The sequence below is a fragment of the Nocardia thraciensis genome (assembly GCF_054782435.1).
The window spans coordinates 1-54,018 of the sequence record NZ_BAAGSM010000028.1 but is presented as its reverse complement, the minus strand read 5'-3'; the positions used below and the strand labels follow the sequence as shown (position 1 = coordinate 54,018).

Here is a 54,018-nt window from a genome sequence, read left to right as displayed (position 1 = left end):
ATGCCCTCGCGCAGGCCCTCGTCGGCCCAGCCGTAGGCGGTCACGTGCACGGACCTGGTGCGGGGCATCGTGACCCGGGTATCGATCGGCCGCGCTGTGGTGTTGCCCGCGGCGTCGACCGCGACGACCGACGCGCCCGCCGGCGCGCGCGGCAGCGTCACCTCGAACGCGCCGTCCGAATCCGTTGCCACCGAAGATGTTCCGACCGTGACGCGCTCGGCGCCCGAGGCCTTGCCGCGCACGGTGACCGGCTGGCGATAGGACGGCACCGTATCCGGCCGCACCACCTCGAGGTCCGGCGGCCGGGTGTCGACCGTGAACGTCTTCGACACCCCGGGGCCCGTTCGCATCCATCCCAGCAGTCCACCGGCGGGGATTTCGGCGGTGAAGGTGTGCTCGCCGTCGGACAGGCCGCCGGGGCGGTATCGCACGGTCTCCCCGGAGATCTCGCCGGGTACTTCCCGCCCGTCCAGCGTCAGCCGGACGGCGTCCGGATCGTGGCCGCGAGCGTCCACCGACAGCTCCAGCGAACCTGCCGCTGCCGCACCGACCGGCCCGTCGGGCAGGCCCGTCAGGGGCAGACCGGACGGCTCCGAAACCGCCGCACCGATCATCGCGCCGGACACCAGAACCACGGCGGCCGCCACGACCGACAACACGATCAACCGCGGGCGTCCCCGGGTCGGGACTCGCTTCAGCAACGTACACACCAGCTTTCGGTAGACGTCTCCCTAATATCCATATCGACAAGGTGTTTCGTGCCGGATTTCCCGGTTTGTACCGAGAATCGTTGGCGGTACGTAACATTGACGTGATGGTGAGGAGCCGTGGCGCCGTCCTGTCCGCACTCGCACTGCTGGTCGCGACCGGCTGCGGCACGCCCCAGCAACCCGCCGCGGTGACCGCGCCCGCACCGCCGCCCGCGGCCCCGGCCCCCGATCCGGCCGCCGTCGGGGCCAACGAACTGGGCCTCGTGCCGGTCCTGATGTACCACCAGCTGAGCCCCGCCCCCGCGGGCGAGTACGACCAGACGCCGGGCGAGTTCCGCGCCGAGCTGGATCGGCTGTACCGCGAGGGCTACCGCCCCGTCACCGCGGCGAAATACATTGCGGGCGATATCGACATCCCGGCCGGTACCCACCCGGTGGTGCTGACCTTCGACGACTCGACCGCCAGCCAGGCGTCCTTCGCTCCGGACGGGACGCCCGCCCCCGACAGCGCGGTCGGCATCCTCACCGATTTCGCCGCCCGGCACCCGGACTTCCCGGCGGTGGCCACCTTCTACGTCAACGACGACCTGTTCGGCGGCGACCCTCGTGCCCTGCCGTGGCTGGCCGCCCACGGCTACGACATCGGCGCGCACACCGCGAGCCACGCCGACCTCGGGAGCCTGGACGCCACCGGAGTCCAGCGTGAGCTCGCGCTCAATATCCGCACCATCGCGGCGGCGGCGCCCGGCACCGCCGTCCGCACCATGGCCCTCCCCCTGGGCATTTCCCCCGCCGACCCCGCCTTGGCCGTCGCGGGGAACTGGGAGGGGACGTCGTACTCGTTCGACGCCGTAATGCTGGTCGGATCCGAACCGGCCCCGTCCCCCTACGGATCCGTCGATCCCGCGGCCGTCCCCCGGATCCGATCGGGCGAGGGACAGGTGCCCTTCGATTCCGCCTATTGGCTCGACCACCTCGCCACCCACCCCGACCAGCGCTACACCTCGGACGGCGACCCGCACCGGATAGCCTTCCCCCGCACCCTCGCCGCCGACCTCACCGCCAAGTGGTCCGCCCGCGCGCATCCGTTCTGACGCACCACGATCGGCCGCCGCAGCCCGCTGCCCCACCGCCCGTCACCCCAGCCGAACACTTCCACCGCCCGACACCGCAACCTTCGTAGTACCGGCGCCCAACACCACAGCCTCGCAGCACGGCGCCCAACACCACAGCCACGTAGCACGGCGCCCAACACCACAGCCACGTAGCACCAGCACCCAACACCACAGCCACGTAGCACCAGCGCCTGACACGGCAGTCCAAGCACCGCGGCGGACCGATACCGCAGCCTCGTATTTCCGGCGTGCTCGTGGCGGAATCCAACCGTGACCGGGCAGTGGATTCCGGCCACAAGCGTGCCGGAATTACCAGAAACATGCTGCGATACTGGGGGATTCGGCAGCGGCGCGGGCCGTTGTCGCCTCGGCTACGCGTTCGCGCGTTCGACGGAGCGCCGCACGATCTTTCGCGCCGCCGGCAGCTGCATGGCGCGCAGCAGGAGGTTGTTCATCCACAGGTGAGCCCGGGTGGGTGGCGCGAATTGGCTCGCGCCTCTGCGGGCCAGGGCCTGGCGCTTGCGAATCTCGGGGCGCAGCCCCGACTCCCATGCGGCCAACGCGGCGAAGATATCGTCGCCGTGCTCGTCCAGCGCATCGCCCAGCCGTCCCGCCCCGGCCAGCGCGAGGGCCGCGCCGTATCCGGCGAACGGCGTCACGCACCAGGCCGCGTCGCCGAGCAGCACGACCCGCCCGCTGCTCCACCGATCCATCGCGATCTGACTCACGGAGTCGAAATAGGCTGCGCCGGGATCGTTTCGGAGCTGCTCGAGGGCATCGGGCACACTGCCGCCGAGATCCCCGAAGGTCGCCGACAGCGCCGCCGCCGCACCCTGCGCCAGTTCGGCCGCCGGATCACCGGTGCGGTAGGTGAAGAAGGCCGAGGAGCGTTCCGGGCCCACGTTGATCACCGCCGCGGTCCGGCCGAGTCCGATGAACGTCGCCGACGACCCGGCGGGCACCCCCTCCGGCACCCGGGACAGCGGAAAGGCTCCCACCATGTGTCGCAGGTCGACCAGATGGTCCGCCTTCGGACCGAAGCCGATCTCCCGGACCCCCGAGTGCAGGCCGTCCGCGCCGACCAGCAGATCGGCGCGCTCGCGGGCGCCGTCGCTCAGGGTGATCACGACGCCGCCGGGGTCCTGCTCGATCGCCCGCACAGTGGTGCCGAAGCGGATCTCGACGCCCGCGTGCACCGCCTCGAACAGCACGGTTTCGATATCGCCCCGGAACAGCGACAGCGCCCGCTTCGCCAGCGCCGCCCGCGCCACCTCGGCCGGAACCGTGATTCTGCCGCGCCCGTCGGCCGTGACAATGACCGAGGTGAAGAACCCGATGTCCCGGGCAGTGAGCGCGGTGAGCAACCCCATGCGTTCGGCGGCGTCGTATCCGTAGCCGACGAGGTTCACCAGATAGCCGCCGCTGCGCCGGGCCGAGGCGCGCTCGACCACGAGCACCTCCCACCCCGATCGATGCAGGCGCAGCGCGGCGGCCAGCCCCGCGATCCCGGCGCCCGAGACCACCGCCCGCCTGCCCCGCGAATCACCCTGTCGCCGTATCTCTTGTGGACCAGTCACCAATACTCCCGAATTCGCCGAACCAAGTATGAGCAGTCGCTCAAATATAGTATGAGCAGTCGCTCATACCCGGGGTCGAGGCGGGGTGCCCGAACGCCTAAACTGTCCGTTGTGCCCAGAGGTGTTGCGATTCCCGAGATCAGGCAGCACCTGTTCGCCGCCCTCGAACGGGTGATCGTTCGCGACGGGCCGGGCAAGCTGAGCGGCCGTGCCGTCACGGGCGAAGCCGGGGTCGCGACGGGACTGCTCTACGCCCACTTCACTGATCTGGACGGCTTCCTGGCCGCCTACGCCGTCGACCGCGCCTTCGCCATCGCGGCCGAATGCGCGCCGCTGCCGGGGCGCGCGGGCGCCGGCGAGGTGGCCGTAAACCTGTGCGCCGCGGTGCTCGCCGTCCCCCTGAACACCGTCATGGCCTCGACGCGGCTGCTCGTCGCGCGCCCGGAACTCGTCGGCCGCGTCCAGGAGGTGCTCGGCGACCGCTCCACCGGGCTCGACGCGCTCGAAAGTTCCTTCGCCGCATACCTTTCCGCCGAGCAACGCCTCGACCGAGTACCCGCGACCGTCCGGCCCGAGGCGCTGGCCGCCGCGCTCGTCGGCATCGTGCAGTATCGCGCCCTCGCCGACCAGGGGGAATCCGATACGGCAGAGCGCATCCGGCACTCCATCACCGCACTGATCGACGGCTACCCCGCACAGACTTCGCCCCGGCGCCGTTGACGCGCGCCGGGGCGGAGTAGGGCTATCGCGGTCTCATCGGCCCGGCAGGAACCGGATCGCGCGGGCAATGCTCATCAGGAAGGGCTGCCACTTGTCCTGCGGAACACCCCACGGCGCATCGAGATTCAGGAAACGGGTCACCACGACCGTCTGCGGCTCGGTGAACTTCAGCAGCCCGTCCGAGCCGTGGCGGCGGCCGACGCCCGAGATGCCCATGCCGCCCATCGGCGCGCCGGTGCTCCCCCACGCGGGCGCGTATCCCTCGTCGACGCAGACGGTTCCGGCGTGCAGGCGTTCGGCGATGCGCTCACCATCGGCCTTCGTCGCCGCCCACACGCTCGCGTTCAGGCCGTACTCGGTGTCGTTGGCCCGCGCGATCGCCTCCTCGACGTCGGCGACCGGGTAGATCGACACCAGCGGGCCGAAGGTCTCGTTGCGCCCGCACTCCATCGCGTCGGTGACGTCGGCGAGCACGGTCGGCTCGAAGTACAGCGGGCCGATATCGGGGCGGGCCACGCCCCCGGCGAGCACCTTCGCGCCCTTGGAGGTGGCGTCGGCGACGTGTTTGGTCACGGTCTCGAGTTGCGCCTCGGAGATCAGCGAGCCGATATCGGCCGAGAAGTCGTAGGCCGCACCGAGTTTCGCGGCCTTGATCGCCGCCACGAACTCGTCGGTGAACTCCTCGGCCACGGACCGTTCCACATACAGCCGCTCGATCGAGATGCACAGCTGACCGGCATTGGAGAAGCAGGCCCGCACGGCGGCCTTGGCGGCCTTGTCCAGGTCGGCGCCGCGGGTGACGATCATCGGGTTCTTGCCGCCCAATTCGGCGGAGAATCCGACGAGGCGCTTACCGCACTGCTGGGCCAGGGTGCTGCCGGTGGCCGAGGAGCCGGTGAACATCAGGTAGTCGCACGAGTCGACGATGGCGGTGCCCACGACGGTGCCCGGGCCGGTCACCACCTGCAGCAGGTCGCGCGGCAGGCCCGCCCGCAGCAGCAGATCCACGTTCGCCAGCGAGGAGTACGGCGTCTGGCTGTCCGGCTTCACGACCACCGCGTTGCCCGCGAGCAGCGCGGGGATCGAATCGCCGATCGACAGCAGCATCGGATAGTTCCACGGCGCGATCACGCCGACCACACCCTTGGGCTGGGTGCGCACGGACGCGCGGTTGAGCACCGGGAACGCGCCCGGCACGGACCGCGGGGCGAGCGTGCCCGGGGCGATGCGCGCGAAGTACCGGGCCGCGAACATCAGGCCCATGATCTCTTCCTGCGCCGCCCAGCGCGCCTTGCCGGTCTCGGCCTGGATGATGTCCATCAGGTAGGCGCGGTTCTCCACCACCAGCTCGCGATAGCGCTCGAGCACCGCCGCGCGCTCCTTCGCCGACCGCGCGGCCCACCGCCGCTGCGCGGTGCGGGCCCGGCCGAACGCCGCCTCGACATCCTCGGCGGTGCCCACCGGCACCTCGCCGAGCGCGCGCCCGGTGAACACCTCCGTGATCGTGCGCGTCGCACGCTCGGCGGCGCTGTCCACGGCGGCGAAACCCCGCAGACGGTCGAATACGGCGGCTTCCGGCACGGGCATCATCGTCTCCTACTTGTCAGTAACCACGCGGTACACACAATCTACCGCGCCGCCCGGGCCCTGGCTCAGTTGCTCTGCACCGCTACGCGCACGCCCAGGGCGACGAGGATCGTTCCCGTGGCGGCGTCGATCACGCGACGCACGCGGGCGCGCGTGAACACGTGGCGGAGCGTGGCCACACCCACGGCGAGCACCACGAACCACACGAGCACGACCAGCGTGGCCGTCACACCGAGCGTCAGCGTGTCGAGCACGCTCGGCGAGGCGGGCAGGAACTGTGGCAGCAACGCGATGAAGAAGACGGCGGCCTTCGGGTTGAGGAGGTTGGTCAGCAGGCCTTGACGGAATCCGCGACGCGCTCCCACCGGATGCCCGCCGCCGACCTCCAGCTCGTAGCCGCCCCGGCGGGCCGCGAGCAGCGCCCGCACGCCGAGCCACAGCAGATAGACCGCGCCCACGAGCTTCACCGCGGTGTAGGCGACCGCCGACGCGGCCAACAGGCCGGAGATCCCGAGACCGGTCAGCGCCGCCCACACGAACACCCCCGCGGCCACCCCCGCCGCCGATGCCACGCCCGCCCGTCGCCCGGACACCATCGCGTTGCGGGTCACGATCACGAAGTCCGGGCCGGGCGCCATCGCGCCGAGCAGCACCGCACCCCCGACACCGAGTAATTGCGCCGTCGACATCATCCGACCAGTCTACGGAATCCGCCACACACAGTATTTTGAATCTGGAATGATCTCTGCCCCACGCACATTCGGATCTCGATTGTCAAATTGGGTCTCGCTCAGCGGATCGGGGTGCGGGCGCGATCGGCACCGGCTACGTTGTGCGGATGTTGAGAGCGAGGCTCGGTGTCCGGACCCGCATTCTCGCGATCGCACTCGTCCCCAGCCTGGCGCTGCTCGTGACCGGGGTGGGCGCGGCGGGTTACCTGTTGCGGGAGGGCGAGCAGGACAGGGAGTTCGCCTCCATCTTGGAGTCCGGCAACAAGCACACGCGGGAAATGATCGCGGCGGTCGAGCAGGAACGGCTGCTGTCGCTGTGGCAGCTGGCCGGGGAGCAGCCCGATATCGCCGGGCTCGGCGCGGCTCGTCAGCGGCTGGACGCCGCACTGCGCGAACTCGCCACCACCGAATCGCAACTGACCGATGTAGGTTCGGACCGGCTGGAGTACGACCTCGGCGGATTCAACACGCTCAAACAACAGCTGCCCGCCCTCCGCGGCCAGATCGACGCCGGGACCATGCCGGTGCCCGACACCTACTCCCTCTACTCGCGCATGCTCGACGGCGTCGCCCTGGGCACCGCCATCATCGGCCGCGACGCCCCCGACGCGGCCGTCGCCTTCCAGCTGGCGGGCGCCCTGCGCATTCTCCGCGCGATGGAGGCGATGTCGCGCACCAGCGCCCTGACCCCCGCCGCCACCGCGAACGGCCTGCCGCAGCCGCTGGCCGCCGAATACCAGCATCTGGTCGGGTACTACCGCAGCGAGATGCCGCAGCTCGCCACCGATCTCGGCAAGCCGGAGAGCGCGCTGGTCAAGGGCGTCATGAGCACACCCGCCTGGCAGCAGTTGGCGACCGTGGAAGACGCCATCATCCATCCGGGGCAGACCAAGCCGGGCGTCGCGCCGGACCTGCCCATGCCGATCAGCGAGTGGCGCGAGGCGGCGAACCAGGTCAACAGGCAACTGCTCGACCTGTGGCAGGTGCAGAACGACCGGGCCAACCGCGCCGCCGTCGAATCCGCCGAGACCGACGCCCGCAATTCGCTGCTCGGCGGCGCGGGCGCGCTGCTCGTCGCCGTGGCGGCCTTCCTGATCTCGCTGTGGCTGGCCAACCGCCTGATCGACCGGCTCCGGCGGCTGCGCACCGAAACCCTCGCCCTGGCCGAGGTGCGGCTGCCCGAGACCATGCAGAAACTCGCCGCGGGCGAGCAGGTCGACCCGGAGACCGAGGCGGCGCGCCTGGACTTCGGTCAGGACGAGATCGGTTCGGTCGCCCAGGCTTTCAACCGCGCGCACACCGCCGCCGTGGCCGCCGCGGTCACCGAGGCGCGCACCCGAGAGGGCGTGCAGGCGGTGTTCCTGAACATCGCCCACCGCAGCCAGGTGGTGGTGCACCGGCAGCTCGAGATTCTCGACGAGGCCGAGCAACAGCAGGAGGATCCGGCGCTGCTGGACATCTTCTTCCGCCTCGACCACCTCGCCACCCGCGAGCGCCGCAACGCCGAGAATCTGATCATCCTCGGCGGCGGCCAGCCAGGGCGGCAGTGGCGGCGCCCGGTGCCGCTGGTGGAACTGGTGCGCAGCGCGGTCGGCGAGACCCTCGACTACGCGCGGGTCCGCACCTCGCGGCTGCCGCAGGTGTTCATCGTCGGCGCCGTCGTGGCGGACTTCATCCACCTGCTGGCCGAACTGGTCGACAACGCCACCTCGTTCTCGCCGCCGCAGTCCCGCGTCGAGGTCACCGGCAATCTGGTGGGCAGGGGCGTGGTCGTCGAGATCGGCGATCAGGGCATGGGCATGCCGGCCGACGAACTGGAGCGAGCCAACGAGATGCTGCGGCAGCCACCGGATTTCGGCGTCGCGACGCTGTCCGCGGACTCCCGCATGGGCCTGTTCGTGGTGGCGCAACTGGGGCTGCGCCACGGTATCTCGGTGCGGCTGGCCGAATCCGACTACGGCGGCGTCCGCGCCATCGTGCTGGTTCCCACCGCGCTGATCACCACCGACGCGCCGCTGGCCGACCACCTGCCCGAGCGGGCGGCGGCCCGGCGCCCGGAATCCCCGATGACGGGCGAACTCCCGGTCGTCGCGTCCACTCCGGCCGCCGCGGCGCTGGCGACCCTCCCGCCGCCGGAACCGGTGCGCACCGAGGAGCCCCGGATCGCGCCCTCGCGGTACACCGGCAGCGATGCCCGCCCGCCGCTCCCGCGGCGGCGTCGGCAGGCCAGCCTGGCGCCGGAATTGGCCGAATCCGAATCGCCCGACGACGCGGACAGCGAAAACACGCCGCCCCGAACGCGTTCGGCGGAGCAGGCCCGTGATCTGATGTCGGCCATAGAGAATGGGACCCGACAGGGGCGGCAGGCCGGCGCGAACCCCGCCGCCACCCGGGACGAACAGGAAGGCGAAGGTGACCTCTTCCAACGTAGGTGATCTGAACTGGCTGCTCGACGACCTCGTCGACCGCCTCGCCGGCGTGCGCTACGCGGTGGTGCACTCCACCGACGGGCTGCTGCTGGGCCGATCCACCACCATGAACCGCGAGGATGCCGAGCACTTCGGCGCCATGTCGGCGACGCTGTACGGACTGGCGCGCAGCGCGGGCAGTCGCTTCGACGGCGGCGGAGTGCGCCAGGCGGTCATCGAACTCGACCGAGCGGTTCTGTTCGTCACCGCGGCGGGCGACAACGCCTGTATCGCCCTGCAGGCCAACGAGAATGCCAACCTCGGTATGGTCGCCTACGAGATGAACCTGACCGTGCAGCGCGTCGGCGGCTACCTGTCCACCGATCCGCGCGGCGGCCTGCACCAGGCGGAGCACCGATTGTCATGACGCGTTTCGGGCAGCCGTGGTTCGACGACGACGCGGGCCCACTGGTCCGTCCGTACGCCGTGACCCGGGGCCGCACCATGGGGGCGGGACACGATCTGGACATGCTCACCCTGGTGGTGACGGCGGATGCGGCGCCGCCGCTGCGGCGGGCGGAGCCGGAGTACGCGGAAATTGTTCGGCTGTGCCGCATTCCACAGTCGGTCGCCGAGGTGTCGGCTACCTTGAGGCTGCCCCTTGTTGTTACGAAGATCCTCGTCGGTGATTTGATCGGCGAGGGACACCTGCACTTCCGGGCGCCCGCTCGCAACGACGCGGGCACCGGCGACCTGAATACCCTGCGAGCAGTACTCGACGGAATCCGAAAGCTGTAGAAACACACCGTGCCTGAAACGATGCCCGCGGCGCCGCTCGCCGCGTCGGTCAAGATCCTCGTCGCCGGCGGCTTCGGCGTCGGCAAGACCACGATGGTGTCCTCCATCAGTGAGATCGAACCGCTGCGCACCGAGGAACTCATCACCGAACTGTCCACCGGGATCGACGATCTGTCCGGCGTGGAGAGCAAGCAAACCACCACCGTGGCGCTGGACTTCGGCCGCCTGACGATCGACCGGAACCTGGTGCTGTACCTGTTCGGCACGCCCGGACAGGACCGGTTCTGGTTCCTGTGGGACGAATTGGCCCGCGGCGCACTGGGCGCGATCGTCGTCGCCGACACCCGCCGCCTGGAGAACTCGTTCGCCGCCATCGACTACTTCGAGCGCCGCGGCCTCCTGTTCACGGTGGCGGTGAACTGTTTCGACGCCGCGCCGGTCTATACCCCCCAGGAGGTCCGCGAGGCGCTGGACCTGGAGCCGCACATCCCGGTGATCACCTGCGACGCCCGCGACCGCGCCTCCTGCAAGGTAGTACTGATGACACTGGTCGAACACCTGATCAAGCGGGCAACGGCAACGCCGGTGTGAATCGACGTGGCACGCAGCGCAATCCGGCAGTCGATGCAGAATTGCGCTACGCGCCTGCGCGGGCAACGGAGACGTCGAACGCGAGGCGGACCACCGCATGGCCCGCGAGGTCGTCTACACGGAGTGACGCAGACGTGGTCCTCGGGCTAATCGTCGGATCAACCCTTCGAGAACCGAGGATGATCGAGCAGCGCCCGCCACGCTTCGGCCCAGGGGAACCGTTCGGCGTAGGCGCCGCCGGACCTCGACTCGTGCGGGGAATCCTCGGTCAGCATCGTGACTCCCCACTCCGACAGTTTGCGCACGGCGTCCCGCACCGGAGGGAACGCGCTCAACGCACGGTTGGTGAACGGCACGGCCACCACGGGAAGTCCCAGGCCGACCGCCTCCACCAGCAGACCCAGCGGCAGGGTGTCCGAGATCCCGGCTGCCCACTTCGCCAGCGAATTGGACGTGATGGGCGCGACGATCAGTCCATCGGCGGGTGGCAGCACATCGGGTGCGTCCGGATCCTTGTACTCGCTGCGGATCGGATGGCCCGTCCGGGCGGCGAGTTCGTCGGCGTCGATGAAGCGACGTCCCTCCGGCGAGGCGACTACGCACACGTCCCATCCGTCGGCCTGCGCCAGGTCCACGAGCTTGCCCACATCGTGAGCCACTCGCGAGCCGGTCACGATCGCATAGAGGACAGGGCTTCCCTGATCGTTCATTCGTCCATCGTGTCAGTTCCGGACGCCACACCACGCGGCGAAGTTCGCAAGGCTGCTGGTTGATCGGACGGCGGCGGTGAGCGCCCCACGGCGGACGACCGCCATGTCAGAATACGGGTATGGGTGCGGCCTACACGGGTTTGGTGGTTTGGGACGTTGACGGCACTTTGATACCGGCCGACTTACGTTGGCTCCGAAGGGCTGTCGCTTCCACGTACGGACTCGAGGAAGGGGCCGTTGTCTTCCCGAAGGCGCGCGTACATGGCTACACCGATGAGTCGATCGTCGTGGACACCGCTATTGCTTCCGGGGTTCAGCCGGAAGTTGCCGAAGGCGGCGTCGAGCGGTTTCACGAGGCGATGGCCCGCGTCATGTCCGACGGGGTTCCGCGCGCTGATGGACGATGAGCAAGCGACCAACCTGCTGACCGGTCACCGTCACTTCCGCCCGCACATCACCCCTCGATTTCTTGGGCGATCAGCCTCGCAAGCGGTTCGTGTGAATCATGGCTCAGGTGGACTCCGTCATAACCCGGGCGCGCAACGGCCGCTGCGTCTACAAACATCGTATTGCGTTTGTCGGCGACGCGGCTTATCGGTGCGCCGAGTTTGCGCGATTTTCTGACCGAGTTGGCGTCATATTCTGAACTACTCTCACAAAATCCAGGCTGGGTTGCATCGATATAGATGGGACTGACCAAGAGGACTATAGGAACTCCACCAGTGCGTGTCCATGCTGTGCTCTCAATATTGTCGATGTAGCCGTCCAACGCCGTGGCGATTTCCTCTGGCCCTCTATTAAATCTGGATTTGAGGTCATTTGTCCCCAGCATGACGACGACCATATCCAGCGGTGAATGGCTGCGCAGGCAGGGCTGGAAATAGGTTCGACCATTGCGGTCACCACGCTCCGGGTAGTCCAAGTCGGTCGTACGACCGCCGAGACCTTCCTCGATAACGGAATACCCGTTGCCCAAGAGTTGTTGTAGCCGTCCAGTCCAGCGCACATCAGCGGGCCAACGGCCACTCCCTTCCGAACGTTGACCGAAGGTATTGGAATCACCAAAGCACAGGATGGTAAACGCGGATGGGTTAACAATCATGCCGGTTTCCAATCAGGTCAGACCGAAATGCCGAGGTGTTCGGCGACGCCGACAAGTCCATCCAGTCGTTGCGTGCCTTGACGGGCCAATAGTTCATGAGTCAACGTCCGAGCCAAGGGTATGTGACCAACTAATTCGGGTGCCATCGAGCACGCCCGGCGTAATGTTATCACCGCTTCCGCATTGTGTCGATTATACACCTGAGCGTGTGCGACATTAATCAATCTGCGGCTCCGCAGAACAGGTGGGATCCCTATACTGCGATCGCTCGCTACGGCGAGTTTGAGAGCTTCGCGCGGCTGGTCTGCTGCCATCTCATTGACAACACCGAAGCTTGCGGCCGAGGTGCGATCGAACATGTTGGATGATTCGGGTCTGCTGACGTAATTGTCTTCCAACTGCGTCTCGGCCGATTCACATAAACGCAAGTATTTTCTCGCCTGCCGGTATTCGCCTGTCCGCGAAGCTGCAAACGCGGCGTAGCACAGAAGCTCTCCCCAGATGGAAACTTGCCGTGGTGTGGCAGTAGATAGGCGTGGTTCAATTTCGGTAGCGGCACATTCAGCATATGCGGCTGCATCGTCATACATGCCGTTTTTCGCCAGCAGCCATGACTGCGATCCTTTGATTGCAGCTCGCGTCAGCTCGTCTCCACTTTCTGCTGCTAGTACATCCGCCCGCAGGAGAGCCAAGGCAGCCAAGTCCTTTTGCTCTACATAGCCCAGAAGGTTTGAAGAGGCGTGGAGTAGCTGAGCGAGCGAATTATAAATCCGATTTCGCGGCTCGCCCGCCGCAGCTTCAGCGGCATTGTATGCGCTTGCCAGGACTCGAGGAAGTTCTATCCCCATTTCACTGAATCGAGCCGAAAAGAACAAATCCCATGTGCGCACTACCGCGGCCGAGAGCTCTGACTGTGTCCCTGGCGGTGCATCTGGAATGCATCCCATAAGCACCCGACGCAAATTGAACATGCTGTTATCGTCCGACCCGGTATCCGAGCTATCCGAAATGACGTTGTCGCCATTTCGGATCATCACTGTGGGTGGCTGTGGCGGCGGGTAGGTTGCCGCAACTCCGGCAGATCGCAGGGAGGATACTGCGGTGGATATCTCGCGCCGACCTGTATTGCCACCCGGTTCCCGGCTGCTGTCTGCGGTAACTAATGAAGCAGCATCAGCGGAGCCCTCCGCGAGAAGATTGGTCAGTTGCTCGGGTGTCACCTTCAAAACGGTGGCGAGCTTGGGCCACAGCCACGCTGAAGGCTGGCTCTTACCGGCTTCCCACCGAAACACGGTAGACCGCTCCACGTCCAGACGTACCGCCAACATCTCCTGTGTGAACCCAAGAGCCTTGCGGCGCTGCACGAATCCACGGCGTGTTCTCGGTCCAGCGGTCGCCATAACGGTTCACCTTCCGTCCCTGCACGACTGGGGCAACGCCTCATTTGCGCCTCAATAGTGCCCAGCGTGCGCTCTGGTCCGTGGCCGCTGCCAACGGTTGGCTACAAGGGTACGGCCGAAACCCAGTGCGTAGCAACGGAGGCAACGAGCTATGACCAGCGACGATGCAGGGTCACGCATCAGGGTCTGTCCCCGGATAGTGAGGTTCAGCCTGGGGCGTGCTGATCATGGTCGCAGGGGCGCGACGGACGGGGCACGTACCGAACGAAAGGCGCATCATGGTCACTTCTAGCCTGAACACCCCGACGGTCAACCTATCGGCCAACCCGTACATTGCGGAACCTGGAGCACATATCGACACGCTCAGAATCGATGGGAAACGTCACGGGAAGCTTCGCGCGGCCGTGATCGGCCTCGGTCAGCAGGCGCTCGAAGATCACATCCCCGGGCTCAAAGCGTCCGAAGGTGCCGAATTGGTGGCTGTATGCGACGACAATGCAGAATTGACGCGGGAACACCAGTATCGGCTCGGGGTGTGCGGCTATACCGATTTCCGCGACATGTTCCGTCAAGAACAACTCGATATGGTGATTATTACCGTTCCGCACCACATCGGGTGTGCGGCTATCAGTACCGCCGCCGAGCACTGCGTTCACGTGCTGAAAGAAAAGCCCTTCGCGACCACTCTCGCCGAAGCGCATGACCTTGCACAGCAGTGCCGCACCGCTGGTATTCAGCTCATGGTCACGCTACAGCGCCGTTTCAATCCGATTTACACGAGCTTTATGCAACTGGCCGACCAGATCGGGACACCGTTCATGGTGGAGGGCCAATATACGCTGTTTGTCGATGATCCCTCTGAGGGATGGCGAGGTAAAACGGCCACAGCTGGTGGGGGTTGCGTCATCGATATGGGCTATCATCTCATCGACATGATCCTGTGGTACTTCGGTCTGCCTGATCGCGTGTTGGCGGACATGTCGGTACAAGCTCGGCCAGATCGTATCTATGACGCCGAAGACACCGCGCTGATTTATTTCGGCTACGACTCCGGTCTATACGGCTCGCTGTTACTCTCACGATTCACCGGACCGAAAAGTGAGCAAATCCGACTCGTCGGCAGCAAAGGAATTGTGCACTTGGAGCGCGGGCGGCTCAGCCGCCTCACCAATGGCGGTGACGTTATCGAGTCGCTGTCTCGTGAACAGTCATGGCCCTCAGCAGCGACCTGCCAGATCGATTATTTCTGTCGAGTCATTGAAGGGCTTCGGCCTAATCCCAGTGGTCCTAAAGAAAATCTCGCGCACATGAGTTTCATCGCCGCGTGTTACGAATCCGCGAATACACACACTTACGTAGATCCGAAGGGGATCCAATGACCAGCACTCTCGCCATACTCGGCGGAACACCCGCTGTTCGAAAGAATGGTCCACATTTCACCTGGCCACCAGTAGGAGACAACGCAAGGCATGCTGTGCTGTCGCAGCTCGGTCGGGCAGTGTCGATCTACGATCGTTCCGGACATGTGGGGAATGCCTGCCGACATGCCGAGATTGCAGGCGGTCGCGGATAAACACGGCCTGATTCTGTTGGAGGATAGTTCCCACGCCCAGGCGCAAGAATCGACGGCAGATGCTCCGGAACATTCGGCCGCGCTTCGGCTTTCAGCATGAATGGACCCAAGCCACTCTCGGCCGGGGAAGGTGGTTTCGTCCTCACCAACGATGACGAGGTGTATTACCGGGTGCTCCTGCACGGCCAGTACAACAAGAGGTGCCGCAACGAGATACCACGAGAGCACCCGCTCTACCGCTACGCCGTCACTGGCACCGGACTCAAGCACCGCATTCACCCCTTGGCCGCGAGCCTCGCCCGTAACCAGCTCCCGAATCTCGAGGACTACCTCTCCGGGCGAGCCACCGTCGCGCGCTACCTGTGTGACCAGCTCAGCGACCTACCAGGCATCACCACGCCCGAAGTGCCGAACGAGGTACGTCCGTCCTGGTACGGGTTGATACTGCGATACCGGTCGGATGAACTGGGCGGACTGCCCATACAGCGCTTCTACGATGCGTTGCACGCCGAAGGATGCCGCGAAGTAGATCGGCCCGGCTCCACATGCCCGCTGAACCTGCTGCCCCTGTTCCAGGACCCCGAACCGCTGCTACCCGCCTACACCGGCACTCTGACCTACACCCCTGGCGAGTTCCCGGAAGCCGAGAACATGCACGCCACCACCCTGAAACTGCCCGTCTGGCACCGTGAGGAGGACATGCCGCTGATAGACAGCTACATCGAAGCATTCCGCAAAGTTTCCGACCAATACCGTGACCAGTTGAAGGGGAATGAGAACAATGACTGAAACAGCATTGATTGCCCGCCTCACCGCCCAAGCCGATACAGACGGAATACAACAACTCGTTGTGGGTGCCGTTGTAGAGCACGAAGGTGTGGTCCTATTGCTCCAACGGCGCGAGAACGATTTCATGGGCGGAATCTTCGAGTTGCCCAGCGGGAAGGTCGAAACAGGTGAAACTCTGGATACTGCTCTCATCCGCGAGGTTTCGGAGGAAACCGGTCTGCACGTAACCGAAATCGGCGGGTACCTGGGAAGCTTTGACTACCAGGGCGGCAGCGGGAAGAGGAGTCGCCAATTCAACTTCGTTGTGACAGTAGGCGCGCCGGAGCCTGTGAAACTTACCGAACACGACGCTTACGCATGGACCGCTATCACGGATGAATTGCCCGTGACCGATGCGGTGAAAGAAGTTCTGAACACTTACCGAACAATCTAGGGAGCGATTTGGCGCAACTGTCGAATAGAAGGCCCCGCCGCACATCTGCGTTGACCCCGGGCTGTCCGCTTCGTCGCCGAACAACTGGGCGACGACGCTGTGCCCCGGCCCCGCCTCTGCGACCGCGTGACCGACCCCCTTTCCAAGACCCTGCAACCATCGACCGGGAGCCGGAACGATGACACATGCCTCTCCACATCCAACCTGCCCGAGGACGACCGGCCGACAGCGGTCGGATTCCTCCGCCCCGAACTGGCCGGACTCGACGCACCCCGGCAGGCGACGGCAATCCGCCGTCACGCCGAGACGCTGGGGTACCGGTACCTGTATACGGTGAGGCCGCCGGAGCGTGCGGACGATCCAGTCGGGTACCTGCTGAATTTCGTTGCCGGGATACAGGTTTCGACGGTGATCGTATTCGAACTGGATACGGTTGATCATTCGCCCGCCCCGATCTGCGAGGCGTGCGACCTGGAAACGGTGGTGCTGCCGGAGAAGTGGGCGCGCTCCCGCAACAGCGACCCCCGACTCCCACGATTTCCCGAGGGTGGGTTGTCGGTGGGTGAGGCGGTGCGGATCAAGTCGAGACCTCGGCGGCGAGCGCCTTCCGAACCGATACGACAGGGGATGGACAGATGACAGGGATACATGCGCCCGCCGCGATCGGATATCTGCGCAAGGATGTTTCCGGGTTTCGGCAGGGGTGGGATGAGGCTCGGATTCGGAGCTTGGCGAAGCGGTTGGGGTACAACCTGTGTAAGACGATCACGTTCGGGGAGAACACCGAGAAGCCCGACTGCCGATTGCGGATCATCGTCGCCCGCCTTGGTGTCGATGCTGTGATCGTTCCGAGTCCCGGGCATTTCGAGGCGCGCGAGGTTCCGGCCGATCTCGTGTCGGTGGTGGATGTGATCACCGTGGACCCGGAGCACACCTATGCGCGGTGGGCGAACGGTGAGCTGCCTCGGCTGGGCGGTTACGGCGTCCCACAGCACCGGGATCTGCAGTGACGAATTCACCGATGTGCAATAGACATAGGATGTCGTGCCCGGGGCCGCGGCGGCGCTCGATTGCTTGATGCTCTCGGAAGTGGGCGATCAGGCCCGGATCGTTGCCGGGTGATCGGTGGCGGGCCGAGCCTCCTCACCGTGAGGCGGAGCGTGACCTTGGATCGCCGAGGCAGTACTCGTACCCGGTGGCGCCGTCGGAGTATGTCCGCACGGTGCCGGCGGCGCCGTTGCGGCAGCCCATATGCTTCTCATCGAAAGGGAAACGGTCGAGCACCACATATTCCGCAGCGGCGTCGGAGCAGGACACCTTCGTGAAGTTGCCGCTACCACGCCGAGTCAGGCAATCCCCCTTCTCGAAAGGGTCCTCGAACAGGACCCCACACGCCGTGGAGAACAGCACCAGCGTCAACAGTGAGAAGATATGCCAAGCGCGCATGTGCTGCCTTCCGGGCGGCCTTGTGGCCATTCAGATCCTGCCGAGATCTCGACGCAGTACATGATAGCCGGGAGGCGACAACTGCCACGCGAGGTCGCCGACGCCGCGCTCAGAATGGGCCGGATCGGGTGTGGTCCAGGGCGGTGAGGTAGTCGTCGAGGCGTGCCAGGCCGCGCAGGGCGTTGCGGCTTCGGAGCGAGAGGCGGGCGCCCCAGTCGGTGAGCAGGGTGTGCATGCGGTCGGTGCTTCCGGCCTGGCGGAGTTCGCGGACGAAGGCGGCGATCTCGCGCAGGGAGATGCCGCCCTTGCGGAGGTACCAGGCCAGATAGGCGTCGCGAATGTCGGTGTCGCCGTAGGTGCGGTAGCCGGTGGCGCGGTCGCGCCGGGGTTCGATGATGCCCGCCTTCTCCCACTCCCGCAGTGTCGCGGGGTGCACGTCCAGCCGGTGCGCCAGCTGTCCGACCGTGAGCGGTTCCGGAGAACGCGCGGGCGGCGGGGTTTCGGCGAGTGCCCCGAGAGTGGCACTGACCTCGGTGTGGGTGCGGCGTTCGTGCAGGAACTCCGCGTGCAGCTCGTCGAGCCGGGTGTGGAGGGCGACGTGATCGGCGCGGTTGGCACTGCGCATCAGGTCGACGGCCGCCTGGTGGCCGTATCCGGCACGCAGCGCCAGGAAGGCGTCCAGGGCGCGCGCGTGCAGGTCGGTGTAGCGGCGGTAGCCGCTGTCGGTCCGTTCGGCGGGCGGGAGCGCACCGAGATCCTCGTAGTTGCGGACCGCCTGGGTCGAGAGCCCGTGTTCGCGCGCCAGATCGACAGGGCGCAGGGTTCGCGCGGTCACCGGGCGCACTCGGTACGGCCTTGCCGCCGACCGGATGTGGTGACCACCCTACGGTTCGCCCGGCTCGACATCGGCGAACGAGCCGACCCAATGGTGCGGGGCGCGAGGCGAATTCGGCTCACCGGGTCTGGTCACGCCTACTACCCGCCATCCGGCTGCCGCGGCCGCGTCGAGTTCGTCCGGGTGATCCGAGAGGAACAGAATCCGCCCCGGCGGCACCCCGATCGCCCCGGCGATCTTCTCGTAGGAGCCAGGCTCCCGCTTGGCCCCGGCATTGGCCAGATCGAACCAGCCGCTGATCAGCGAGGCGAGTTCGCCGCCGCGGGCGAAGGCGAACCAGTCCTGCTGGTTGCGCACCGAACCCGAGGAATACACGTACAGCGCGAGTCCGGCGGCGTACCAGGCCCGCAGTGCCGGGGGCGCGTCGGGAAAGAACTCGCCGTGTAGGGCGCCGTTGCGGAAGCCCTCCGCGCAGATCAGTCCCTGCGCGGTCTTCAGCGGCGCGGCTTTCACGTCGGAATCCAGCCAGCCACGTAGGATTTCGGCCACCTCGGCCTCGTCGGCATCCGAGTGTTCGGACAGCTCACGCGCACCCTGGATGACCGGATCGGCCGCGCCACCGCGGTTTTCGACCAGCCACCGCGGAAGTCGTTGCCGCGTATAGCCGTACAGATCCTCCCGCACCGAGGCGGTCGGGCTGGTCGTACCCTCGATATCGACCACGACCGCCGCGACCGTATCCCGGGAGAGCCCGTCGCTCACGCCGTGACCAGCTCGTCGAGGGTCGGGAACCGGGAACCGATCGGGTCGCCGGTGAAGTCGCCGACCCAGCCGTCCTCCTCCTCGAAGAACCGCACGGCCACGAAGTCGGGGCGGGTGCCCATATCGAACCAGTGCCGGGTCCCGGCGGGCACCGACACCAGGTCGCCGCCCTCGCACACCACCGCCACGACCTCAGGCTCCAGGTGCAGGTAGAAGCAGCCGCGCCCGGCGGCGAAGAAGCGCACCTCGTCCTCAGCGTGGCGATGCTCGGACAGGAACTTCCCGCGCGCCGCCTCGGCCTTGCCCTGCCATTCCGGATCGCTGTCGTCGGGTTGCAGCCGGGCCAGATCGATGTGCTTGTAGCGGCCGTCGGCGTTGAGTTCGCCGATGCGGTCGTCGTAGTGGGCGAGAATGTCGTCGGTGGGGGTGGCCGCGGTCAGTTCGGGCATGGTGGGCCAGCGGTCGAAGACGATGCCGCGCTTGGCCAGTTCGTCTCCGATGACCGCGGCGTCGACGGTGCGCAGCCGGACCTCCGCGGGCGCGCTGTCGGCCATGATCTGCAGCAGAGTCATTGCGGTTACTCCTCGGAACTCGAGATGGATGAAGCGATCTCGCGGCGGCCGGTCAGCGTCACCAATTCGCACATCGCCTCCAGGCATTCCGCGCGGTCGCGGGCCTGCGCGAGGGTGGCGCCCCACGCGGTGATGCCGTGCCCGGCGATGAACAGCACCGGCGGCGCATCCGGATGCTCTGTCAGATGACGCTCGATATCGGCACCGATGCGCGGAACGTCAGCGTGATTCGAAAAGACGGGGATGTCAATGGTTTCCGCGGCGCCGAGCCCCTTGATCAGCTCGTAGCCGCTGAACCGCAGGGAGTCCGTCCTCCCGATCGACTGTGCGGTCGCATGCGGTGGATGGACGTGCACCACCGCGTCGGCACCGGTGGCGCGGTAGACCGCGGTGTGAATGGCGGTCTCGGCCGAGGGCCGCCTGACGCCCGAAACCCGTTGGGAGTCAGAGATATTCACCGCCACCATGTCGTCGCCGGTCAGCTCGCCCTTGGACAGCCCACTGCCCGTGACGATCGCGGTCTCCCCCGTCCGCACCGAGATATTCCCCGCGGTTCCGGGCATCCACCCACGCGAGTACAAACCCCGGGCGATCTCGGCGATCCTCGCACCTGCCGCGGCGGGTCGGCCGTCGGCGGAACCGCCTGCGGAGCCGGAGTTGTCTGTCGGCGCCGCCTGCTCCGAGCCGCCGGTCGTGTCCTCGGCCACCGCCGACACTTCGGTGTCCGTACCGCCGAGATCGGCGATCCGCGCGGTGCCGACGTGTGGCCCCGTCCCCGCGCCTCCGCTGCGATAACGCTGGGCCGCAGGAACTCTCACATCACCCACGACACCTTTCTCCGTCACCACCGCCGTCACGAGATCGGGTGGGGTGACGTCGAACGCGGGGTTGAACACCTTGGTGCCCTCCGGTGCGGTCGCGAGGCCGCCCACGTGAGTGATCTCCCGCGCGGCCCGCTCCTCCACGACGATCTCCGCGCCGGTGGCCGTCCCGAGATCGTGCGTGGACTCCGGCGCAACGACGACGAACGGGATGGCGTGCCGCCGCGCCGCCACCGCCAGCGCGTAGGTGCCGATCTTGTTGGCCACCGAGCCGTCGGCGGTGATCCGGTCCGCGCCCACGATCACGCAGTCCACCCGGCCGGTCGCCATCGCCCAGGCGGCCGCAGAGTCGATCGTCAGCTGGTGCGGGATGTCCGCCTCGGCCAGCTCCCATGCCGTCAGCCGGGCGCCCTGCAGCAGCGGGCGCGTTTCGTCGACCAGGACGTTCTCGATCGCGCCGCGCTCCGCCAGGATCCGCAGCGCCCCGATCGCGGTCCCGAACGCCGTGGTCGCCAGGCGCCCGGTATTGCAGTGTGTGAGGATGCGCAGCGGCCGGTCGGGGCACAGTCGCCGGACCAGGTTCGCGGCGTGGGTGGCCGCCGAGCGGTTGACCCGGCCGTCCTCGTCCAGCATCGCCAGCGCCTCGTCGAGCACGGCCTGCGGTCCGTCCGGCAGTCGCGCCACGGTGCGCCGGACACCCCATGCCAGATTCACCGCGGTGGGGCGTGCCGCCGCGATGCGCGCCGCCTCCAACTGGACCTTCGCGAGGTCCCCGGGGTACGCCCGCACCGCGAGCACCACCCCGAACGCCCCCGAGACGCCGATCGCCGGTGCCCCGCGAATCGCGAGCGTCTCGATCGCGTCGATGACCTCGCCGACCGTCGTGAGACGCAACTCCCGCAACTCGTGCGGCAGCGCCCGCTGATCGATGGTGACCAGTGCCCCATCGACCCACGCGATCGAACTCTCACCCATCGACGCAACCTTTACCTGTCGACCCGACAACCTCCTACAAAACCGTATCGAACCACCAGCTCACCGGCCCAGCCAGGTTTACACCCCCTCGATCCGGATCACCCGGCTCACGACCCGACGGCCGGGCGGAACGAATCCGGTCCGCCACAGTCCAATCCGCGCGCCAGCTCTCCGGCGGATCGGCCAGGAGCCATCTCGGGCCAAGTCCTCGTCGCACACACCGGTACCGACAGAACTGTGGGAACGGTGCTAGTCAGAGCGCCTGCGGGAGCATGATGACCGAGACGGCGAGGGCGAGGGTGGACAGGACCACCGCCACGACGGCCAAAGGCTTGCCGCTGCGCTGCCCGGTGCAGCCGATGATCCCGAGCACGAGCCCGGCCGCTCCGAACGGGAGGCCGATCAAGGGCCGGACGCCGCTCAGGTCCATCGGCAGGAACGGCAGTACGCATCCGACGAGGCCGAGGATCACCGCGCCGACCGCGAGGCCGATCCCCGGCCCACGCCCGGTCGGTGGCGGACCGCCATGCCATCCCGGGCCACTGGGCTGCGCCCAAGGCTGTTGCTGCGGACCGTAGGACATGCGTACCCCTTCAACCATTGCGGCCATCCCTCCCCGGGCGCGGCTCTCCCTCTTCGCAGGACACGATAGCCGCATCTCGCGGCTCCGGGGGCATTGCGGAACAATAGGCCTTGCGAGCGGGCTTCGAACCGCGGAATCGTCGGATATGACTAATCCCCGACATTCCTTCCGACACAGCAGATTTCGACTTCTTCGACGCGATCTACCGGGGTGGCAGCCCGTTCGGCGCGCGGGCTCCGTGGGACATCGGCGGACCGCAACCGGCCGACGTCGATCTCGAGCGCTCCGTCCTGCCGTTCCGGGCGGAGCCGATCGATCTTCCCGTCTGGCTCGGGCGCATCCGGGCGGTCCGCGGCCGCTGAGCCCTCCGGTCGCGCATCGCGAGATCGAATCTCGCGCGGCCGATTCGCTTGACCTGAAGAAACGTTGAGCTTCTAGCGTCGTCGACGACGAAAGGAGTTCGACGATGACGACACTGGTTACCGGCGCTACCGGAAATACCGGCCACCATGTGGTGGCGGAGCTGGTCCGGCGCGGTGAGCGCGTCCGCGCGCTGACCCGCGATCCCATCGCGGCCGCGAAGGTGCTGGCGCCCGAGGCGGAGGTGGTGGCGGGCACCCATACCGAGCCGCGGTCTCTGAACGGCGTGCTGGACGGCGTCGACCGCCTGCACATCACGGTGACCGCCGGGCTGGCCGAGGTCGGCCCGGAGCTGGTCCGGCAGGCGGTCCACGCGGGCGTACGGCGCATCACCGTGGTGTGGGGCGGCGCCGTCGGCCCGGTCGAGCCGGCCGTGGCGGAGTCGGGGGTGGAATGGACGCGCCTGGAACCCCAGGAGTTCATGTCCAACACGCTGACCTGGGCCGATTCGATCCAGTCCGAAGGCGTCGTGCGCGAGCCCTACGACTTCCCGAGCGCCCTGGTGCACGAGGCCGACATCGCCGCCGTGGCCGCCACCGCCCTGCTCGACGACGGCCACGCCGGACGCGTCTACAACCTCACCGGCCCGCAATCGCTGACGCCGAGCGAACGGATCGCGATGCTGTCCAAGGCGCTCGAGCGGGATATCGCCTTGGTGCCGATCACCCACGAGCAGGCCATCGAAAGACTGGTCGCCACCGGCGTTTCCCGCGCCGACGCCGAGTACGTCATCGGCTGGTACTCCGCCCCCGGCCCGGACTCCACAACGGTCGTCGACACCGTCGAACGGGTAACCGGCCGCCCGGCACGCACCTTCGCCGACTGGGTTGCGCAGCACACGCAGCACTTTCGCCAGCCCACGCCACCGCGCGTGAGCTGAACCCGGCACGCACCTACCGGTCGGCAGAGCCCACGTTCCCGCACCCCCTGCGAGTTCGCGCACCCCCTGCACGGGTTGCAGGGGGTGCGGGAACAAACACGGAGTGCGGGAACGGGTGCGGGTTACGACGCGGGTGGGAGGGATTGCGTGATGAGGAGGCGAGCGGCCTTGGAGACGCGGGTGTTGTCTCCGGTGACGAGCCGGTCCTGCAGCAGGCCGCGGATTCCGGAGATCAGCAGCGTGGCAGTCGATTCCGGGTCCGGGAAGTCGGGGTCGAGCCGGCGCAGCACCTCGGTCACGGCGTCCACGAGCACGCGGACGGCGTCGTTGGCGTAGTCGCGGAAGGGGCTGTCGGGTACCGACGCGACGCCGAGCACCTGCAGCAGTACGCGGGTACTGCCCACCCAGTCGGTGGTGGTGTTCACACAGAACGATTCGATCAGCCGCCGCCGCAGCGCATCGATATCGGGGACGTCGGCGAACATGGCGGCGATATCGGGGCGCTGGGTTTCCAGTGCGGACACCAGCATCTGCTCCTTGGTTCCGAAGTAGTGGATCAGCATGCGCGAGCTGGTGCCGAGGTAGTCCGCCAGCGGGCGCAGCGACAGCTCGGTCAGCCCGTATTCGCCGATGTAGGCGATCACTCCGGACAGCAGTTCGGCGCGGCGCGCCTGGTCGAGAGGTCTGGGCACGAATTGACTGTAACGGTCGCTACAGGTATCCATGACATCATGGGTGTACCAACTGCTACACAAACCGCGCGGAACGTGGTCGTCACCGGCATGACGGCCACCACCTGCCTGGCCCCCGACCTCGACGGCACCTGGGCCGGACTGCTCGCCGGCGCCAGCGGTATCGGCCGGCTCGAGGACGAGTTCGTGACCGAGTACGACCTGCCGGTCCGCATCGGCGGCAAGCTGAAGCAGCGGCCGGGCGAGCACCTCACCCGCATCGAACAGCGCCGCCACTCCTACGTGCAGCAACTGGCACTCGTGCTCGGGCGGCAGGTCTGGGAGGAGGCGGGGAAGCCGGATGTGGACGGTGAGCGCCTGGCTGTGGCCATCGGCACCGGGCTCGGCGGCGGCGACGCGTTCATCACCGCGGTCGACGCCATGCGCGCCGGGGGTTACCGCAAGGTGCCGCCACTGACCGTGCCGATGGCCATGCCGAACGGATCGGCCGCCCGAGTGGGTCTCGAATTCGGCGCCAAGGCAGGCGTATACGCGCCCACATCGGCATGTTCGTCGGGCGCGGAGGCGATCGCGCACGCCTGGCGGCTCATCGCCACCGGCGAGGCGGACGTCGTGATCGCGGGCGGCGTGGAGAACTACATCGAGGCCGTCCCGATCGCCAGCTTCGCCATGATGCGGACGATGAGCACCCGCAACGACGAACCGTCCCGCGCCTCACGGCCTTTCGACCGCGACCGCGACGGCTTCGTCTTCGGCGAGGCCGGGGCCCTGCTGGTGCTCGAATCCGAGGAGTTCGCCCGGGCCCGCCGCGCGCGGATTCACGGCCGGATCCTGGGCGCGGGGATCACCTCCGACGGCTACCACATCACCGGCACCGAACCGGAGGGCGCGGGCGCGGCGCGGGCCATGCGCAAGGCCATCGCCTCGGCAGGGCTCACCGCGACCGATATCGAGCACGTCAACGCGCATGCCACCTCGACCCCGGTCGGCGACGCCTCGGAGGCCAATGCCATTGCCGCCGTTGCCGGTGCCGCATCGGTGTACGCCCCCAAATCCGCGCTCGGGCACTCCATCGGCGCCGTGGGCGCCCTGGAGGCCATCCTCACCCTGTGCACAGTAAGCGACCAGATCGTGCCGCCCACACTCAATTTCGAGCACGCGGACGACGGAATCGAGTTGGATATCGTGCACGGGCAGCCGCGGCGGCAGCGAATCTCGCACGCGCTCAGCAATTCCTTCGGCTTCGGAGGACACAACGTCACGCTCGCATTCGGCGCCGCCTGAGCCGTTCGTCCCCAGGTTTGTCCCAAGCATGTGGAACGGGCGTTGTTCACGCTTATCCACCGACAGTTGTGGATGGAAGCAGTAGCTGGGGATAAACCCGTGCGCCCCATGTGGATACAGGACCTTTTCTACCGGTCACGTTGTGTGCGCTGGAGGTTCACCAACCGGCCCGTGATGCCGTCCACACCCAGGTCCTCGAGGCAGCCGAAGAATCTGCGCTCGGTATGCGCACCGAGTGCGGGTTCGAGCACCACGTCCAGCCGCCGTCGCACTCGGTCGGGCCGTCCACGAGGCGAACGTGATTCACGATGCTGCGGCAGTGCTTCCACACCGTGAGGGCCGGATCCTCGGCGCGCGGGCCGAATCGGGCCCGCACTTCGAATGTCACGCTCGTCCGGCTGTCCGATTCGCCGCTGCCGGTGTGGAATTGCATCGCCTGCGCCAATGCAACGACTGCCACGACGGCCGCGATGGCGAGCACCGCCACCACGGCGACGATCCGCGGTCTCGTGTCCTACCGCACCAACGGGCCGCGCAGCAGCCGCGTGGGGTCCTCGACCGGGCCGAGAAATCCCTCCGGCGGCAGCGCCAGCCGATCCAGGCGGGCCGTGATGCTCCGCGTCGCAGCCGGTTTCGCGGTCGCCCGCGCGACGCGGCCACCACCCAGGCGACTCCGGTGAGCCGGACCCCACCGGGCGCGGCGGAGTAGAACCGGTTTCAGTATTGTCGTGCCATGGCCTTCGTGATAGACGACAGCGTGGACATCGACGCACCCGCCGAGGTGGTGTGGAAGGTGCTCACCGACTTCCCGGCGTACGGCGAGTGGAATCCGTTCGTCCCGGGATGCCGCACCACCTTGGAACCGGGTGCCCCGATCGATATGCGGGTGCGTTTGGTGGGTCCGCGCCCGAAGGCGCAGCGGGAGTGGATCCGATCCCACACGCCCGGAGCCGAATTCAGCTATGCGATGCGGCCGGTGCCCCTGGGCGCGCTGCACAGCCTGCGCTCACACACCCTGACGCCGCTCGACGCCGGGCGCTGCCGCTACACCTCACACTTCGAGATCGCGGGCTGGCTGCAGCCGGTGGTCACCGGACTGCTGGGATCCGCGCTGCGGCGCGGATTCGGCGATATGACCGCCGCAGTGCAGCAGCGCGCCCAGCAACTCGCCTGAGCACGGTGGTGGTGTCATACCGGAAATATGGTCGTGTTACGCCTCGAACGGGATGACATTTCCCGCGGTGTCGCGCTCCCCGATCCCCGCGGTTATCGCGGCCGCCAGGTCGGCGGCCGCGACCCAAGTGCGGGGCGGGTCGGCCTCGAGATTGCCGATGGTGTACCAGGTGTCGGTGCCGCGGTAGCGCACCAGTCCCCTGCCCGAATCGTCCAGGCAGACATCGAGTTCTCCAGACACCGTCCCTTCCTCCTCGGTCATGACGGCGGCCTTCTCGGCGATCTCGATGACGTCGCTTATTTGAACTCTCCTCGCTTCACGCAGTCGTCCACCGCGGTACGCAGGGCCGTCTGCTCGTCGGTGTCCACAGCCAGCCCGTATTTTACTTTGACCTTGATGTAATGCGCGATATAGGCACACCGGTAAACACCCGGCGGGAGGTAGTCGGAGGGATCCTGGTCACCCTTGGAGCGGTTGGCCGACGGGTCCGCGGCCACCAGGTTCTGCGCGTCGTTGGCGATGTTGCGCCGGACGCTCTCGTCCTTGCCCGCGGCGCCCGACCGCCAGGCCTCGGCCAGGGCGACGATATGGTCGGCGTCCACGCGGGACGGGTCGGCGGTGAACTTGTAGTCCGCGAGCTTGCCCGACTTGCGGTCCAGGATGCCGTACTGGTCGCGCCATCCGGCGCCCTTGCTCACCGTGAGTTCGCAGGTCCGCGCGTCCAGCGTGACCGTGCCGGTGGCGTCGCGCAGCAGCATGACGTCGCGGGTCTCGCACTTCGCGTACTGCGCGTACTCGGCGCCGAAACCGTGCTCGGGCTTGTTGGTGTCCCAGTGCGGGAACTTCTCGCGACTGTAGCCGGTCATCGAGGCCTCCGGCGCCACAACGAGATTCGCCAGCAGAGCGGGAACGTCCTTGCCGTCCACCTGAACCGCGCGCGCCGGGGCCGGGTTCGCGGCGTCGTTCTTGTGGCCGAGTTCGTCGATCACGATGTACCCGGCCGCGAGCGCCACGGCGAGCAGCACGGGCGCGACCAGTGTGACGATTCGCCGGGTGGGCCCGGCCCGGCGGGAGGATCGCTTCACCACGACGCCCCCAGCTTTTTCCCGACGACCTCGTCGCTGCCGCTCATCACACACCGTCCCGAATACCGCTGCACCGCTAGGGAAATCATGCGCTATTTCCCTGATCCCCGCAGCAGCGGCCGCGGCCACGATCACACCGCGACCGTGCAGCAACGCCGCGCACCCCGTGCGCCGTCGCCAGCGGCCGATACACAACAGCCAAGGGCAGGATCACTTTTCGGCCGCGCCGGGACGGCCCACGATATGCACTTCTCATCTCGGGAAGACACAGTGTCAACGGTCCGGGCAAACAGCAAGCCCGGCAGTGGATTCAGTAACGGGAGTCACACCCCCGCCGATTCGGGGGCTGTCGAGCCCGCCCAGCGGAGCCCGATACTGTCTCAGCGGAAGGTGTTTCGTGTGCTGTCAGCAGGAGGTCGAAATGTTCCGAACCACCGTCGCCGCGGCGACCGGCGCCGTCGTCCTCGGCGCCCTCGTCGCGTGCGGGTCGTCCTCCGGCCCGAGCGCCGCGACCAGCGGGCCGACTGCCACGGTGACCGCCGGTCCGGCTTCCGCCGCGCCGCAGCGACCCTCGACCTCCCCGGCGGCCGACCCGGCGACGTGCGGTATCGATCTGTCCTCCCCCGTCGTCCGGGCGGCCGTCGCTCAGCTCCCCGCCGAGCCGACGACGCAGGCTCCCTGGAGTACGAATCCCGCCACCTTCGCGGGCAACTTCGATCCGTGCGTCACCTTGTCCACGGCCATCGTCACGATCGAGGGCGCGACGGGCAGCTCCCCGCAGCACGCCCTGCTGTTCCGCCGGGGCCAGTACATCGGCACCGCCACGGCCGAGGCGCACGGGTTCACCACCCTCGACGCCGCCGCGAGCACCGACGACACCGTCGTCCTCGACTACAAGACGCCCGGCAGCTGCAACGCGTGCGACGACGCCACCCACAGCCGGGTCGGATTCCATTGGGACGGCCAGCGTGTCGTCATGAACGGCGCCCCACCGAACTGAACGGTCGCCCGCCGGCCCGGCACACCTGTTGCCGGACCGGCGATCTCGGCGATCAGGCGTTGTTGAGCTTGTTCAGCCGCTCACAGGACTCCAGGTACTCCTCGATCATGCGCTGCATCAGGTCGGCGGTGCGGTCGACCTTGGTCATCATGCCGACGACCTGGCCGACGGGGTTGAAGTTGACGTCCTTGGCGGCCTCCGGGTACCGGTGGCCGCGCTTGACGCCGTCCAGGGCGACCATCATCTGCAGCGGCATGGGCAGCGGGTCCGGGTTCTCGGTGGATTCCCACGCGTCGGTCCAGTCGTTGCGCAGCATGCGGCAGGGCTTGCCGGTCCACGAGCGCGAGCGCACGGTGTCGTGGCTCGAGGCATCGATATAGGTCTGCATCTGCGCGGGCGGCACATTCGCCTCCTCGACGGTCAGCCAGATCGACCCCGTCCAGGCGCCCGCGGCGCCCATCGCGAGCGCCGCGGCGATCTGGCGGCCGTTGCCGATGCCACCCGCCGCGAGCACGGGCAGGTCGCCGACCGCATCGATCACCTGCGGCCACAGCACCAGCGAGGAGATCTCGCCGCAGTGACCGCCACCCTCGGTGCCTTGGCAGACAACGAAATCCAGGCCCGCCCGCTTGTGGTTGAGCGCGTGCTTGACCGAACCGCACAGCGCGCCGATCAACCGGCCGGAATCCTGCACCTGCTTGATGACGTCGTCGGGCGGGGTGCCCAGCGCGTTGGCGACCAGCTTCGCCTTCGGGTGCCGCAGAATGACCTCCACCTGTGGGGCAGCGGTGGTGGCGGTCCAGCCGAGCAACTGGTTGTGGTGCTCGCCCTCGGGCAGGTGCGGAACCCCGTGGTCGGCAAGGATCTTCTCGGCGAACTCGCGGTGTCCCTGCGGAACCATTTCGCCCAGTTTGGCTTCCAGCTCCTCGGGACTGAGGCCGTCGATGCCCTGGCCCTCGTACTTGGACGGGATCACCAGGTCGACGCCGTAGACGCCGTGCACGTGCTCGTCCAGCCAGGCTAGCTCGACCTCCAGCTCCTCGGCGGTGAAACCGACCGCGCCCAGCACGCCGATGCCGCCGGCATTGCTCACCGTGGCGGCGACGTCGCGGCAGTGGGTGAAGGCGAAGATGGGGACGTCGATACCCAGTCGTTCGCAGATCTCGGTACGCATGGCCTGGTGGACTCCTCTTGTCTTCCGGCGCTGGAACAACCTTCGCCGACACACTAGAACACGTTTCAGAATTAGACTAGCGCGTGGGTGCCTTCAAATCGAGAGGTGCGCGGAGAAGAGGGGCGAGACTGCGGATGTTGCCCGGCGAGAACGTCCGGGGAGGCCGACGGCCGTGACCTCCCCGAGCCGAGAAACTCGTTCTAGTTCCTCATCCGGCGGTGAGCTTCGCGAAGTCGGGGGCGTAGACGGTCATCCACTGCGGGCGCAGGCGGTAGAAGACCACCTCGTTGTCCCAGTCGAAGCCGTCCGCGCCGTAGAAGTCCTGGAAATACGCGAGCAGCTCGGGCCACTGCGCGTCCGGCTCGCCGCCCTCGGGGTTGAGGATGTCGACGTGGCCGTGCGTGAATACGCCCAGGGCCTCGCCGCGCATGTGTGCGGCGCTCGCGGCGGGTCGGGCGGCGAGGTGCCGGGCCTTGGCCGCGGTGCGCGCGGTGCCGAAATGCCAGCTGCCGTGCAGGAAATGCCCGTCGGCGCCGCTGATGCGCGGCTCGCCCGCGGCGGTCACGGTGGACAGGGCGAGGGTGCACATGTCGGTGAGGACCGTGGTGAGTTGCACCGCGGTCAGGGTGCGCTCGGTATCGATGATCGAGCGGAGGTGCGTGGAGGAACGCGACAGGGACGCGTCCAGCAGGGCCTGCAGGTGATCGAGTTCTTCCGGAGTTTCGCGCATCGACCCACCGTAAGCGCGCCCCATTCCGCGACGTTTGACCGAAATTGCTCAGTTCGGTCCGGTTGCTATCCGAGTGTCGCCTTCTTCTTCTGCCCGGCGACGACGGTGTCGGTGGCGTCGACCAAGGCGGCGTTCACCAGCACCTCCTGCCCCCTCTGCAAGGGGGCGCCCGTCAGCACGACCACGGTGGTCTGCTGGTTTCCGTCGCAGGTGACGGGGCTCTGCGCGCCCTCGGCGGAGGGGGCGTCCGCCTGCGGGCCGCCCACCATGGCCTTGATGCCGACCACCCCGGCCGCGGCCTCGCAGTTGTAGACGATCTCCAAGTTCTCCGGCCCGATGCGATTCACGTCGATGGTGTTGGCGGCGAAGGCGGGAGCGGCGGTCGACACCGCGGCCAGTCCGATCGCACCGACCGCGGCGGCGAGGATGGCGGGACGCCGGAAATTCCGAAAAGTTGCCATTGATCCTGGTCCTCCTGCGTAGCGGAAGTAGATCACGGAACACTCGGGAACAGCGCGGTGCGCGTCGCACCACACGTCCATGCTCCCCCACCGCGGAGCCATGGGAAAGCACCGGCCGATAAAGAATCGAACCGGCCGTACCGCGGGTGGTTTCCCGGGTCCCTGCGTACGCTGATCCACGAGTCGACCGGCCACCGGATCCTTCGAGGAGCGCTTCTGTGACCACCGGGCAGTTCCCGTCCCCGCTTCGCGATATCGAGCGGGAGGTGCTCGACAGGGTGGTCGAGCTGGCCGTCGGATTCGCCGCGGCGGCAGCGGAATTCGATGAGCGGGCCGAGATCGCCGTGGATCATCTGCGGGACCTGCACGCCGCGGACGTGGACCGCGCCGTGCTGCCCGGGCGGGTCGGCGGCCACGGGGCGAGCTATGTGACCTTCGGGCAGATCGTGCGCACGCTGGCCAAGGCCGACCCCTCCACCGCGACCATCTGGGTGATGCATGCCGGGGCCGGAGTGGCGCTGGCCGAGATCACCGCCGATTCGCTGGGATCCTTCTTCGCCGACGAGTTCCTGGCGGGGAAGCGCTTCGCGAACGCGCTGTCCGAGCCCGCCAGCGGCAACCGCTTCCTCAACCCCCAGCAGGAGGCGGTCGCGGCGCCGGGCGGATGGTCGCTCACGGGCACGAAGAGGTTCGTCTCGGGCGCCGAGATCGCCGACTATCTTCTGGTGAACGCCCTGGTCGACGAGGAACCGACGTTCTTCGGGGTGGTGCCCGACGACACGGTCACGGTCGTTCCGATCTGGGACACGCTGGGCCTGCGCGCCACCCGCAGCCAGTTGCTCGCCTTCGACGACACCGTGCTGCGCGCCGAATACCGTGGCCGCAGGCCGAGTTTCGCGGATTTCGCGATCATTCCCGCGGGCCTGCCCGCGCTGTCGCTGGGCATCGCCGACGCCGCCCTGGACGCGCTGGTCTCCCACGCCCGGTCCCGGGAGATCCTCGGCAAGCCGCTCTCGCATCAGCAGTGGGTCCAGCACGAGGTCGCCGACGTGCAGACCCGGCTGGCGGCGGCGCACGCACTCTACGACCGCGCGCTGTGGGAGGCCGACAACGGGATTCCCGCGTCCTTCGGGAACCTGTCGCGCTCGAAGTATCTCGCGAACAAACTCGCCGTCGAGGTGGCGCAGCTCGGGGTGCGGATCGGCGGAGCTTCCGGCTACCTCAAGCAGTCCCCTATCCAACGACATCTGCGCGATGCCGGGGCGGGCCAGCTGATGGCGTACTCGACCGAGGTCGTCGCGGGTGTCATCGGCCGCGAGGTACTGGCGTGCCGGAAGAGTAGCCGGGCGGGCTTGTCGGTCCCGGATGTCAGACTCGCCGCATGCGATGGGCGGTGGCGGAGACGGGTGACGGCGGTGCGCAGCTGTGCCCGCTCGATCAGGACGGCCGCCCCGCGGGGCCGGTCCTGCGCGAACCCTCGCTCGCCGAGGCCGTGCGCGCCCGCCCCGAGGTGGAGCGGTGGGTCTGGCGGTCGACGGCCGAGATCTACCGCCCGCTGCTGGCGGCCGGTGTGCGGGTCGAGCGATGCTACGACGTGGAGGCCGCCGAATCCCTGCTGACCGGCCACGAGGAGGGTCAGTCGGGGCAGGCCCGCTCGCTCGCGGCCGGGTGGGCGCGGCTGCACGGCCTGCCCGTCCCGCCGGACGCTCCGGCGCGGGCCGCCGACACCCAGCCGTCGCTGTTCGAATCGGGCCCGGTGCCGCTGCCCCCGGGCATCGACGAGTTCGCCGCGCTGCTCGAGGTCTACGCGGGGCAGCTCGCGCGCACGGCGAGGGCCGAACGTCCGGACCGGATGCGGCTGCTGCTCGCCGCCGAATCGGCGGGCATGCTGGTGGCCGCGGAGATGACCCGATTCGGGATTCCGTGGCGCGCCGACGTTCACCGCCAACTGCTGGACACGATGCTGGGCGAGCGTTTTCCGGGCGGGTCCGAACCGCGGCGAATGGCGGAGCTGGCAGACGAGGTGTCGCGGGCCTTCGGCGGCGGGGTGCGGGTCCGGCCCGACCTGCCCAACGACATCATCAGGGCCTTCGCCCGCGCCGGAATCTCGCTCACCTCCACCCGGAAATGGGAGCTCCAGCGGATCGACCACCCCGCGGTGGAACCCCTGCTCGCCTACAAGGCGCTCTATCGCCTGTACACCGCCCACGGCTGGTCGTGGCTCGAGCAATGGGTGCACGACGGCCGCTTCCGCCCCGAATATCTGCCCGGCGGAACGGTTTCCGGCCGCTGGACCACCAACGGCGGTGGCGCCCTGCAGATCCCGAAGGTGATCCGGCAGGCGATACGCGCCGATCCGGGCTGGCGCCTGGTGGTCGCCGACGCCGACCAGATGGAACCGCGCGTGCTCGCCGCGATCTCGCGCGACCCCGGCCTGATGGAAGTGGCGGGCCGCCGCGACGACCTGTACGCCGACCTGGCCGCCCGCGCGTTCGACGGCGACCGCGCGCAGGCGAAGATCGCGCTGCTGGGCGCGATCTACGGCCAGACCTCCGGCGATGCCCTCACCCACATGGCGGAGCTGCGACGCCGCTATCCGGCCGCGGTCGGATACGTCGACGAGGCCGCCCGCGCCGGAGCGGAGGGCCGCCTGGTGCGCACCTGGCTGGGCCGCACCTGCCCGCCAGCGGCGCCGCCCGACCAGGGGGAGCCACCCCGGGAGGACGACGGGTACGGCGGCACCGCCGCGGCCCGCGCCCGCGGCCGCTTCACCCGCAATTTCGTCGTCCAGGGCAGCGCCGCGGACTGGGCCCTGCTGGTCCTGGCGGGACTGCGGCATGCGCTGTCCCGCGCCGGACTCCGCGCGGAACTGGCGTTCTTCCAGCACGACGAGGTGATCGTGCACTGCCCGGCGGAGGAGGCCACGATCGTCTCGCAGGCGATCGCCGCGGCCGCCGACGAGGCGGGCCGGATCGTCTTCGGGCCCACGCCGGTGCGCTTCCCGTTCACCACGGCGGTCGTGGAGTGCTACGGAGACGCCAAGTGAGCCAGCCTCATTCGTGCCCCGGCGCGCGGCCGAAGGCGTCTTCGGCACAGGTCGGCACAACGGCGTATCGCGCAGCCCGGGGCAGCGCCGCCGCGACGTGTCGATCGGATGCGGGGCCGGCAGGCCGCACCGGCAGCCCGCACCGGCCAGGCGGTCGGCAATCACGAGGAGGCCGCCGAGTTCCTCGGGGAGCTCTTCGACGCACGCCCGATGGCTCGGTCGCCGCGTTCACCGAACACCAGCCCTGCGTTCCGGGCGTAGGCCGTTCAGTCGAGGCAGAACTCGTTGCCCTCGATGTCCTGCATCACGAGGCACGACTCGTTGTCCTCGTCGGCGGGCAGCAGTCGCACGCGGGTCGCGCCGAGCGGCAGCAGTCGCGCGCATTCGGCCTCGAGCGCGGCCAGTCGCTCGGCGCCCACCAGTCCCGTGCCGACCCGCACGTCGAGATGCACCCGATTCTTGACGACCTTGCCCTCGGGCACCCGCTGGAAGAACAGTCGCGGGCCCACTCCCGTGGGATCGACGCAGGCGAAGTCCGTGCCCCGCTTCTCGGGTGGCAACGAACGGTCGAATGCGTCCCAGCTCGCAAATCCCTCCGGCGGCGGCGGTACGACATACCCCAGCACCTCGCACCAGAACCGAGCGACGCGTTCGGGTTCCGCGCAGTCGAACGTGACCTGAACCTGTCTGACCGATGCCATCGGTCCACGATAAGGCCCACACCGACTCTGGGGCGCCGGTCGGCGGTGCTGTCGGTCGCGGGCGCGGTGGCGGGGGTCGTTCGTGCCGCTGGTGGCGGTGGCGGTCGGACTGGGTGCGGTGTTGACGGCCTCGGCGATGCTGTTCCAGGCACGCGCGCCAGTGAATCGGCCCCCGACGGCCGCCCACACCTTTTGGCCGACAGCGCTTTCCAATCACGGGATGATGACGGTCCGTTCACCGGGCGCGTCCTGGTGTGTCCATGCCTTTTCCACCTCGGCCAGCGGGGCCGGGCGGGGGCGTACCAGCAGTCCACCGTCGGCGATCGCTTCGGCGACTTCGCGGAGTGCCTGGTTCAGGGCCTCCTGGGTGACCGAGGAGAATCCGCTGCCCAGGATGCGGAAGGCGTTGGAGCGCAGGGCATGGCCCGACAGGGTGATCTCCGGGCCGCCCATGCCGCCGATCTCCACGAGCGCGGCGTCGACCATCGCTGTCATGAGTTTCCTCCGTTTCCTGTTCGGTTAGGGCTCGGTGGTGGCGGCGGCGAGGATGTGGCGGGTGCGGGAGGTTTGTAGTGCGGCGTTGCCGACGGCGAACAGTAGCGCGGCGACGACGATGACCCAGGTCCAGACTTGGGGCCAGTGGGCGATCTCGACCAGTTCGTAGGTTTCCTTGATGGCGATGAGGGTCGCACCGGCCGCGACGAACAGCCAGCCGAGGGCGGTGTTGGAGAAGGCGAGCATGCGTTGGATCTGCTCGGTGGACATGGTTCGTAGCGCGAGCTGCTTCGTCCGTTCGCGTTCGCGGTGTTGTTTCCAGTACGCGACGGGAGGCAGTAGCCACCACCATGGCGAGATGTGCTGCGGACCGAGCAGTTCGGCGGGGAAGCTGGTTCGGTCGGTGAGCCCTTGCTCACGCAGTTCGATGGTGGCCTGATGCAGCGGTCCGGCGACCAGCAGCCACGCACCCACGGCGCCGAGGGCGGCGATGAGCGTGTTGTGCATTGCGGTATCCCTTCGGTCGAGCCTGTTACCGGGTCGGGGCGGGAAGGCGGATCGCGTGTGCCTCGGTCATCGGCTACTCCCGCTGGCGTGGTGCGGCGACGTGGGCGAGAGCGTCGGTCAGGGCCGGAGCCGGGTCGTCGGGGGCTGTGGCGGCACGCCAGGCGATGTAGCCGTCGGGGCGAACGAGGCTCGCGCCGGTGCTGTCGAGGCCGTAGGCGGTATGGAAGCTGTGGCCGTCGACCGGGACGGCGTCGAGCATTCCTTGTCGCCCACCGTGATCCCGGCGCGAGCCGACGATGCGAACCGGTGTGGTTTCGATGTTTCGGTGTTCATGGTGCGCTCCTTCGCGCGTCGCGTGTCACTCCGGATCGGGGCGCGGAGTGGCGCGAATCCCGTTGATCAGCACCGAGAGACCCCACCCGCCGCGCACTTCCCCGGGGCCGGACAGCAGGTCCGCACCCAGCGCACGGATGCGCGGGTAGCGTTCGGCGTCCGCGCTCTCGACAGCGGCGGCGAGCGCGATCCGCTCGGCGTCGTCGTCCGGGTTCGCGTCGTGGACCGCCTGCTCGGCTCCGGTCGCGGTGGCGAACCGCAGCAGGACATCGACCGCCCAGGCCGCCCGCCGATCGTCGAGGCCGCCCGCGCGCAGCAGTGCCAGCACGGCCTCCACCAAATCCAGGTAGCGGGCGCCCGACGGCCTGGTCAGCAGCGCCGAATCGGCCAGCGGCGGATACCGCGCAAGAACCCGAACGTACGACCAGAGCACCTGCCGCAGCCGATCCCCCCAAGCGCCTTCGGCCGTGACCGGACTCAGATCCACCGCCGCGAGCAACTCGTCCAGCACCGCCGCGTGCAGCTCCGCCGCGTTGCGGAAGTACACGTACAGCGACGCCGCACCGGTATCCAACTCGGCGGCCAACCGCCGCATCGTCACCTTCTCCAAACCCTCGGCGTCCAGCACCGCGACCGCCGCCGCCACGATGCCCGCACGGGTCAACGCGGGCTTGGCCGGACGCTCCCGGCGACTGCGGGCAATTCTCGGTTCATCACGCACATCACCACCGTAACGAACATGTTCGGTGTGACGTAGCGGACACCGCGGCGGTGCGCCTGCCACGAGAGACGGATCCATGCGAACATATGTTCGTGTCCGATGATCGTTCCGCACCCAGCCGTGAGCCGGTGGGTGGGGTTCGCAGGCGGATGGCGGCGCGGGCGGAGGCGTCGATCCTGCATGCGGATCTGGATTCGTTCTATGCGTCGGTGGAGCAGCGGGATGCGCCGTGGCTGCGGGGGAAGCCGGTCATCGTGGGTGGCGGGGTGGTGCTGGCGGCCAGTTACGAGGCGAAGGCGCTCGGGGTGCGCACTCCCATGAATGCCGGTCAGGCGCTGCGGATCTGCCCGCACGCGATCGTCGTGCCGCCGCGGATGTCGGCGTATTCGCATGCCAGCAAGGCGGTGTTCGAGCTCTTCCGCGATACGACGCCCGAGGTCGAGGGCATCTCGATCGATGAGGCGTTCCTGGACGTCGGCGGGTTGCGGCGGATCGCGGGCGCGCCGGTAGACATCGCCCGCAGGCTGCGCGCCGTTGTGCGCGAGCAGGTGGGCCTTCCCATCTCGGTCGGCGTGGCGCGCACCAAGTTCCTGGCCAAGGTGGCCAGCGCGGTCTCGAAACCGGACGGCCTGCTGGAGGTGCCGCCGGACGGCGAACTGGACTTCCTGCACCCCCTCCCCGTCGAAAGGCTCTGGGGCGTAGGCGAAGTCACCGCCGCCAAACTGCGCGACCACGGCATCACGCGGATCGGGCAGTTGGCCGAACTCGGCGAGCGCCCGCTGTCGTCCATCCTCGGGCCCGCGGCGGGCAGGCACCTGTACGCGCTGTCCTGGGCCCGGGACCCGCGCCGCGTCGAGACCGGTCGCCGCCGCCGGTCCATCGGCGCCCAGCGCGCGCTGGGTCGCAGGTCTCGCACACCCGACGAGGTCGAGGCCTATCTGCACGGCTTGGCCGACCGGCTCGGGCATCGCCTTCGCGCCGCCGACCGAGTCTGCCGAACCGTGGTGCTGCGCTTGCGTTTCGACGATTTCACCCGGGCGACCCGCTCACACACCCTGGCGGAGGCGACCGATCACAGCGCCACGATCCTGCGCGCCGCCCGTGATCTCCTCGCGGCGGCCATGCCGATGATTCACGAGCGCGGGCTCACCCTGATCGGCCTGTCGCTGACCAACCTGGACGATGCCGACAACCTCCAGCTCACGCTCCCCTTCGAGCCGCGCAGCGGCGCCACCCTCGATGAGACCCTGGACCGTCTGCGCGACCGATTCGGCGTCGGGACCGTCACCCGCGCCGCGCTGCTCGGCCGTGGCGAGGGGCTATCGGTGCCGCTGCTGCCGGACTGAGGCGGCTCACCGCCGGGTCGGCCGCAACCGCCGCAACAGTGCCGGATGCGTCGCCGCCCACAACACCACCCCGATCCCGAGCAGCACGGCGGCGATGGCGTACTGCTCGTTGTTGCGATCGGTGAACGGCGTGACCAGGAAGCCGCACGTCACCGCGCCCACCACGGGCAGCACGGTGGGAGTGCGGAAGTGCCGCTGCTCCACCGGGTCCCGCCGCAGCACGAGCACGGCGATATTCACGATGGTGAATACCGCCAGCAGTAACAGCGCCGTCGTCCCGCCGAGTTCGGGCACCTCGCCCACGAAGGTGATGAGGCCGATCGCCAGCAGCGCGGTGAATACGATCGCCACCCACGGCGTGCGCCGGAACGGATGCACCCGCCCGAGCGCCTGCGGGACGACACCCTGCCGCGCCATGCCGTACAGCAATCGGCTCGCCATCATCATGTTGATCAATGCCGTATTGGCGAGAGCGAACATGGTGATGAAGGCGAAGATTCGCGTCGGGAAAGCGGGCGCGCCGATTTCCACCACCTTCAACAGCGGCGTATCCCCGACCTTCAATTCCTGCAGCGGCACGAGTGCCACGGCGGTGATCGACACCAGTACGTACACGACACCGGTGATACAGAGGCCGGTCAGTAGAATTTTCGGGAAGATCCGGTTCGGCTCCTTACATTCCTCGGCCATGTTCACCGAGTCTTCGAACCCGACCATCGCGTAGAACGACAGCGTGGTGGCGACGATGACGCCGCCGAGCGCGCTCCGGTGCCCGGTCTCGAATTCGGTGATGCGGCTGAAATCGCCGTCGCCGAAACCCAAGGCCCACAGGCCGATTCCGACGACGATCAGCAGGCCGGTCAGCTCCACGCAGGTCAGCACGACGTTGGACCAGACGCTCTCGGCGACGCCGCGCAGGTTCACCACACTGACCACGAGCATGAACGCCACCGCGACCAGCGTGACCCCGACCCCCGTGCTCAGATCCAGGCGGAAGGCCGCGGCGAAATTGGCGGCGAATGCGCGAGCGCCCGTCGACGCGGAGGTGAGACCCGAGCACATCACCGCGAAAGCGACCATGAACGTGAGGAATTGAATGCCGAATGCCTTGTGCGTGTACAGCGCGGCCCCGGCGGCGTGGGGATATTTGGTCACCAGCTCCAGATACGAGAACGCGGTGATGAGCGCTACCAGAAACGCGACCACGAACGGAACCCAGACCGCACCACCCACCTGTCCGGCGACCTTCCCGGTCAGTGCGTAGATACCGGTGCCGAGGATGTCGCCGACAATGAACAGCAGCAGCAATCCCGGGCCGATGACGCGTTTGAGCTGGGGTTCGGCATTCTGGTCGGATGGGTTCGCGACGATCTCGGTCATGCTGACTCCCTCGAATTCCCCGGCGCGGCCGGCAGCCCGCGCATTTAAAACTGGAATTTACCCGTTTCGCGGGGGCAGTATTCGGGAGTCGACGATTCGTTACGTACGCCGGGCGAGTCTCAGGCGGGCAGCAACCCGGCGGCGGCCAAATCGTCGAACAGCAGTTGGTCCACCGGAGGTACGAGCGCGCGGTCGGTGTAGCCGAACCAGGCGATCTCGTCGATCTCGCTGCTGGGCTCGAGGGTGCCGGCATAGTCGGCGGTGTAGCACGCCATGCGGACCAGACCCGATGGGGCGCCGGGCAATTCGGCCTCGTAGGTCCCCACGTGCGTGACGGTCTCCGGGTCGAGCGCGACGGTCAGCTCCTCGTCGATCTCGCGCAGCAGTGTCTGCAGATCGCTCTCGGCGCCCTCGCGTTTCCCACCCGGGACGAAGAAGACGTCCTTCCCGTGCGGCCGCGCGCACAGAATCCGCCCGTCCTCGATCAGCACCCACGCCACGGTGTCGAGGAGCCGCTGCCCCGGTTCGGTCCGCATCGGTGCAGCCTACCGATTTTCGATGGGGTCCTCCGGCCACCCCCGGAAGGGACGGAAGTCCCTGTGATCTTCGGCAAACACACGGCATTGTGTGACGCGCGGGCCACCGACCCCATCCCCCTGCGGGGGCCCGCACCCAAATCTTCCAGCTCACCCGCGCCGCCCAGAACTACGACGAGTTCAAAGGCGATCGCACGAACCTCACCGCTCGTTCGGAGTGCGTCCCATTGCCACCGCCGTCGCATCCGCCATGCGAACACCTGATCCCACGTGACCCGCACCATGCCCCGCGACAGCCGGCCCGATCACGTGGTTGAACCATGCATCATCGCGCATGTGTTGCTAGCCTGTCGCTGTGACTCCGAAACAGACCGATCTCCCCGAACCGTTCTGGAATCTCGAGACCCGGCTGTCGGCAGTGCTCTCGATGCTGGCGGGCTTTGTCGGTGCCGCCGCCTACACCCATTCTGCCGGATACTTCGTCACCTTCATGACCGGAAATACCGAGCGGGCGATTCTCGGCAATTTTCTGGGCGATCACACCCTGGCGGGCGGCGCGCTGGCGCTGATCGTTTGTTTCGCGGTCGGTGTAATCGTCGCCTCGGTGTGCCGCAGGCACTGGTGGCGCAACCACCCCCACGGCGCCACGATGCTCGCCACGCTCGTGCTGGCGATCGCCGCGATCCTCGATCAGATCCTGGCCGACCACGACAAGGATCTGGGCCTCGCGCCGATCCTGTTCGTGGCCTTCGCCATGGGGTCGCTGAACACCTCGTTCGTGAAGAACGGCGAAGTGTCCATTCCGGTCACGTATGTCACCGGCACCCTGGTCAAGCTCGCGCAGGGCATCGAGCGCCACCTGTCCGGCGGCACCGCGCGCGACTGGCTCGGCTACGCGGTGCAGTACGGCTCCTTCGCGGGCGGCGCCGTCATCGGCGGCCTGATCAGCCTCGTCATCGACGGTGGCGACATGCTCTACACCGCGGTGATCGGATCGGCCATCGTGGCGGCCTACACCTGGTTCGCCGACCCGCGCTGGGCACGCGACCACGAGGAGGAGCTGCGGGTGCCCGAGCGCGACCGGAACTGACGATCTACACGAGATGTTTGGGCCGCTTGTCCATCAGCCGCAGGATGAGCGGGGTGAAGATTAGCTGCATTGCCAGGTCCATCTTCCCGCCGGGCACCACGATGCAGTTCGGCCGCGACATGAACGAATCGTGCAGCATCGACAGCAGATACGGGAAGTCGATCACCTTCGGATCCGCGAAACGGATCACCACGAAACTCTCGTCCGCGGTCGGAATCGTGCGCGCGATGAACGGATTCGAGGTGTCCACCGTCGGCACCCGCTGGAAATTCACGTAGGTCCGGGAGAACTGCGGACAGATGTACTTCACGTAGTCGGGCATGCGCCGCAGGATGGTGTCGATGACCGCCTCGCTGGAATACCCGCGCTCGGTCTTGTCGCGAATGACCTTCTGGATCCACTCCAGGTTGATGATCGGCACCACACCCACCAGCAGATCGGCGTATTGCGCGACATCGATCCCGCCGGATACCGCGGCGCCGTGCAGGCCCTCGTAGAACAGCAGGTCACTGCCCGGCGTCAGCTCCTCCCACGGGGTGAAGGTGCCCACCTCCTGGCCGTAGGGCTTGGCCTCCGCCTCGTCGTGCAGGTAGTGCCGAACCAACCCGACACCGGTCTCGCCGTAATCGCGGAACAGCGTCTCGAGCTCGGTGAGCAGATTCGCCTCCGGACCGAAATGCGAGAAGTGCAGATCGCGGTGCTGCTCGGCCTCGGCCATCGCCAGTTTCATCGCGTTGCGGTCGAAGCGGTGGAAGGAATCGCCCTCCACGATGGCGGCCGTGATCCCTTCCCGCCGGAAGATCTCCTGAAAGGTCTTGGTGACACTGGTGGTCCCGGCGCCGGAGGACCCGGTGATGGCGACCACGGGATGCTTCAGTGACATCGCACCTCCACTGTGCTGCGGTGACATTCGGTGTCGCGCACCGACGTTCAATGGCGTCCGGGGCGAAACAGCGAACGCGTACCGAACAGGGAGGCATCGAAACTGGGCCCCTCCTCGGGTTCGCGGTGATAGCGCTCGATCCGCTCGACCTCGTTGCGCGAGCCCAGAATCAGCGGCACCCGCTGATGCAGTTCCCGCGGCCGCACCTCGAGCACCCGTTCCCCGCCGGTGGTCGCCCAGCCGCCCGCCTGCTCGATCACGAACGCGATCGGATTCGCGCCGTACAGCAGCGAAACCCGGCCCGGCCGTTCGGGACAGCGGGTGTCGTACGGATACAGGTAGACCCCGCCGCGGGTGAGAATGTGGAAGGTGTCGGCGACCAGCGAGGCCACCCAGCGCATATTGAAATCGCGGCCCCGCGGGCCCTCCACGCCCTCCAAGCATTCGTGGACGTAACGGCGCACCGGCCGCTCCCAGAACCGCTCGTTGGCGGCGTTGATGGCGAAACCCGAAGTGTCCTCGGGGATTCGCAGGCGCGGGTGGGTGAGCACGAACGCCCCGATCTCCCGGTCCAGGGTGAAGCCGTCCACGCCGCTGCCGGTGGTGAGCACCAGCATCGTGGCCGGGCCGTACAGCGTGAAGCCCGCGCATACCTGGCGCACGCCGGGCTGCAGGAAGTCCACCGCCTCGGGACATCGCCCGTCCTCGGGCGCGCGCAGGACGCTGAAAATCGTTCCGACAGGGAGATTTACGTCGATATTGGAGGATCCGTCGAGCGGGTCGAACGCCAGCAGATACTTGCCTCGGCGATATTCGGTGGGGACCGGATGGAAGTCGTCCATCTGCTCCGACAGCAGCGCCGACAGCGGCCCGGTCCACTGCGATTCGGCGACCATGATGTCGTTGGCGATCGCATCCAGTCGGCGATGCACGGTCGGCGGCAGGTTCTCGGCGGGCTGGGCGCCGAGGGACCCGACGATGCGGCCCCGGGTGACCTGGTTGGCGATGATCTTCGTCGCGGTGGCCAGGACGTTCAACAGCGCGGAGAACTCGCCCGAGGATCCGGGATGGCGGTGCTCCTGCTCGATCGTATACCGGGTGAGCGTCTCGAGTCCCTCGGGCATGTGCTACTCCCTGCGAAATACGCTGCTGCCGTACACATCCGCGGCGGTGAGCGTGGTGAGGTCCGCCTTGCCGAGCGGCCGGTCCAGGTCGACGAGCCGCTTGGCCTGCCGCAGCCTGCAGCGGTCCAGGGCGTTGCGGACGCTGCGCCCGTTGGCGAAACGCGGTCGGGCCATGCGCAGTTCGAGATATTTCGCGAACGCCTCGGCGCCGTCCGGGTCGAAGCGCAGACGCAGGTCGTCCACCATGAGGTCGGTGATCGCCCGCAGTTCGTCGTGGGTGTAGTCGGGGAATTCGATGTGGTGGGCCACGCGCGAGGACAGCCCGGGGTTCGCCGAGAAGAACGTCTCCATCCGGTCGGGGTATCCGGCGAAGATCACCACCAAGCTGGCGCGCTCGGTTTCCATCTCCTGCAACAGGATCTCGATGACCTCCTGGCCGTAGTCGCGCTCGTTCTCCGGCCGGAACAGGTAATATGCCTCGTCGACGAACAGCACCCCGCCCGCGGCCTTGGCCAGGGCCTCCTTGGTCTTGGGCGCGGTGTGGCCGATGAACTGGCCCACCAGGTCGTCGCGAGTCACCGTGTGCACCTTCGGTTTCCGGATGTAGCCGAGGGTGTGCAGCAGTTCGGCCATGCGCAGCGCCACGGTCGTCTTGCCGGTGCCGGGACCGCCGGTGAAGCTCATATGCATCGTCGGGCGCGCGGCCGCCAGGCCGAATCGCTCGCGAGCCCGCTCGACCAGCAGCAGCGCCGCGATCTCGCGAACACGGCGCTTGACCCCGGCCAGGCCGACCAGTTCCACGTCCACGCGGGCCAGCGTGTCCTCCACGCGCTGCCCGGCCAGGTCCGTCGAAAGGTCCAGCAGCGCATCGTCGTTCAGCGGTTCGGCGTCGAGCGATGGCTCACCCGAAACACCGCTCGGCGCACCGTTTCTCGGCGGCTCGGGGACGCCGTTACCCGTATTACCCGGCCGCTGCATGCGGAATCCGGACACCCGCCGGTCGAGCGCAGGTTCTCGATCATTCTGTGCCGGTTGGCGTTCCGGGATCAAGGCTGCCACCCCTGTTCGGACTTCTCTCGGCGGGCTCGGCCGCCGTCTCCACGCGCGGACTCAGCCGTCGCCTACTTCTTCGCGACTCAGCCGCCGTAGCGCCGCCCGGTGGGCAGTTCTGTCGCGTATGCGTGCCATCCGTAGTGCTGGCGGCGGTCGTCGGATTCCGTGCGCGTCAGCACGAATCCGGGTTCGTCCGGCGGACGCTGCACCACGAAGCTCAGCGCCGTGGTCTGCCTGCCGTAGCTCGCGTCGTAGGCGTTCACGCGAATGTAGTGCTGCGGGAACGTATTCCGGCAGGCGTTCAGCTCGGCGAGCACCCCGTCGGGCTCGTCCAGATCGAACAGCGGCAGACCCCACATCTCCCAGTACGTGTTGCGCGGATGCGGGTCGTCGGTGTACTCGATCGATACCGGCCAGCCCGCCAGCAGGGCGTAGCGCACCTGGGCCGCGATCTCGGCGTCGGTGAGTTCGGGCAGGTGGGAGAACGTTCCCTGGCGCAGATACATGGCGAATCCTCGGCTCTCAGCGGTTGGCGGTCGGCACGGCGTCGGGCGCGTCGGTGGAGGTGTACTCGAAGGTGACATCGCCCCAGGTCGTCAGCGCCGCTTCGAGCGGGCCGCAGACCGCCGCGGCGCGGCGCAGCACGTCCGGCCCTTCCTTCAGCAGATCGCGACCCTCGTTGCGCGCCTTCACCACCGCCTCCAGCGCCACCCGGTTGGCCTCGGCGCCCGCGGCGATGCCCATCGGGTGCCCGATGGTGCCGCCGCCGAACTGCAGCACCACGTCGTCGCCGAACAGGTCCACCAGCTGGTGCATCTGCCCGGCGTGGATGCCGCCCGAGGCCACCGGCAGCACGCCGGGCATGCTCGCCCAGTCCTGGTCGAAGAAGATGCCGTTGCGCGGATTCGCCGGAATGTGGTTGTCCCGCAACGTGTCGTAGAAGCCCTGCACCGTATGCGGATCGCCCTCGAGCTTGCCGATCACGGTGCCCGCGTGCAGATGGTCGACCCCGATCAGGCGGCACCACTTGGCCAGCACCCGGAAGCTGACGCCGTGCGTCTTCTGCCGCGTGTAGGTCGAATGCCCGGCGCGATGCAGATGCAGCAGCATGCCGTTGCGCCGCGCCCAGTGCGACATCGACTGCATGGCGGTGTAGCCGACCGTGAGATCCATCATGATGATCACGCCGCCGAGCGATCTCGCGAACTCCGCGCGCTCGTACATATCCTCCATCGAGGCGGCGGTGACATTGAGATAATGGCCCTTCAACTCTCCCGTTTCCGCGACGGCCCGGTTGACGCCCTCCATGGCGTACAGGTACCGATCCCGCCACCGCATGAACGGTTGCGAGTTGATGTTCTCGTCGTCCTTGGTGAAATCGAGACCGCCTCTGCACGCCTCGTACACCACCCGGCCGTAGTTGCGCGCCGACAGGCCTAGTTTCGGTTTCACGGTGGCGCCCAGCAGGGGCCGCCCGTATTTATTGAGATACTCCCGCTCCATCACCGTGCCGTGCGGCGGCCCCTGAAAGGTCTTGACGTAGGCCACCGGGATGCGCATATCCTCCAGCCGCAACGCTCGCAGCGGTTTGAATCCGAAGACATTTCCGATCACCGAGGAGGTCAGATTCGTGATCGAACCCTCCTCGAAAAGATCGAGATCGTAGGCGACGTAGGCGAAGTACTCCCCCGACCGCCCCGGGACCTCCTCCACCCGGTAGCACTTGGCGCGGTAGCGGTCGTGCGCGGTCAGGCGGTCGGTCCAGACGACAGTCCATGTAGCGGTTGAGGATTCCCCCGCCACCGCCGCGGCCGCCTCGATCGGGTCGACGCCCGGCTGCGGCGTCACCCGGAATACCGCGAGCACATCGGTATCGCTCGGTGCGTAGTCGGCGTCGTAGTATCCCATCGACGCGTAGGACTGAACTCCCGGATCCCAGCGGTCGCGGGTGGATTCGTCGGCCATCGGTTGCTCCTGTTCGCCGGGCTGCAGATCCAGAATGACCGGGGCTGTGCCACCGAACAATTCGATTGTTTCTCGTCTCGCTCAACCGGTTCGTTGAGTTTGCTACCGTCTGACGATGGGAACGGTGAGCGCGGTTCGCATGGAAACCTTTCTCGCCGTGGCCCGACACAACAGCATCCGCCGCGCGGCCGCGCAACTGCACATCACCGAGGCCGCCGCCTCCGCCGCCGTCGCGCACATCGAGAAACAGCTGGGCGCCAAACTGATCGCGAAATCCGGACGCGGAATCGCGCTCACCGAGGCCGGGCGCGTGTACGCCGAATATTGCCGCAGCATCCTGGGTTTGATGCAGGAGGCGCAGGCCGCGGTGCGCCGCGCCGAGACGGGGCGGCTGCGCATCGGCGTCGTCGCCACCGCGGGCGAGTACGTGCTGCTGCGCCCGCTGGTGTCCTTTCGCGACCGCTATCCGGAGATCGAGGTCGGGTTGTCGATTCAGCCCCGCGACATCCTGTTCCTCGAATTACTGCACCACGAAACCGATCTCGTGATCGCGGGCCGACCACCGCGCGAGGCCGGGCTCGTCGTCCGCGCGCGCCGCCCCAGCCGCCTGGTGGTCGTCGGCGCCCCCGGCCACTGCCCGGATCCCCTGGCCGCCACATGGCTGCTGCGCGGCCACGGTTCGGGCACCCGCGAGACCACCCTTGCCCTGCTGGACCGGCTGCAGATCCGCCCGCCCACCCTCACTCTCGGCTCCCACGGCGCCGTCCTGGCGGCGGCGCGCGAGGGCCTGGGCGTCACCCTGATTCACAGCGACGCCGTCGAAAACGACATAGCCACAGGAATTTTGGAGCTGCCCGAGGTCGACGGCACACCCCTCGACCGCCCCTGGCACGCCGTCACCACCCGCACGCCGACCCCGGCCGCCAAACTGTTCCTGGGCCACCTCACCGATCCGGACCGGGTGGGCGCCGCCGCATTCCGCACCCACCAGCAGTAGGGCCCACCACTCCCTCCCCGACCTTATTGCCGGCGCGCGCGGTGTGACAAATTCCATCCGCCGTCGTATTTATTTAGTTAGTGCACGGCAACTATATTACCGGGAGGTTTATCCGCTTGCTGCCCTCCGGGAAGGACACTCTTGACCTCCGCTCAACCCGCCGGTGGCGTCGACTCCGGCGACGTGCAGACCCTCCGCCGCCGGCTCCGCGTGGACCGCGACCACCCGCGCTACAAGTGGGTGGCGCTGTCGAACACCACACTGGGCATGCTCATGGTCACCATCAACTCCTCGATCGTGATCATCTCGCTGCCCGCGATCTTCCGCGGCATCCATCTCGACCCGCTCTCCCCCGGCAATGTCAGTTACCTGCTGTGGCTGCTGATGGGGTTCCTGCTGACCTCCGCGGTGCTGGTGGTGCTGTTCGGGCGGCTCGGCGACATGTACGGCCGCGTGCGCATCTACAACATGGGCTTCGTGGTGTTCACCCTCTCGGCGATCGCCCTGTCGTTCGATCCGTTCGACCTCGGCGGCGGCGCGCTGTGGCTGATCGTCTGGCGGATCGTCCAGGGTGTCGGCGGCGCCATGCTGATGGCCAACTCCGCGGCGATCCTGACCGACGCCTTCCCCGCCAGGCAGCGCGGCGTGGCGCTGGGCATCAATCAGGTCGCGGCGGTGGCCGGTTCGTTCCTCGGCCTGCTGATCGGCGGCATCCTCTCGGAATGGGACTGGAAGGCCGTGTTCTGGGTGAGCGTGCCGATCGGGATCCTGGGGACCGTGTGGTCCTACCGGTCGCTGCACGACTTCGGCACCCGCACCCCCGGCTCACTGGACCTGCCCGGCACCCTCACCTTCGCGCTCGGCCTGACCGCGCTGCTCACCGGCATCACCTACGGCATCCAGCCGCACGGCGACTCCAAGACCGGCTGGACCAACCCCTGGGTGCTGGCCGCGGTCATCGGCGGCATCGCCCTGCTGGCGGCGTTCTGCGTCATCGAGACCACAGTGCGCCAACCGATGTTCCAGATGTCTCTTTTGCGCAATCGCACCTTCGGACTGGGCAATCTGGCCGGGCTGATGGCGTCGATCGGGCGCGGCGGCCTGCAGTTCATGCTGATCATCTGGCTGCAGGGCATCTGGCTGCCGCTGCACGGCTTCGACTTCGAGAGCACGCCGCTGTGGGCCGGGATCTACATGCTCCCGCTCACCGTCGGCTTCCTGGTGGCGGGCCCGATCTCGGGCTGGCTCAGCGACCGGTACGGCGCCCGCCCGTTCGCCGCGGGCGGCTTGGCGCTGGTCGCCGTCACCTTCGTGCTGCTGGTCGTGATCCCGGTCGACTTCAACTACTGGCTGTTCGCGCTGATCATCCTGCTCAACGGCCTCGGATCGGGCATGTTCACCTCGCCCAACACCGCCGAGGTGATGTCGGCGGTCCCGGCCTCGCAGCGCGGCGTCGCCTCGGGCATGCGGGCCACCCTGATGAACGGCGGCATGGCGCTGTCGATCGGCATCTTCTTCTCGCTGATGATCGTCGGGCTGTCCGGAACGCTGCCCGGCGCAATGGATTCCGGCCTGCGCGAGCAGGGGGTCTCGGCGCAGGTGGCGGGCGAGATGGCGGATATGCCGCCGGTGGGCAGCCTGTTCGCCACCTTCTTGGGCTACAACCCGTTCGAGGAGCTGCTGGGCCCCAGCGGCACGCTGGATCAGCCGGGCGTGCAGGCCGACGTGCTCACCGGACAGGAGTTCTTCCCGCATTTGATCTCCGGGCCGTTCCATTCCGGCCTCGTGGTGGTATTCCTCGGCGCGGCCATCATGATGTTGATCGGGGCCGTCGCGTCCTGGTTCGCGGGCAACAAGTACGTCGTCGACGAGCAGGCGGAGCTGGCGCAGGCCGACCGCGAGGGCACGGGCATACTTACGGAGACGCACAATGCCGATCCGGCAGTGACCGGCGTAGGAGCGAAAAAGGGATGATCCAGCGGGAGCGCGCGCGCAGCGCCGAGCAGCTAGCAGAGGCGGCCGACTTATACATGGCCCTCGGCCGGATCACTCGGCTGCTGCGCCGCTCCGGCGACCTCGGGTCGCTGAGCCCCGGGTCGGCGGCCGCGCTCGCGACGCTGGTCCGCACCGGCCCGATGCGGCTCGGCGACCTCGCCGCCGCCGAACGCGTCACGGCGCCGACGATGTCGCGGATCGTCTCGGCGCTGGAGAAGGTCGGCTACATCGTGCGCACCGCCGATCCGGTCGACGGGCGCGCGCAGCTGCTGTCGGCCACGGAGCCCGCCCGCGCGCTCGTGAACGGGCTCACCTCGGCCCGGATCCAGCGATTCGCCGACGCCCTCGACGACCTGCACGCCGACGAGCGGGCCGCGCTCACGACCGCCATGACGAAACTGGTCGACCTGCTCGACGAGTAAGACAGCTCACTTTCTCACGCGTGGATGCCATTGTGGCTGCGCGGATTTGATATTTCTGATAGAAAAAGACTACTTCCTGCAGACAAAAGATCTGGGTTGCTCACAAAGTCGTGGGCCGGAGGTTCGAGCTCCCGGAGACCCCACTTTGCAGCGCGGCTTTCGGAGCTCGGTACTGCTTTCCGGAGGAGAACCGTGATGACTGTCCGCTTCAACACCACGCCCATCGACCCGCGTGATGACCTCGAAACAGCCGACGACGCCGTGGTATGGCCCGAGCCGAGCCCGCTCTCGTCGTGGTGGCAGAAGGTGATGCAGCCCCCGGTCGCGGACCGGCGTTCGGCCCCGCAGCAGCCCTGAATCCGTCGTTCCTGCGGAGGTCGGCAGCATAATCCGGCCTGCGCCGGAACGACGGGTCGCGGTGTGCGGGGCACGCCGGAGCGGCGGTGGCAGCCCGAACTTGACTTGGAGCACACTCCAGGTCGTAGCGTCGGAGCAGGTGAGCGAGCGCTCACGCTGCCAATCCGGTGTCATCTAGGAGGACTCCCGCATGATCGCGACCAGGAAACTCGGCGGGCTGACCGTGGGCGCGCAGGGGCTCGGCTGCATGGGCATGAGCCAGGCCTACGGCGTGCGCGACAACGACGACGAGTCGATCGCCACCATCCATCGCGCGCTGGACCTGGGCGTCACGCTGTTCGACACCTCCAACGTCTACGGACCCGAGACCAACGAGCGGCTGCTCGGCCGCGCCCTCGCCGATCGCCGCGACCGGGCGGTGGTGGCGACCAAGTTCGGCATCGTCTGGGGCGAGGACGGCTCGATGGGCGCGCGGGGCGACGCGGCCTACGTCAAGCGGTGCTGCGACGAATCGCTGGCCCGGCTGGGCGTCGACCACATCGACCTGTACTACCAACACCGCGTCGACCCGAACGTGCCGATCGAGGAGACCTGGGGCGCGCTGGCCGAACTGGTCGCCGCGGGCAAGGTGCGCCATCTCGGCATCTCCGAGGCGGCGTCCGCGACCATCCGCGCCGCGCACGCCGTGCATCCGGTGACGGCGCTGCAGAGCGAATGGTCGCTGTGGACCCGCGAGATCGAGGCCGAGGTGGTTCCCACCTGCCGGGAGCTGGGCATCGGCATCGTGCCGTTCTCGCCGCTGGGGCGCGGCTTCCTCACCGGCGCGGTCACCTCCACGGCCGATCTGCCCGCCGACGATATGCGCCGCAACCTCCCCCGCTTCGCCGACGGCAACTTCGACCGCAACCTGGCCATCGTCGACGCGCTCCGCAAGATCGCCGACGAAAAGGGCGTCACCGCAGGGCAATTGGCGCTGGCATGGGTGCAAAGCCGCGGCGTCGACGTGGTCCCGATCCCGGGTACCAAGCGCCGCGCCTACCTCGAGCAGAATGTCGCCGCGGCCGAGATCGAGCTCACCGCCGACGATCTGGCACGCATCGAGCAGGCCGCTCCGGCCGACGCCGTCGCGGGCGCCCGGTACCCCGAGCAGTACGCTCGCGCCGCCGGTAAATGACGGCGGCAACCTTATCGACCGGACCCCTTGCGGCGCACCAGGGTCCGGAGGGACGGCGCGGTCGACTCCGTCCTCCCGCACGGCAGCGGGCCGGTTGCGCACGCCTCGCGCAACCGGCCCGCGCCGGGTATTTACCGTCAGTCGTCGTCGCGGTTGGTGGACAGTACCGCACCGGAGTTGGCGTCGACCCGCACCTCGTATTCGATGCGGTCGGTGCCCACGACATCGACCTCCCACACCGTGGCGCCGCGGTCGTGGTCCAGGTCGGCGTGCTGCGCCGTGGCGCCGGGGACGGCCTCGAGCGCCTTGGCGGTGGCCTGCTCCTGGGTGATCGTCGGGTTCGCGGCCGGGGCGGCCCCGGCACGTCCCTCGGTGCCGAGCGATGCGAGCGCGACGCCGCCACCGATGAGTGCGATGGCCACGGCTCCGACCAGAACCCAACGCAGGGCGCCCAGTGCCCGGCGGACAACGACTGCCATGATCAACCTCCTGTGCCGAATGATCTCGAATGCGGTCACCACCGTCGCACCGCGCGGCTGAAGGCAACCTGAACCCACCTGAAATCGTCTTCAGGAACGATCTGTCAGGCTGGTGCCCATGCGTTTGCTGATCGTCGAGGACGAGAAACGCCTGGCCGACACGCTCGCGAAAGGCTTGGCGGCCGAGGGATTCGCCGCGGACGTCGCGCACGACGGGGCCGACGGCCTGCACCTGGCCACCACCGAGGACTACGACCTGATCATCCTCGACATCATGCTGCCGGGCATGAACGGCTACCAGGTGTGCGCCACCCTGCGCGCGGCGGGCGACGACACGCCGGTGCTGATGCTCACCGCCAAGGACGGTGAATACGACGAGGCCGAGGGCCTGGACACCGGCGCCGACGACTATCTGAGCAAGCCGTTCTCCTACGTGGTGCTGCTGGCCCGCATTCGCGCCCTGCTGCGCCGCCGCACCCGTGGCGGCGCGGCCCAGCTGACCGTGGGAGACCTGACGCTGGACCCGAACACGCACAGCTGTCACCGCGGTGGCACGGAGGTGGCGCTCACCGCGAAGGAGTTCGCGGTGCTGGAGCAGCTCGCGGTGCACGCGGGGGCCATCGTGTCGAAAGCCGATATCCTGCAACATGTCTGGGATTTCGCCTTCGATGGCGACCCGAACATCGTCGAGGTGTACATCAGCGCGCTGCGCCGCAAGATCGATGCGCCGTTCGGCCGTCGATCGATCACCACGGTGCGCGGCGCCGGATATCGGCTGGTGGCCGACCGTGGCTGAGTTGCGGCGCCGGTGGCGGTGGTTCAGTTCGGTCCGGGCCCGCACGGCCGTCGCCGCCGCCGTGGTCGTGGCGGTGGGGCTGGTGGCGGCCGGGGCGGTCGTGCTGGCGGTGCTGCGGCACAACCTCGTCGAGAGCGCGGGCGTGCAGGCGGAGATGACCGCCCGCGAGGTCGAGGCGCAGCTGGCCCGCGGCGCCGACCCGGGAGCGCTCGAGCTCCCCGACGCGGACAGTCAACCGGTGCAAGTCATTTCGGCCGACGGGCGGGTCCTGGCCGCCGACGACGATCTGCGCGGCCAGCCGCCGATGACCGATTTCGCGTCCTCGGGCAAGGACGATGACGACGAGGATGACGACGACGAACGGCCGACGCCCGCGCCGAAGGAACAACCTGTCGAATTCCGCGATATGCGGCTGCCGATCGCCGACGACGACACCGGCGGCCACGACTTCCGCGTCGCGGCCCTCGCCACGACGATGCCCACCGGGCAGCAGGTCACCATCTACTCCGGATCCTCGCTCGCCACCGCGGACAAGGCGGTCGCCGGGGCCCGCAACGCCATGCTGCTCGGCCTGCCGCTGCTGCTGGCCCTCGTCGCCGCGGTGGCCTGGCTGGTGACCCGGCGCGCGCTGCGGCCCGTGGAGGCGATCCGCCGCGAACTCGCCGAGATCATGGGCGGCGACCTGAGTCGCCGTGTCCCCCAACCGAATTCCCGCGACGAGATCGCCCGCCTCGCCGAGACCACCAACACCACGCTCGCGGCCCTGGAGCAGTCCGCCGAACGCCAGCGCCGGTTCGTCGCCGACGCCGCGCACGAACTGCGCAGCCCGATCGCGAGCCTGCGCACCCAACTCGAGGTCGCCCAGGCGCACCCGCGCCTGCTCGATATGGACGGGCTGATTGCCGACACCGTCCGGATCGAACACCTCGCCGCGGACCTGCTGCTGCTGGCGCGTCTGGACGCGGGCGAACTGCCCCGGCGCGAACCGGTCGAGCTGGCCGCCCTGGTGCGCGACGAACTCGCCCACCGCATCGGGGATCGCCATCCGGTACGGATGGACCTGCGTGACGGGCCCGCCACGGTGCTCGGCAGCCGTACGCAGCTGGGCCGCGTGCTGACCAATCTCGTCGACAACGCACAGCGCCATGCCGCCGGGTCGGTCCGGGTGGCGCTCGACCACACCGGAGGCTCCGTGGTGCTGGCGGTCTCCGACGACGGCCCCGGCGTCTCGCCCGACGACCGGGAGCGCATCTTCCGCCGCTTCGTCCGCCTCGACGACGCCCGCAGCCGCGACGAGGGCGGCGCCGGTCTCGGCCTCGCCATCGTCCGCGATGTCGTCGACCGCCACGGGGGCGAGATCCGCGTGGAGGACAGTGCCGAGGGCGGCGCGAGATTCCTGGTGACCCTGCCACTCGCCTAGTACTCCAGCATCACTTTGTAATGTAATCGGTGTCGGCGCTGGTAGTGGGCCTGTTTGGCG

At 68.0% G+C, this 54,018-nt stretch carries 58 protein-coding genes and 2 pseudogenes (1 of these 60 only partly in view); 27 read left to right on the top strand and 33 right to left on the bottom strand.

The annotated features are described in order from the left end of the window. On the bottom strand, positions 1-710 hold the 5' end (the start) of the coding sequence (locus tag ACYVLQ_RS18745) for a putative glycoside hydrolase (protein ID WP_460698781.1). Its footprint begins 901 nt before the window's first position; the window shows 710 of its 1,611 coding nt (coding positions 1-710); the start codon lies at positions 708-710; its stop codon lies beyond the left edge, outside the window. 104 nt (positions 711-814) lie between these two features. Here ACYVLQ_RS18745 and ACYVLQ_RS18740 point away from each other — a divergent pair, with 104 nt between their 5' ends. Continuing rightward, the gene (locus tag ACYVLQ_RS18740) at positions 815-1,804 is read left to right on the top strand and encodes a polysaccharide deacetylase family protein (protein WP_460698780.1); all 990 of its coding nucleotides are present in this window, start codon (positions 815-817) and stop codon (positions 1,802-1,804) included. Between the two features lie 392 nt (positions 1,805-2,196). Here ACYVLQ_RS18740 and ACYVLQ_RS18735 read toward each other — a convergent pair whose 3' ends face one another. Then, entirely contained in the window at positions 2,197-3,402 is a 1,206-nt protein-coding gene (locus ACYVLQ_RS18735) for an FAD-dependent monooxygenase (protein WP_460698779.1), read from the bottom strand. A gap of 111 nt (positions 3,403-3,513) precedes the next feature. Here ACYVLQ_RS18735 and ACYVLQ_RS18730 point away from each other — a divergent pair, with 111 nt between their 5' ends. Next, positions 3,514-4,122 (top strand): hypothetical protein, encoded by a 609-nt coding sequence (locus ACYVLQ_RS18730; protein WP_460698778.1) that lies wholly within the window; start codon positions 3,514-3,516, stop codon positions 4,120-4,122. Between the two features lie 33 nt (positions 4,123-4,155). Here the strand turns inward: ACYVLQ_RS18730 and ACYVLQ_RS18725 are convergent, their stop codons facing one another. Beyond that, positions 4,156-5,709 (bottom strand): succinic semialdehyde dehydrogenase, encoded by a 1,554-nt coding sequence (locus ACYVLQ_RS18725; protein ID WP_460698777.1) that lies wholly within the window; start codon positions 5,707-5,709, stop codon positions 4,156-4,158. A 65-nt stretch (positions 5,710-5,774) separates the two neighbouring features. Next, positions 5,775-6,401: a LysE family translocator gene (locus ACYVLQ_RS18720; protein WP_460698776.1), complete on the bottom strand. Its 627-nt coding sequence runs from the start codon at positions 6,399-6,401 to the stop codon at positions 5,775-5,777. Positions 6,402-6,547: 146 nt separating this feature from the next. Between ACYVLQ_RS18720 and ACYVLQ_RS18715 the strand changes: the two genes are divergently transcribed. From ACYVLQ_RS18715 to ACYVLQ_RS18700, 4 genes are read left to right on the top strand one after another with little or no spacing between them, the layout of a single operon-like run. Next, complete coding sequence (locus ACYVLQ_RS18715; protein ID WP_460698775.1) at positions 6,548-8,875, top strand: sensor histidine kinase; 2,328 nt, start codon at positions 6,548-6,550, stop codon at positions 8,873-8,875. After that, positions 8,853-9,275 (top strand): roadblock/LC7 domain-containing protein, encoded by a 423-nt coding sequence (locus ACYVLQ_RS18710; RefSeq protein ID WP_460698774.1) that lies wholly within the window; start codon positions 8,853-8,855, stop codon positions 9,273-9,275. Before ACYVLQ_RS18715 ends, ACYVLQ_RS18710 begins: the two co-directional genes overlap by 23 nt. Then, positions 9,272-9,646, top strand: coding sequence for a DUF742 domain-containing protein (locus tag ACYVLQ_RS18705; protein ID WP_460698773.1), 375 nt, complete (start codon positions 9,272-9,274; stop codon positions 9,644-9,646). The genes ACYVLQ_RS18710 and ACYVLQ_RS18705 overlap by 4 nt, the downstream gene beginning before the upstream one ends. Positions 9,647-9,667: 21 nt before the next feature. Next, positions 9,668-10,237: a GTP-binding protein gene (locus ACYVLQ_RS18700; RefSeq protein WP_460698946.1), complete on the top strand. Its 570-nt coding sequence runs from the start codon at positions 9,668-9,670 to the stop codon at positions 10,235-10,237. A 158-nt stretch (positions 10,238-10,395) separates the two neighbouring features. On the opposite strand, the gene ACYVLQ_RS18695 is transcribed toward ACYVLQ_RS18700, so the two are convergent. Continuing rightward, complete coding sequence (locus ACYVLQ_RS18695) at positions 10,396-10,947, bottom strand: flavoprotein (RefSeq protein ID WP_460698772.1); 552 nt, start codon at positions 10,945-10,947, stop codon at positions 10,396-10,398. A gap of 119 nt (positions 10,948-11,066) precedes the next feature. Between ACYVLQ_RS18695 and ACYVLQ_RS18690 the strand changes: the two genes are divergently transcribed. Further along, a complete protein-coding gene (locus tag ACYVLQ_RS18690) occupies positions 11,067-11,354 on the top strand; it encodes a hypothetical protein (protein ID WP_460698771.1) in 288 nt (95 codons plus the stop codon). Between the two features lie 47 nt (positions 11,355-11,401). Here the strand turns inward: ACYVLQ_RS18690 and ACYVLQ_RS18685 are convergent, their stop codons facing one another. After that, complete coding sequence (locus ACYVLQ_RS18685) at positions 11,402-12,049, bottom strand: GDSL-type esterase/lipase family protein (protein ID WP_460698770.1); 648 nt, start codon at positions 12,047-12,049, stop codon at positions 11,402-11,404. Positions 12,050-12,066: 17 nt separating this feature from the next. Further along, positions 12,067-13,449 (bottom strand): helix-turn-helix transcriptional regulator, encoded by a 1,383-nt coding sequence (locus ACYVLQ_RS18680; protein WP_460698769.1) that lies wholly within the window; start codon positions 13,447-13,449, stop codon positions 12,067-12,069. A 227-nt stretch (positions 13,450-13,676) separates the two neighbouring features. Between ACYVLQ_RS18680 and ACYVLQ_RS18675 the strand changes: the two genes are divergently transcribed. The 5 genes and pseudogenes from ACYVLQ_RS18675 to ACYVLQ_RS18655 all read left to right on the top strand — a co-directional run bounded on the left by ACYVLQ_RS18675 (position 13,677) and on the right by ACYVLQ_RS18655 (position 17,254). Continuing rightward, a complete protein-coding gene (locus ACYVLQ_RS18675; protein WP_460698945.1) occupies positions 13,677-14,828 on the top strand; it encodes a Gfo/Idh/MocA family protein in 1,152 nt (383 codons plus the stop codon). Between the two features lie 90 nt (positions 14,829-14,918). Then, positions 14,919-15,811 (top strand): annotated as a pseudogene (locus tag ACYVLQ_RS18670) (DegT/DnrJ/EryC1/StrS family aminotransferase). Beyond that, the gene (locus tag ACYVLQ_RS18665; RefSeq protein ID WP_460698768.1) at positions 15,804-16,244 is read left to right on the top strand and encodes an NUDIX hydrolase; all 441 of its coding nucleotides are present in this window, start codon (positions 15,804-15,806) and stop codon (positions 16,242-16,244) included. The pseudogene ACYVLQ_RS18670 and the gene ACYVLQ_RS18665 overlap by 8 nt, the downstream one beginning before the upstream one ends. Before the next feature lie 126 nt (positions 16,245-16,370). Next, entirely contained in the window at positions 16,371-16,883 is a 513-nt protein-coding gene (locus ACYVLQ_RS18660; RefSeq protein ID WP_460698767.1) for a hypothetical protein, read from the top strand. Beyond that, positions 16,880-17,254: a hypothetical protein gene (locus ACYVLQ_RS18655; RefSeq protein ID WP_460698766.1), complete on the top strand. Its 375-nt coding sequence runs from the start codon at positions 16,880-16,882 to the stop codon at positions 17,252-17,254. The genes ACYVLQ_RS18660 and ACYVLQ_RS18655 overlap by 4 nt, the downstream gene beginning before the upstream one ends. A gap of 133 nt (positions 17,255-17,387) precedes the next feature. Here ACYVLQ_RS18655 and ACYVLQ_RS18650 read toward each other — a convergent pair whose 3' ends face one another. The 6 genes from ACYVLQ_RS18650 to ACYVLQ_RS18625 form a co-directional block, all read right to left on the bottom strand. Then, on the bottom strand, positions 17,388-17,654 hold the full coding sequence (locus ACYVLQ_RS18650) for an LppU/SCO3897 family protein (RefSeq protein ID WP_460698944.1): 267 nt from the start codon (positions 17,652-17,654) through the stop codon (positions 17,388-17,390). A gap of 145 nt (positions 17,655-17,799) precedes the next feature. After that, positions 17,800-18,525: a MerR family transcriptional regulator gene (locus ACYVLQ_RS18645; RefSeq protein WP_460698765.1), complete on the bottom strand. Its 726-nt coding sequence runs from the start codon at positions 18,523-18,525 to the stop codon at positions 17,800-17,802. 48 nt (positions 18,526-18,573) lie between these two features. After that, positions 18,574-19,287, bottom strand: coding sequence for an acireductone synthase (gene mtnC / locus ACYVLQ_RS18640; protein ID WP_460698764.1), 714 nt, complete (start codon positions 19,285-19,287; stop codon positions 18,574-18,576). After that, a complete protein-coding gene (locus ACYVLQ_RS18635) occupies positions 19,284-19,859 on the bottom strand; it encodes a 1,2-dihydroxy-3-keto-5-methylthiopentene dioxygenase (protein WP_460698763.1) in 576 nt (191 codons plus the stop codon). The genes mtnC and ACYVLQ_RS18635 overlap by 4 nt, the downstream gene beginning before the upstream one ends. A 5-nt stretch (positions 19,860-19,864) precedes the next feature. Then, entirely contained in the window at positions 19,865-21,655 is a 1,791-nt protein-coding gene (mtnA, locus tag ACYVLQ_RS18630) for an S-methyl-5-thioribose-1-phosphate isomerase (RefSeq protein WP_460698762.1), read from the bottom strand. A gap of 253 nt (positions 21,656-21,908) precedes the next feature. Then, positions 21,909-22,256 (bottom strand): hypothetical protein, encoded by a 348-nt coding sequence (locus ACYVLQ_RS18625; RefSeq protein WP_460698761.1) that lies wholly within the window; start codon positions 22,254-22,256, stop codon positions 21,909-21,911. 448 nt (positions 22,257-22,704) lie between these two features. On the opposite strand from ACYVLQ_RS18625, the gene ACYVLQ_RS18620 reads away from it, so the two are divergent. Next, positions 22,705-23,538: an NmrA family NAD(P)-binding protein gene (locus ACYVLQ_RS18620; RefSeq protein ID WP_460698760.1), complete on the top strand. Its 834-nt coding sequence runs from the start codon at positions 22,705-22,707 to the stop codon at positions 23,536-23,538. Positions 23,539-23,660: 122 nt separating this feature from the next. Here ACYVLQ_RS18620 and ACYVLQ_RS18615 read toward each other — a convergent pair whose 3' ends face one another. Beyond that, a complete protein-coding gene (locus ACYVLQ_RS18615; protein WP_460698759.1) occupies positions 23,661-24,230 on the bottom strand; it encodes a TetR/AcrR family transcriptional regulator in 570 nt (189 codons plus the stop codon). A 39-nt stretch (positions 24,231-24,269) separates the two neighbouring features. On the opposite strand from ACYVLQ_RS18615, the gene ACYVLQ_RS18610 reads away from it, so the two are divergent. Further along, positions 24,270-25,514: a KasA/KasB family beta-ketoacyl-ACP synthase gene (locus ACYVLQ_RS18610; RefSeq protein WP_460698758.1), complete on the top strand. Its 1,245-nt coding sequence runs from the start codon at positions 24,270-24,272 to the stop codon at positions 25,512-25,514. Between the two features lie 128 nt (positions 25,515-25,642). Here the strand turns inward: ACYVLQ_RS18610 and ACYVLQ_RS18605 are convergent, their stop codons facing one another. Beyond that, positions 25,643-25,786: a hypothetical protein gene (locus ACYVLQ_RS18605; protein WP_460698757.1), complete on the bottom strand. Its 144-nt coding sequence runs from the start codon at positions 25,784-25,786 to the stop codon at positions 25,643-25,645. Between the two features lie 461 nt (positions 25,787-26,247). Between ACYVLQ_RS18605 and ACYVLQ_RS18600 the strand changes: the two genes are divergently transcribed. Further along, on the top strand, positions 26,248-26,688 hold the full coding sequence (locus ACYVLQ_RS18600) for an SRPBCC family protein (RefSeq protein ID WP_460698756.1): 441 nt from the start codon (positions 26,248-26,250) through the stop codon (positions 26,686-26,688). Between the two features lie 36 nt (positions 26,689-26,724). Here ACYVLQ_RS18600 and ACYVLQ_RS18595 read toward each other — a convergent pair whose 3' ends face one another. Together ACYVLQ_RS18595 and ACYVLQ_RS18590 are read right to left on the bottom strand one after the other, a co-directional pair. Then, entirely contained in the window at positions 26,725-26,949 is a 225-nt protein-coding gene (locus ACYVLQ_RS18595) for a hypothetical protein (RefSeq protein WP_460698755.1), read from the bottom strand. Positions 26,950-26,984: 35 nt separating this feature from the next. Further along, entirely contained in the window at positions 26,985-27,776 is a 792-nt protein-coding gene (locus ACYVLQ_RS18590; protein ID WP_460698754.1) for an HNH endonuclease family protein, read from the bottom strand. Between the two features lie 418 nt (positions 27,777-28,194). Here ACYVLQ_RS18590 and ACYVLQ_RS18585 point away from each other — a divergent pair, with 418 nt between their 5' ends. Then, on the top strand, positions 28,195-28,773 hold the full coding sequence (locus ACYVLQ_RS18585) for an LppP/LprE family lipoprotein (protein ID WP_460698753.1): 579 nt from the start codon (positions 28,195-28,197) through the stop codon (positions 28,771-28,773). Positions 28,774-28,825: 52 nt separating this feature from the next. On the opposite strand, the gene ACYVLQ_RS18580 is transcribed toward ACYVLQ_RS18585, so the two are convergent. The 3 genes from ACYVLQ_RS18580 to ACYVLQ_RS18570 form a co-directional block, all read right to left on the bottom strand. After that, entirely contained in the window at positions 28,826-29,947 is a 1,122-nt protein-coding gene (locus ACYVLQ_RS18580) for an NAD(P)H-dependent flavin oxidoreductase (protein WP_460698752.1), read from the bottom strand. Between the two features lie 208 nt (positions 29,948-30,155). Continuing rightward, a complete protein-coding gene (locus tag ACYVLQ_RS18575; RefSeq protein ID WP_460698751.1) occupies positions 30,156-30,677 on the bottom strand; it encodes a pyridoxamine 5'-phosphate oxidase family protein in 522 nt (173 codons plus the stop codon). 65 nt (positions 30,678-30,742) lie between these two features. Continuing rightward, on the bottom strand, positions 30,743-31,138 hold the full coding sequence (locus ACYVLQ_RS18570) for a hypothetical protein (protein ID WP_460698750.1): 396 nt from the start codon (positions 31,136-31,138) through the stop codon (positions 30,743-30,745). A 146-nt stretch (positions 31,139-31,284) separates the two neighbouring features. Here ACYVLQ_RS18570 and ACYVLQ_RS18565 point away from each other — a divergent pair. After that, positions 31,285-32,448 (top strand): annotated as a pseudogene (locus ACYVLQ_RS18565) (acyl-CoA dehydrogenase family protein); the annotation flags it as partial. Between the two features lie 71 nt (positions 32,449-32,519). Beyond that, the gene (locus ACYVLQ_RS18560) at positions 32,520-34,184 is read left to right on the top strand and encodes a bifunctional 3'-5' exonuclease/DNA polymerase (RefSeq protein ID WP_460698749.1); all 1,665 of its coding nucleotides are present in this window, start codon (positions 32,520-32,522) and stop codon (positions 34,182-34,184) included. 266 nt (positions 34,185-34,450) lie between these two features. On the opposite strand, the gene ACYVLQ_RS18555 is transcribed toward ACYVLQ_RS18560, so the two are convergent. The 5 genes from ACYVLQ_RS18555 to ACYVLQ_RS18535 all read right to left on the bottom strand — a co-directional run bounded on the left by ACYVLQ_RS18555 (position 34,451) and on the right by ACYVLQ_RS18535 (position 36,941). Continuing rightward, positions 34,451-34,885 carry a VOC family protein gene (locus tag ACYVLQ_RS18555; RefSeq protein ID WP_460698748.1) on the bottom strand — a complete coding sequence of 145 codons (435 nt, stop codon included), beginning with the start codon at positions 34,883-34,885 and terminating at the stop codon, positions 34,451-34,453. 213 nt (positions 34,886-35,098) lie between these two features. Then, positions 35,099-35,380: a hypothetical protein gene (locus tag ACYVLQ_RS18550; protein WP_460698747.1), complete on the bottom strand. Its 282-nt coding sequence runs from the start codon at positions 35,378-35,380 to the stop codon at positions 35,099-35,101. 24 nt (positions 35,381-35,404) lie between these two features. Next, positions 35,405-35,887, bottom strand: a complete 483-nt coding sequence (locus tag ACYVLQ_RS18545) for a hypothetical protein (protein WP_460698746.1) — start codon at positions 35,885-35,887, stop codon at positions 35,405-35,407. 73 nt (positions 35,888-35,960) lie between these two features. Beyond that, positions 35,961-36,146 carry an aromatic-ring hydroxylase C-terminal domain-containing protein gene (locus tag ACYVLQ_RS18540; protein ID WP_460698745.1) on the bottom strand — a complete coding sequence of 62 codons (186 nt, stop codon included), beginning with the start codon at positions 36,144-36,146 and terminating at the stop codon, positions 35,961-35,963. A 99-nt stretch (positions 36,147-36,245) separates the two neighbouring features. Further along, the gene (locus ACYVLQ_RS18535; protein WP_460698744.1) at positions 36,246-36,941 is read right to left on the bottom strand and encodes a TetR/AcrR family transcriptional regulator; all 696 of its coding nucleotides are present in this window, start codon (positions 36,939-36,941) and stop codon (positions 36,246-36,248) included. 86 nt (positions 36,942-37,027) lie between these two features. On the opposite strand from ACYVLQ_RS18535, the gene dinB reads away from it, so the two are divergent. Further along, positions 37,028-38,287 carry a DNA polymerase IV gene (gene dinB / locus ACYVLQ_RS18530; protein WP_460698743.1) on the top strand — a complete coding sequence of 420 codons (1,260 nt, stop codon included), beginning with the start codon at positions 37,028-37,030 and terminating at the stop codon, positions 38,285-38,287. Between the two features lie 6 nt (positions 38,288-38,293). Here the strand turns inward: dinB and ACYVLQ_RS18525 are convergent, their stop codons facing one another. Beyond that, on the bottom strand, positions 38,294-39,667 hold the full coding sequence (locus tag ACYVLQ_RS18525; RefSeq protein ID WP_460698742.1) for an APC family permease: 1,374 nt from the start codon (positions 39,665-39,667) through the stop codon (positions 38,294-38,296). 119 nt (positions 39,668-39,786) lie between these two features. Further along, positions 39,787-40,203 (bottom strand): NUDIX hydrolase, encoded by a 417-nt coding sequence (locus ACYVLQ_RS18520; RefSeq protein WP_460698741.1) that lies wholly within the window; start codon positions 40,201-40,203, stop codon positions 39,787-39,789. A gap of 355 nt (positions 40,204-40,558) precedes the next feature. Here ACYVLQ_RS18520 and ACYVLQ_RS18515 point away from each other — a divergent pair, with 355 nt between their 5' ends. Beyond that, positions 40,559-41,293: a YoaK family protein gene (locus tag ACYVLQ_RS18515; protein ID WP_460698740.1), complete on the top strand. Its 735-nt coding sequence runs from the start codon at positions 40,559-40,561 to the stop codon at positions 41,291-41,293. A gap of 4 nt (positions 41,294-41,297) precedes the next feature. Here the strand turns inward: ACYVLQ_RS18515 and ACYVLQ_RS18510 are convergent, their stop codons facing one another. The 5 genes from ACYVLQ_RS18510 to ACYVLQ_RS18490 form a co-directional block, all read right to left on the bottom strand. Further along, complete coding sequence (locus ACYVLQ_RS18510) at positions 41,298-42,176, bottom strand: phosphoribulokinase (RefSeq protein WP_460698739.1); 879 nt, start codon at positions 42,174-42,176, stop codon at positions 41,298-41,300. 47 nt (positions 42,177-42,223) lie between these two features. Continuing rightward, a complete protein-coding gene (locus tag ACYVLQ_RS18505) occupies positions 42,224-43,300 on the bottom strand; it encodes a class 1 fructose-bisphosphatase (protein ID WP_460698738.1) in 1,077 nt (358 codons plus the stop codon). Positions 43,301-43,303: 3 nt separating this feature from the next. Beyond that, the gene (locus tag ACYVLQ_RS18500; protein WP_460698737.1) at positions 43,304-44,278 is read right to left on the bottom strand and encodes an AAA family ATPase; all 975 of its coding nucleotides are present in this window, start codon (positions 44,276-44,278) and stop codon (positions 43,304-43,306) included. Between the two features lie 158 nt (positions 44,279-44,436). Next, on the bottom strand, positions 44,437-44,859 hold the full coding sequence (locus tag ACYVLQ_RS18495) for a ribulose bisphosphate carboxylase small subunit (RefSeq protein ID WP_460698736.1): 423 nt from the start codon (positions 44,857-44,859) through the stop codon (positions 44,437-44,439). Between the two features lie 16 nt (positions 44,860-44,875). Further along, complete coding sequence (locus ACYVLQ_RS18490) at positions 44,876-46,318, bottom strand: form I ribulose bisphosphate carboxylase large subunit (RefSeq protein ID WP_460698735.1); 1,443 nt, start codon at positions 46,316-46,318, stop codon at positions 44,876-44,878. 115 nt (positions 46,319-46,433) lie between these two features. On the opposite strand from ACYVLQ_RS18490, the gene ACYVLQ_RS18485 reads away from it, so the two are divergent. From ACYVLQ_RS18485 to ACYVLQ_RS18465, 5 genes are all read left to right on the top strand, one after another. Further along, positions 46,434-47,315: a LysR family transcriptional regulator gene (locus ACYVLQ_RS18485; RefSeq protein ID WP_460698734.1), complete on the top strand. Its 882-nt coding sequence runs from the start codon at positions 46,434-46,436 to the stop codon at positions 47,313-47,315. A gap of 267 nt (positions 47,316-47,582) precedes the next feature. Next, complete coding sequence (locus tag ACYVLQ_RS18480) at positions 47,583-49,289, top strand: MFS transporter (RefSeq protein WP_460698943.1); 1,707 nt, start codon at positions 47,583-47,585, stop codon at positions 49,287-49,289. Beyond that, the gene (locus ACYVLQ_RS18475) at positions 49,286-49,732 is read left to right on the top strand and encodes a MarR family winged helix-turn-helix transcriptional regulator (protein ID WP_460698733.1); all 447 of its coding nucleotides are present in this window, start codon (positions 49,286-49,288) and stop codon (positions 49,730-49,732) included. The genes ACYVLQ_RS18480 and ACYVLQ_RS18475 overlap by 4 nt, the downstream gene beginning before the upstream one ends. A 195-nt stretch (positions 49,733-49,927) precedes the next feature. Next, positions 49,928-50,089 (top strand): hypothetical protein, encoded by a 162-nt coding sequence (locus ACYVLQ_RS18470; protein WP_460698732.1) that lies wholly within the window; start codon positions 49,928-49,930, stop codon positions 50,087-50,089. Positions 50,090-50,282: 193 nt separating this feature from the next. After that, positions 50,283-51,263 carry an aldo/keto reductase gene (locus ACYVLQ_RS18465; protein ID WP_460698942.1) on the top strand — a complete coding sequence of 327 codons (981 nt, stop codon included), beginning with the start codon at positions 50,283-50,285 and terminating at the stop codon, positions 51,261-51,263. Between the two features lie 137 nt (positions 51,264-51,400). On the opposite strand, the gene ACYVLQ_RS18460 is transcribed toward ACYVLQ_RS18465, so the two are convergent. Then, positions 51,401-51,742 (bottom strand): PepSY domain-containing protein, encoded by a 342-nt coding sequence (locus ACYVLQ_RS18460; protein WP_460698731.1) that lies wholly within the window; start codon positions 51,740-51,742, stop codon positions 51,401-51,403. Between the two features lie 118 nt (positions 51,743-51,860). On the opposite strand from ACYVLQ_RS18460, the gene ACYVLQ_RS18455 reads away from it, so the two are divergent. Beyond that, positions 51,861-52,538, top strand: coding sequence for a response regulator (locus ACYVLQ_RS18455; RefSeq protein ID WP_460698730.1), 678 nt, complete (start codon positions 51,861-51,863; stop codon positions 52,536-52,538). Next, a complete protein-coding gene (locus tag ACYVLQ_RS18450; protein ID WP_460698729.1) occupies positions 52,531-53,958 on the top strand; it encodes a sensor histidine kinase in 1,428 nt (475 codons plus the stop codon). Before ACYVLQ_RS18455 ends, ACYVLQ_RS18450 begins: the two co-directional genes overlap by 8 nt. The last annotated feature ends 60 nt before the right edge of the window (positions 53,959-54,018 follow it).

What these genes read in the sequence shown, in the direction of transcription:
- ACYVLQ_RS18740 (WP_460698780.1), top strand. Translation starts at nt 815, where the DNA reads ATGGTGAGGAGCCGTGGCGCCGTCCTGTCCGCACTCGCACTGCTGGTC.
- ACYVLQ_RS18725 (WP_460698777.1), bottom strand. Translation starts at nt 5,709, where the DNA reads ATGCCCGTGCCGGAAGCCGCCGTATTCGACCGTCTGCGGGGTTTCGCC.
- ACYVLQ_RS18720 (WP_460698776.1), bottom strand. Translation starts at nt 6,401, where the DNA reads ATGATGTCGACGGCGCAATTACTCGGTGTCGGGGGTGCGGTGCTGCTC.
- ACYVLQ_RS18715 (WP_460698775.1), top strand. Translation starts at nt 6,548, where the DNA reads ATGTTGAGAGCGAGGCTCGGTGTCCGGACCCGCATTCTCGCGATCGCA.
- ACYVLQ_RS18705 (WP_460698773.1), top strand. Translation starts at nt 9,272, where the DNA reads ATGACGCGTTTCGGGCAGCCGTGGTTCGACGACGACGCGGGCCCACTG.
- ACYVLQ_RS18700 (WP_460698946.1), top strand. Translation starts at nt 9,668, where the DNA reads ATGCCCGCGGCGCCGCTCGCCGCGTCGGTCAAGATCCTCGTCGCCGGC.
- ACYVLQ_RS18695 (WP_460698772.1), bottom strand. Translation starts at nt 10,947, where the DNA reads ATGAACGATCAGGGAAGCCCTGTCCTCTATGCGATCGTGACCGGCTCG.
- ACYVLQ_RS18690 (WP_460698771.1), top strand. Translation starts at nt 11,067, where the DNA reads ATGGGTGCGGCCTACACGGGTTTGGTGGTTTGGGACGTTGACGGCACT.
- ACYVLQ_RS18685 (WP_460698770.1), bottom strand. Translation starts at nt 12,049, where the DNA reads ATGATTGTTAACCCATCCGCGTTTACCATCCTGTGCTTTGGTGATTCC.
- ACYVLQ_RS18680 (WP_460698769.1), bottom strand. Translation starts at nt 13,449, where the DNA reads ATGGCGACCGCTGGACCGAGAACACGCCGTGGATTCGTGCAGCGCCGC.
- ACYVLQ_RS18675 (WP_460698945.1), top strand. Translation starts at nt 13,677, where the DNA reads ATGGTCGCAGGGGCGCGACGGACGGGGCACGTACCGAACGAAAGGCGC.
- ACYVLQ_RS18665 (WP_460698768.1), top strand. Translation starts at nt 15,804, where the DNA reads ATGACTGAAACAGCATTGATTGCCCGCCTCACCGCCCAAGCCGATACA.
- ACYVLQ_RS18655 (WP_460698766.1), top strand. Translation starts at nt 16,880, where the DNA reads ATGACAGGGATACATGCGCCCGCCGCGATCGGATATCTGCGCAAGGAT.
- ACYVLQ_RS18635 (WP_460698763.1), bottom strand. Translation starts at nt 19,859, where the DNA reads ATGACTCTGCTGCAGATCATGGCCGACAGCGCGCCCGCGGAGGTCCGG.
- mtnA (WP_460698762.1), bottom strand. Translation starts at nt 21,655, where the DNA reads ATGGGTGAGAGTTCGATCGCGTGGGTCGATGGGGCACTGGTCACCATC.
- ACYVLQ_RS18625 (WP_460698761.1), bottom strand. Translation starts at nt 22,256, where the DNA reads ATGGTTGAAGGGGTACGCATGTCCTACGGTCCGCAGCAACAGCCTTGG.
- ACYVLQ_RS18620 (WP_460698760.1), top strand. Translation starts at nt 22,705, where the DNA reads ATGACGACACTGGTTACCGGCGCTACCGGAAATACCGGCCACCATGTG.
- ACYVLQ_RS18610 (WP_460698758.1), top strand. Translation starts at nt 24,270, where the DNA reads ATGGGTGTACCAACTGCTACACAAACCGCGCGGAACGTGGTCGTCACC.
- ACYVLQ_RS18600 (WP_460698756.1), top strand. Translation starts at nt 26,248, where the DNA reads ATGGCCTTCGTGATAGACGACAGCGTGGACATCGACGCACCCGCCGAG.
- ACYVLQ_RS18595 (WP_460698755.1), bottom strand. Translation starts at nt 26,949, where the DNA reads ATGACCGAGGAGGAAGGGACGGTGTCTGGAGAACTCGATGTCTGCCTG.
- ACYVLQ_RS18585 (WP_460698753.1), top strand. Translation starts at nt 28,195, where the DNA reads ATGTTCCGAACCACCGTCGCCGCGGCGACCGGCGCCGTCGTCCTCGGC.
- ACYVLQ_RS18580 (WP_460698752.1), bottom strand. Translation starts at nt 29,947, where the DNA reads ATGCGTACCGAGATCTGCGAACGACTGGGTATCGACGTCCCCATCTTC.
- ACYVLQ_RS18575 (WP_460698751.1), bottom strand. Translation starts at nt 30,677, where the DNA reads ATGCGCGAAACTCCGGAAGAACTCGATCACCTGCAGGCCCTGCTGGAC.
- ACYVLQ_RS18570 (WP_460698750.1), bottom strand. Translation starts at nt 31,138, where the DNA reads ATGGCAACTTTTCGGAATTTCCGGCGTCCCGCCATCCTCGCCGCCGCG.
- ACYVLQ_RS18560 (WP_460698749.1), top strand. Translation starts at nt 32,520, where the DNA reads ATGCGATGGGCGGTGGCGGAGACGGGTGACGGCGGTGCGCAGCTGTGC.
- ACYVLQ_RS18555 (WP_460698748.1), bottom strand. Translation starts at nt 34,885, where the DNA reads ATGGCATCGGTCAGACAGGTTCAGGTCACGTTCGACTGCGCGGAACCC.
- ACYVLQ_RS18550 (WP_460698747.1), bottom strand. Translation starts at nt 35,380, where the DNA reads ATGACAGCGATGGTCGACGCCGCGCTCGTGGAGATCGGCGGCATGGGC.
- ACYVLQ_RS18545 (WP_460698746.1), bottom strand. Translation starts at nt 35,887, where the DNA reads ATGCACAACACGCTCATCGCCGCCCTCGGCGCCGTGGGTGCGTGGCTG.
- ACYVLQ_RS18540 (WP_460698745.1), bottom strand. Translation starts at nt 36,146, where the DNA reads ATGCTCGACGCCGTCCCGGTCGACGGCCACAGCTTCCATACCGCCTAC.
- dinB (WP_460698743.1), top strand. Translation starts at nt 37,028, where the DNA reads ATGTTCGTGTCCGATGATCGTTCCGCACCCAGCCGTGAGCCGGTGGGT.
- ACYVLQ_RS18525 (WP_460698742.1), bottom strand. Translation starts at nt 39,667, where the DNA reads ATGACCGAGATCGTCGCGAACCCATCCGACCAGAATGCCGAACCCCAG.
- ACYVLQ_RS18520 (WP_460698741.1), bottom strand. Translation starts at nt 40,203, where the DNA reads ATGCGGACCGAACCGGGGCAGCGGCTCCTCGACACCGTGGCGTGGGTG.
- ACYVLQ_RS18510 (WP_460698739.1), bottom strand. Translation starts at nt 42,176, where the DNA reads ATGTCACTGAAGCATCCCGTGGTCGCCATCACCGGGTCCTCCGGCGCC.
- ACYVLQ_RS18505 (WP_460698738.1), bottom strand. Translation starts at nt 43,300, where the DNA reads ATGCCCGAGGGACTCGAGACGCTCACCCGGTATACGATCGAGCAGGAG.
- ACYVLQ_RS18500 (WP_460698737.1), bottom strand. Translation starts at nt 44,278, where the DNA reads ATGCAGCGGCCGGGTAATACGGGTAACGGCGTCCCCGAGCCGCCGAGA.
- ACYVLQ_RS18495 (WP_460698736.1), bottom strand. Translation starts at nt 44,859, where the DNA reads ATGTATCTGCGCCAGGGAACGTTCTCCCACCTGCCCGAACTCACCGAC.
- ACYVLQ_RS18490 (WP_460698735.1), bottom strand. Translation starts at nt 46,318, where the DNA reads ATGGCCGACGAATCCACCCGCGACCGCTGGGATCCGGGAGTTCAGTCC.
- ACYVLQ_RS18485 (WP_460698734.1), top strand. Translation starts at nt 46,434, where the DNA reads ATGGGAACGGTGAGCGCGGTTCGCATGGAAACCTTTCTCGCCGTGGCC.
- ACYVLQ_RS18480 (WP_460698943.1), top strand. Translation starts at nt 47,583, where the DNA reads ATGCTCATGGTCACCATCAACTCCTCGATCGTGATCATCTCGCTGCCC.
- ACYVLQ_RS18475 (WP_460698733.1), top strand. Translation starts at nt 49,286, where the DNA reads ATGATCCAGCGGGAGCGCGCGCGCAGCGCCGAGCAGCTAGCAGAGGCG.
- ACYVLQ_RS18470 (WP_460698732.1), top strand. Translation starts at nt 49,928, where the DNA reads ATGACTGTCCGCTTCAACACCACGCCCATCGACCCGCGTGATGACCTC.
- ACYVLQ_RS18460 (WP_460698731.1), bottom strand. Translation starts at nt 51,742, where the DNA reads ATGGCAGTCGTTGTCCGCCGGGCACTGGGCGCCCTGCGTTGGGTTCTG.
- ACYVLQ_RS18455 (WP_460698730.1), top strand. Translation starts at nt 51,861, where the DNA reads ATGCGTTTGCTGATCGTCGAGGACGAGAAACGCCTGGCCGACACGCTC.